The following is a 55,729-nucleotide window of genomic DNA, read 5'->3' as shown; positions in this document are numbered from 1 at the left end:
TATGCCATCGCCTGGGCGCGGGCCGGGCTCAACGTGGAGCGGGTGCGTGATTATCTGAGCGGCAAGGCAAAGGGCGTAGGCTATTTTCTCGGCTCCGCCTTTGGCGCGGTTACACCATTTTGCTCCTGCTCAAGCATCCCGCTGTTTCTCGGCTTCACCACGGCTAGCATCCCCATGGGCATCACCATGTCCTTTCTCATCACCTCTCCGCTTATCAACGAGCTGGCCGTGGTTTTGCTGTGGGGCCTGCTGGGCTGGAAGATCACTGTAGCCTATGTGGTTGTGGGTATGACCGCTGGCATCATTGGCGGCTGCCTCATGGATGCCATCAAGGCCGAACGCTGGCTGCATCCCTTTATTCTTGAGGCCATGGCCAGCATGCCCGCGCAAGCGGAAGAAGCCAAGAGTGCAGGTGGCGCTCCGGTCTGCTCCCCACGCATTACCCTGCGCCATCGGCACGACTTTGCATGGTCGGAGACCTCCACCATTTTTCGCCGCGTGTGGAAGTGGGTGATCATAGGCGTTGGGCTGGGCGCGGCCCTACATGGCTTTGTGCCGGAAAACTGGTTTGCCGAGCATCTTGGCGCCGGGGAATGGTGGTCTGTGCCGCTTTCTGTCCTGCTGGGCATCCCTCTGTATTCCAGCGTAACGGGTATCATCCCGATTATGGAAAGCCTGCTGACCAAGGGGCTGCCCATCGGCACCACTCTGGCCTTCTGCATGAGCACCGTTGTGGTCAGCCTGCCGGAAATGCTCATGTTGCGGCAGGTCATGACAGGCAAGCTGCTGGCCATTTTTGTTGGCTATCTTTTGCTTATGTTCACCCTGGTGGGCTGGTTGTTTAATCTGGCAGGGTCATTCCTGGCATAACTTTCAGGAGCAAAATAAATGGAAATCAAGGTATTCGGCCCCGGCTGCGCACGTTGCGTGGATGCGGAAAACGTGGTGCGCAAGGCTGCGGAACAGGCTGGCGGTGAAATTTCGGTGCTCAAGGTGTCTGACTTCAGGGAAATCATGGCGGCGCGCATCATCTCCACCCCGGCGGTGATGGTCAACGGCCAGATAAAATGCACGGGCAGGGTGCCCACAAAGGATGAAGTCGCCAACTGGATTGCGGAGGCCAGCGCTTAAACCCTGTTCCTTCCCCGGCCATTGCCAACGCATGTCCAGATGTTTTCGACCCGCCGCGCAGAAGCAACCCGCTTGCCCTGCGCGGCGGGTCACGCTATTGTCGGCCATTGTTCAGGGTGCTATTTCGCATACTTCCACCAAGGCGACCTCCATGCACTATCCCCACATTGCCCTGCTTAAAACCAAGTGCCTTTTTCTGGTTGTGGTCATGCACTGCGTCATGTTTTACGCCACGCCCTTTCCGTTCTGGAAGCTCTATGCGGATACCCCGCAGCCCTGGGCGGATTTGTTCACGGCCATCTCCGGCTCTACCCTTATCCAGTGTTTCATGTTTGCCTCGGGCTTTCTGTTTGCCGCCTCGTGGGATGCCGGCAAGCGCACCCCCCTGCAACACGCGCTGCACAGGGGGCGCAGGCTCCTGCTGCCCTGGTTTGGCGTGGGCATGCTCTGGGTAGCCCCGCTCTACACGCTCTTTTCCATCCCCGCGTTTGGGCATCCGGCAGACGCAACACTGCTTGAAACGTGGAAATCCGTTGCGCTTGGCCTGTTCACAGATCATCTGTGGTTCTTGCTGGTGCTGTTCTGGATCACCCTTTTCTGGATTATCGCCCTGTGGGTTCTGCAAAAGCTGGGGCGCGACACGGCACTTACCGGCGGCATGGTGGCCTTGGTGGCCGCACTGTGCTTGCAGAACTATGGCGGCTGGCTCAAGTGGTATTGCCTGTGGGAAGCGCCTTCGTTCATTCTTTGTTACTACATGGGCATTGTGGCTTTCAGAAATCACGAGGCCCTCAATGCCTTGTGCCGCGCCCGCCCGCTGGCTCTGGGGCTTGGGCTCACGGCTTTGATCGTTTTGCTGTGGCCCTATGCGGGCGCGCCTGTGAGCGGGTGGATTGTGTCCCTGCTTTGCGCCTTGCTGGTGTACCATATGTTTTTACTCACAGCCGGGCTGTACCCGCTGGTGCAGTTGTTTGCTCCTTTTGCATGGTTTGAGCGCAACGGCTTTCGCTTTTATCTTTTTCATCTGCCCACGCCCCTGCTGGTCTTCATGTGGCTTTACAAGCCCTTGCAGCTGCCGCCCGTTGCCTTTGTATTACTGAACATTACCATCACCCTGACCGTAACAACGGTCATTGTTATTGCCAGCCGCAAGCTGGAAGAAAAACTGGGCATAAGACTATAACAGTATTCGGGATCAGGCGTTTCATCTCCCTGTGCATGGGATCATAGTTCCTGACGCGCATATATTGCGGTACTGCGCCAATCCTTTCCCCGGAGGGAATGCCATGATGGGATTCTTGAAGCTGGTGTTGGCATTTGCGCCCTGGCTGTCGTTTCTGATCATTGCGCACGGCAGCATGTTTCGGCTGGAGCTTGGCCTTGGCATCGCTCTGGCCCTCAGCATCCTCATGGGGGTGCTCAAGCTGCACCGGGGGGTGATACTGTGGGTGGGGCTGGCCTTTTTCAGCGCGGCATCCATACTTGTGATCGGCTTCCAGAACATGTGGACAGTGCGGTACATGGGTGTGCTGGCCAATGGTGCGCTGGCGCTTGGCACATGGGCAGGGGTCGTCATGCGCAAGCCTTTTACCCTCGATTACGCCAGGGATCACACCGATCCGGCGCTCTGGGATTCCCCTGTTTTTCTGCGCACAAACATGATTATTACTTCTGTCTGGGGTGGGGCCTTCACCTGCAATGCCCTGCTGGCGTGGCTAAAAATGAAGCAGCTCTTTTTTTCAGAACTTGCCTACGAGCTGATTTCCTACACCCTGCTCCTGGGCGTAGCCGTATTTACCCAATGGTATCCGGCCTATCTGCGGCAGTTGAGGGCCAGTCAGCAAACGGCGGCGTAACACTGCCCACGCATTTTACAAACAACGCACGAACACCCAATAAGCAAAGGACTGCCCCATGATCAAGCGCAGTCCTTTTTTTGCAGATGCCGCTTTCGACAATAAAAACGCGCAGGTCAGAGTAAATATCTGCCTTCAATTCTGGTTGTCGCACTACCGCCAAACAGCACTTTGCCCGCAGCTTCCTTCAGCTTGACCACGTTGAATGCCGTCTTTTCCGCATTTTGCTCGACTGAAACAGCGTTGCCGTTCCACAGGGAATTTTTAAGCATATAATAGGCAAAAGCAGAATTTCCCGACCCTGTCGCCGGATCTTCAAGATAGCCAAACCGGGGCGCAAAAACCCGTGTGCGCATGATATTCTGGCTGTTTGCAACCTCGGAACTAAAAACAAGAATAATATCCACTTCGCTGTCGATGCAAAATTGCTTCAGCGCGGCTTCATCCGGGTGCATGGCGAGGACAGTTTCCAGCGAGGCAATGGGTACGATCAACGTGCGCAGGCCCGCGTCAATACACTCCACGTTCAGATCTTTTCTGATCTCTGAGGTTGAAACTGCCAGATGTTGCGCAACCGCGTCCATGTGTGGCTTTACAGGCAGTTCAACCTTGTCTGGCGCTGTAATGAACACCGCGTCAGAGGTGGAAATTTCGTTATAAACCTTCAGGCTGCCCTTGCTTGTGCTGATGGTTATTTCCGGTTTCTGCAGCAGAATTGGGTTGTTGGCGATCAGGTCGTACATGCAGGCAATTGTGCCGTGCCCGCAAAACGCAACCTCGCACTGGGAAGAATAATAGCGCAAATGATAGTGCGCATCTTCAACCGGGGTGCAAAATACCATTTCTGATACAAAGCCCTCATGTTCCTTGGCCACAGCCAGCATGTCCTTATCCGCCAGGGGCCGCCCTTTTTCAAGATACAAACAAGCTGCCGGGTTTCCAGACGAAAAATGCGAGGTAAAGGCATCTATCTTTTTATACGGATAACTGCTCACTTTTGCTCCTTATGGCAAAAGGGATGTGGAGTGGCGCTGACCATTATTAGTGGTGGCACCCGCAAGCTGTTGCGGCAGAATATTTTACGCCTTGCAAAATACTGCGCGCATTGCGTATTGGCAAGCATTCCGATTGGGTGTATGCGCTTTACCGCGTCATGAACGAGCCCGCCAACGGCCCATATTTTTTGCAACAGCCGAGGATGTTACGCATGAGAAAAATCGCCCTGATCCTTGCCCTGATGATGAGCACCTTTATGCTCACCGCCTGTGGCTCCAAGTACATTGCCGTTACCAAGGATTACACCATCTACATCGGCACCAAGAAGCCCGTTATCAATCCCGAAAACGATTCTGTGAGCTTTGAGGACGACACAGGCAAAACCCACACCATCCCCCGCGAAGACTTGAAGCAGGTTCGTCCCCTGCCCTAGCGTTTTTTTGCCTGACCGCCCAAGCGCGGCAAGCGTACAAAAAAGCAGCCGCCTTACAGCTCCATCTGGAACCGTAAGGCGGCTGCCTTGATTTATGCTGTAAAACGGAATTTAGAACACGGGCACGATGCCGCGCTCAACCAGATTCTTCTGGATGTATTCCTTCACTTCGGGGGACTGCACGGCCTTCATGAGGGCCTTGGCCTTGGGGCTGTCCTTGTCTTCATTGCGCACAACAATGATGTTGGCGTAGGGGGATTCGCTGCCTTCCATCACCAGAGCGTCACGCGAAGGCACCAGACCGGCTTCGCCAGCAAAGTTGGTGTTGATGACCGAGGCGGTCACGTCGTCAAGGGTGCGGGGCAGCTGGGCCGCGTCAAGCTCGTGGAACTTGAGGCCAAGGGGGTTCTTGGTGATGTCGGCCACGGTAACGAGCGCGCCGGGCTTGATGGTGATTACGCCGTTGGCTTCGAGCAGGCGCAGGGCGCGGGCTTCGTTGGTGGGATCGTTGGGCACGGAAACGCTGTTGCCCTTCTTGAGGTCGGCAAGCTTTTTGATCTTCTTGGAATACACGCCCAGGGGTTCGATATGCACCTTGCCGATGGAAACAAGGTCAAGCTTCTTTTCCTTGTTCATGTTGTCAAGGTAGGGTTCGTGCTGGAAAAAGTTGGCAAACAGCTGCTTGCTGGCCAGCGCCATGTTGGGCTGCACGTAGTCGGTAAATTCCTTGATGACGAGGTTGTAGCCTTCCTTGGCAAGCAGAGGCTTGGCCGCCAGCATAATGTCCTTATGCGGAAAGGGGGTCACGCCGACAACAATGTCTTCAGCGGCGAACGAGGGGGCGGCCAGCGCCAGAACCATGGCCAGAGACAAAAGCAGACGTTTCATAAGCGCTCCTGCAAGGGTAAAGGGTAAAAAAGTTCACACGCCGCCGCAGGCCCTACCGCAAAATCTTGTACAGGAAGTTGCAGACGCCCTGAATGAGCAGCACGAGAAGGCAGAGAATAATGACCGAATACACCATGATATCGACCTGAAAGCGGTTGTAACCGTATTTGACGGCCAGATCGCCCAGCCCGCCGCCGCCCACGGTTCCGGCCATGGCCGAATACCCCAGCAGCGTAATGGCGATAACAGCCACGTTCAGCACAATGGAAGGCAAGGCTTCAGGAATCAGCACGCGAAAGATGATCTGCGTGTTGCTGGCCCCAAAAGACCGCGCAGCCTCAATGACTCCCCTGTCCACCTCAAGAAAACAGGTTTCGATAAGCCGCGCCACAAAGGGGGCGGCCGCGATGGTCAGCGGCACTATGGCCGCCGCGCTGCCAATGGAGGTGCCCACCACAAAGCGGGTGAAGGGAATGAGCGCGATAAGCAGAATGATAAAGGGGAAGGAACGCAGCAGATTGACCACAAAATCCACGGCCTGATAGACCGAGCGGTTGGGCTTGAGGCCGATTGGATTGGTGACGATCATGAGGATAGCCAGCAAAAAGCCCGAAATGAGCGAAAACAGCGTGGAGAGCAGCACCATGTCCAGCGTTTCCCACGTTGCCGTAATAATCTCCGGCAGCTTGTCCAGAAACCGCTCCCACAGCGGGTAGTAGGCCGCAAGGCCGCTCATGTTCTCAATCATGCTTGTTCACCCGGGTTTTCAGAATAGGCCAGAATCTCCCAGAACAGGTTCTGCGTTTTCAGATACTGCAGCACTGCGTCCAGGTCTTTGTCCTGCACGTTGATGATAAGAAAGCCGAAAACATCATCGAGGTAGCGCTCGAGCTTGCCGCCAACGATGGAAAAATCAATGCCCAGCGTGCGCGCCATCTGAGTGATGACGCTCTGCTGCGAAATTTCGCGCGGGAACATGAGGCGGATGTTGGTGCCGCCGGGGATGAGCGTATACTCGTCCTCCACCATGGCCTGCATTTCCTTGGTGGGCGACAGAAAGAGATTTTCCGTCTTGCCCATGGCCACGGTTTTACCGCCATCCAGCATGAGCAGGCTGTGGCAGAGGCGTTTGACCACTTCCATCTGGTGCGTGACCATAATGATGGTGAGGTTGAGCCGCTTGTTGATGTCTTCCAGCAGATCCAGAATGGACGAGGTGGTTTTGGGATCAAGGGCGGAAGTGGCCTCGTCGCACAGCAGCACACGCGGGTTGAGCGCCAGGGCACGGGCAATGCCCACGCGCTGTTTTTGCCCGCCGCTCAGGCTCTGCACACGCTGTTTGGCCCTGTCGGCAAGGCCCACAAGCTCAAGCAGCTCCATGACGCGCTCTTCGCGCTTGGCGCTACCCCACAACGAAAGCGGAAAGGCCACGTTGTCGAACACGTTTTTGCGGGACATGAGATTGAAATTCTGAAAAATCATGCCCATTTTGCTTTGCAGCATACGCAGGGCCGTGCCTTCAAGGGAGGCAACTTCAACGCCCATGACTTTGACACTGCCCATCTGGTAGGGTTCCAGGCCGTTAAGGCAGCGCAACAAGGTGGACTTGCCCGCGCCGGAATGCCCCACAATGCCGAAAATCTCCCCCTCGTGCACGTGCATATTGATCTCTTGCAGCACAAGGTGACTTCCGTAGAGCTTGCCAAGATTGGTTACCTGAATCATGCGATGGTTCCTGAGCCTGTTTTCGGTGTCGCCAGACAATGCGATATTTGTCCGCGAAAGTAAAGAATTCACGCAGGCACAGCATGAATAACCCGGTATTCTACCCCAAGGCGGCGTTCAAAATCAAGCTGCCAGCGGAGGCCCCGCATGCGGCGGCGCGCAGGGGCAAACAAGGCACCCGATGGCTCATGTCGTAAGGGTATTATCCGCGATGCCTCGCACAGTTCCGTTACCACGCTCCCCTTGCCGCCCTTACGTCACTGGATGCCACAGCCAGCATGTGATGCCGGTCATGGACAGCCATGCGCAATGGTGACACAACCATTGGCGCAATTGTTTACCTGAACAGTCTGAAAGGATATTCCGCCATGAACACATCCGCCGATTCCGCGCAAAAGGCTGCACAGCCCACAGCGCCAGCGTATACCCCCCACGCGACCAAACCTCCCAAACGCCGCATCACCCCCACCCTGCTGCGGCGCGGCGTACAGGGCGCATTCGCCATTTTTCTTGTTTGGGTGGGCTGGAATTTTTACCTCTACGTGCAGTGGGCCACGGGAAAAAGCCAAGCGTTCACGCCCAAACCACCCTCGGTGGAGGGCTTTTTGCCCATCAGTGAACTCATGGCCGCGCGCCGCCTGTTTGAAACCGGCATGTGGGACGTTGTGCACCCTGCCGGGCTGACGCTCTTTTTGGCAATAGCCCTCATGGCCTTGCTGTTCCGCAAGGGATTTTGCGGCTACATCTGCCCTGTGGGCCTTGCCTCCAACCTGTTGGGCCGCCTTGGCGAGCGCCTGGGTCTGAACCACAACCCGCCGCGCAAGCTGGAGCTGGCGCTCCAGGCCATCAAGTATATTCCACTGGCATTGCTGTGTTATTTCAGTTTTTTTGCCATGAGCGTGGACGAAATTGACTCTTTCATGGGCGCACCATTCAATATGGTTGCTGATTCAAGCATGCTGTTTTTCTTTTTGCGGGCGTCAACCACGACCTTGATTGTGGTTGGCGTCATTGTGGCGGCCTCGCTGGTGGCGCGCAATGCGTGGTGCCGTTTTCTCTGCCCTTACGGGGCGTTTCTGGGCATTCTGGCTTTGGCAAGCCCTGTGGCGGTACGCCGCAACGCGGCTACCTGTACGAGCTGCCGCCGCTGCCAGCGCGCCTGCCCTTCGGCCATCGCCGTGCACGAAAAAACGCGTGTCAATTCGCCGGAATGCCTTGGCTGCACCGCCTGTATTGAGGCCTGCCCGCAAAAAGACTGCCTCCACCTTTCCGCGGCCCGCAGCCGCGTGCCCTTCTGGACAGTTGCCGTTGGCTGCCTTGTGGTACTCTTCGCCGTGTACCTCTGGGCCGTGGGCACCGGGCACTGGGTTTCAGAAATTCCCCCAGGCATGCTGCGGCGCTTCCACATGATCCAGTTTGGTGGATAGACGGCCACTCGCCTCAGGAGTTTATAAAAAAAGCATGGCGGCAAAGGTATTCCCTTTGCCGCCATGCTTTCATTTATGATTGGGCTTTAGCCTTTTACCAGACCGGAGCTTCTGCCGGGTCGCGCTTGATATGGCAGGCCTGACAATCCGTTGCACGTGGCTTTTCAACCTTCATGCGGGTGTGGCAGTCCATGCAGCGCTGGTGGTAGGCAGCCTTAAGCAGGGGCCTGCCGTCCGGCATGGTGGTTACGCCTGCGGGCAGATTCGCGGGATGGCACGAAACGCAACGCGGCGGCGTCATGCCCTCTTTAAGGCGCGGGCTGTTGTGGTGGCAGGCGGCGCACTCCAGGCCATCCTTGGCATGCATGCCTTGCAGGCCTGCGGCCTTGCGGCCAATGCCAGCCCGCAGCTTTTGCAGGTGCTGCGCATGGGCAAAGTCCACAGGGCGGAATTCCTTGCTCATAAGCTCTATGCGTACCTTTTCGGGCAGACCGTCAGAGACCGGCCCAAGCTTGGGCGCGTCAGACGCCTCAACGGCGGGTTGAGCGCTTTGGGCAGGAGGCGGCGTTACCGCAGGTTGCAAGGCCTTGGCCGCAGCAGCGTTGGCTGCCGGGTCGGGCTTCACAGCCGGATTTTTGTCCGGCGGCGGCAACAGAATGGCCGAAGCCGCAAGCGCTGCTTCCGAAGCGTCGGCAGACTGCTGCGCAGCCTTCACCGCAGCGTCCACTGGCAGCAGGATTGCTGAAGGCGCAAGCTTGGCGTTCTGCTGCGCATTTTGGGCGGGCAGATTTTGCGGCAGGGCCGGGGCATCCAGCCCAACGGTTCCATTGGTGGCAGCCGTACCTGTTGTGGTCGCCGCTGCGGCGGCCTGAGGCGAAGGCAGATTACTGGGCAGCATCAGCCCCATGGTGCCCTTCACGCCGGGGGCGGCGCGGTGGCAGAAGGCGCAGTTGCTACCGCTCTTGCTCACGGGCCTTGGCGTATGGCAGCCCGCGCATTCCGGCGCGGAGGTGGTCAGGCTGGTGTGGCAGTTCACGCAGGAATTTTTGGACGTAACAGAGTGCATGGCCTGCGCCAGCGGAATGTTCTTGCCCTTGGGGTCGCCGCTGGGCGTATGACAGGTGATGCACGACTGCTTGACGCTGGTGTGGTGGCAATCCACACAGTTGAGCGCCCTTTCGTGCAGGCCGTGGTCAAAGGGCACGGCAGGCATAACCGTAGGCCACTTTGGCCCCTGCGGATACAGCGGCGAAAGCGGCACCTGGGGCGGCGTGACCTTGTCGGTCAGCACCACGCCCGTGGGTCTGTCCATGGTCATGATGGAGGGGCTGGCCTCAAAGCGGGGCAAGGCCTCAAAACGCGCCTTGTCATGACAGGTGGCGCAGTCCACAGGGCCGTGCGGCAGCTTCTGCTCCGCAAGCGAAGCGTGGCACTTCATGCACACTTCATGCGCGGCGGCGCGCAGGGGCGGCGGCGTATAGGCGGCATCCCTGGTGGCAAGGGCCGAGCCGGGACCACTTTCGTGACAGGTGCGGCACGAATCAATGTTTGGCGGCAAGGTGGGTGAAAAATCCTTGGCATGGTGACAGGTCACGCAACGCTGGGGATCGTTCTCCGCCAGAATTGCACCGGGGGCCAGACCGGGCTGCGCCTTTACGGGGAACGCGCCGGAGGTCAGATGCCGCTGGTGCAGGGAGGCGTCCATCTGCGGCTTGTAAGGCTTTTGCGCGGGCAGCTTTGCAGCATCGGCAATGGTGTGACAGTCGCGGCACTGCGCAAGGGACGGGCCAGCGCCCTTTTGCGCATGGCACGTAGCGCAGGCCGCATGAAAGGCCTCCTTGCGTGCGGCAGGATCGCTGGAATTCACTCCCGCAAAGGCACTGAACACAGGCGTTTGCATAATATTGACAGGCAGGCCCGCGCTGTTCTTCTCCACGCCGGGATTAGCCGCGTGGCAGCTCGCACAGGCGTTGGCCTTGGCGTGGGCCGCATGGTCAAAGGCCACAACAGGCATTTTCAGTTCCTTGGCGCGCTGACCGCCAAGGTAGATGGTGTTGCCCGCCAGAGGCGCGGAAGCAGCCTGGACACCAACAGCAGAAAAACACAGCGCCGCAGCAACCAACGCGCTGGCGGCCACAAACCGCATGGCGCAAGCAGAAACGAGGGCTGTACTACATATGGTTCGCATTAACTCCCCCTTGGGGACTTTGATCAGAAAAACCATCAGCGCAGCAACCGTGCAAACTGGCAACGGGGCGCACACCACAAAAAAACATGCCCGGCAACAAGGTGCAGCAAGAGCCAGAGTCCATACCCCGGTATGCCCGAGCGGGCAAGCAGGCCAGTGAACGGCAGCAGCACCAACAGGGCCATAAGCCGCCAGTCCGCCTTGGTGGCGGCGGCGCGCAGATCGGCCAGCAGCAGGTGACGCAACGGCAGGGCCAGCGCCCCAAGCGTCAACAGCACAGCAAGGCCGTCCGCCCAGCGAAAGGCCATGCCCGGCCAGTCAAACCCAAGGCCGCGCCCGATAAGCACCGCATGGCCGGGGGCAAACAGCACCACCACTAGCGCCATAAACACCAGCCAGAAGATGGCGTCGTTGACCAGCACACGCACAGGCCACTGCCCGCGCAACAGATCAAGCGGCACAAGGCGCGCACGCCAGCGGGCCGAGAAATCCGAGGGATTGCAGCCGCTTGCCTTGCACTGGCGCAGGCGCATCACGCACCCGGCCAGACATCCCAGCAGGGATATGAGCAGCCCCCAGCCAGTAAGAAAGGATATCAGCGTTGTCATAACGTGCTCCAGCCTAATCCTTGCCGTTCAGAAACAGGTAAAAGCCCAGCAGGCCGAACAGGGCAAAGCAGATGAAAATAAACATCCAGCCCGTGCCGGACATCAGGGATGCGTAAAGCGAATAAAATACCGTTTGCATGGCATCCTCCCTGTCAGGCTTCGGGTTTGTAGTCAGGGTGATCGCGCAATACGGGCATCTTGGCGCACGCGAAGCGATACACCGTCACAAGGCCCACCAGCATGAACAGCGAGAGCGTGATCTCGCCCAGCGAGGGAAAATACTTGAGGTGCGTGGGCAGATTGTAGTTGTAGGCCACAAGGCTCACGTCCATGCGGTTGAGCATGACCCCGAACACAGACAGCCCCGCAGCGAGGCGGATCATGCCGTAACGCCGCTCGCGCACGCCCACGGCAAACATGAAGGCAGGCACGATGACCAGGGCCATTTCCAGCAGCCACAAAAGGCCGTAACCGCTGAACACGTACTTCCAGCCGTTGTCGAGGGTGAGGCCGCCGATCTTGATGACAAAATAGCCCATCATCACCAGCGATGCGCCCCGCGCAAGGCTCAGACTCACGCCGTCAAAGCTCTTGGCGTGGTTCTCGTCCATGTACTTGTGCATGCCGGCGTGGGCCAGCGTGCCTTCAAAAATCACCATACTCAGCCCGGCATAGAGGCTCGACACAAAGAAATACACGGGCAGCCATGACGAGTACCACAGGGGGTGCATCTTTGAGGGAACCATCACATACAGCCCGCCCAGCGAAGACTGGTGCAGGGTCGAAAGGATGATGCCCAGCGCCACCAGCGGCATGATCAGCTTCATGAGCATGGCGCGCAGTTTTTTCCACCCCAGCCACTCGCAGGGAATCACAAACCACAGCACCGCCATGACGCAGAGGTAAAAGAACTCGCACACGCCCACGGTAAACAGGAGTGATGTGGTACCCTGTGACACAAACACAGGATACGGCAGCCGCCAGGGCTGGCCCACGTCGTACAGCAGATCGGCAATAACAAAGGCGTAGCCGAAAAAGGCCGTGGTCAGCGCAGGCCGCCACATGGAACGCAGATTGTTGAAGCCGAAGATGTAGTAGCCCGCCGCCAGCGTAAAGCCGCCAGCAGCAAGGGCCACGCCGCACAAGAGGTCAAAGCCGATCCACAGGCCCCAGGGATAATAATCGTCCAGGTTGGTGACCGCGCCGATGCCCCAGCCAAAGCGCATGACCGTGGCCACGGCTCCGCAGAACAATATGACGGCTGTGATGATGTTGCCCGGCGTGTTGAGCAGGCCAAGCGTGTTTTTCAGCAGTTCCGAAGGCTTCAGCATTGTCCGCCTCCCTGGCCCTTTTCAGGATTATGGTCAGCGGGCTTGCAGCCGCAGGCTTGTGCGCCGTCTTCTGCATGAGCAGGGCCAGCGCAACTCTGGCTTTTTGCCTGCTGCGCACCTTCGCAACGGGCCTGCTCCACCATTTTTTTGTAATGCTTGCTCATGGAATACGCGCCGCCCAGAATCACCGGCCAGATACCGGCAATAACGGCAATGGAGCCAAGCATGCCGCGCGTAAGTTCCGGCGCGGAAACAGCGGGCACATCCGGCTGCCCCAGATCGGCATGCGGCACGGGCGAGAGGTAGAGCCAGTTGGTGCCGCCCATCTCGTGTTCGCCATAGATGTGGTCTTCGTACATGCCGGGATTGTCCATGATGCGGCGGCGGGCCAGTTTGACAAGGTCGCTGCGCCGCCCAAAAACCAGAGCCTCCTTGGGGCAGGCCTCCACGCAGCCGGGCAACAAGCCCTGTTTGAGACGCGGGGCGCACATGGTGCACTTGTACACCAAGGGATTCCAGGCATTGTTGTAATCGTAGGCTGGCACGTAAAAAGGACAGGCCATCATGCAGTAGCGGCACCCCACGCAGAGCTTGGGGTTGTACACCACCGGGCCTTCCTCTGTTTTTACAAAGGCTTTGACAAAACAGGCCGAAGCGCAGGCCGGTTCCTGGCAATGATTGCACTGCAACTTGCGGAACACGGGGGCATGCCCTTCCGGCTGATATTTGTTGACCACCGTATAGGCCTTGAAGGTCGGCCTGCGGGTCTGCTCAAATACCGAACTGTCGTCAACGGGCTTTTCCAGAGGCGGCAGCACGTCGGCATTGACCTTCTGGCAGCCTTCCTCGCACTTGCGGCAGCCGATGCAGCGCACTGAATCGTGCAGTACGCCCACGGCATCGGGGCTGCCGTCATAGGCAAAGGGGGCTGCCCCGGCTGCACCGGGAAGCGCTGCTCCGGCCACGCCGCCGAGGCCCAATATTTTCAAAAACTGTCTGCGCCGCATGGCGATCCTCCCCTGCTTGCGCATTGCATCATTTCATGCCCCATGTCTGCCGTGGGGCAAGCCGCCAAGGCGGCGCCGTAAACACGCCCCTTCGGCCTATGGGCTGGCAATGGCCCCCACGTCCTCTTTTTCCGCCAGAAAGGCGGCGTAATCCTCCTCGAGGTAGCGGGTGGAATACAGATACACCGTGCCCACGGAGCTTTCCGTAAACCTGATGTCCGCGTATTCCCCGGTTTCCGCCATATCGCGCAGGCACTGCTGCAAGGCTTCGGCCTCAAAAAGAAAAGGCGGGTATTCAAAGATCTCAAGGGGCACAGGCCGGGGGTAGTCGCGCGAGCTGTCGCGCACCACGCTGGCGACCTGCACCATCCTGTTGTTGGCTGTGGAAAGAATACCCGCATACAGGCTGCTCATCTGCGGCTTGTAATGATAGTATTCCTTGCTGTCCCAGGCGGTAAAAGCCGCCACGTCTTCATCTTCCGCCAGCAGTTCGGCCAGCAGGGCCGCCGCGTATTCGCGCTCCACCACGCGGGGAGCGGTTGCGGCCTCTGCGGGTTCTGCCGCAGGTGCAGATTCCGTTGCCTGCGCCGGTTCAGCTCCTGGCTCGGCCAGCGCCTCAGCGGGATGCAGCAGCGAACTCAGCAACTGCCTGCGGCTCAGCAGACGGCGGGTTTTACGCAGGCCCGGTACTTCCGGGTCAGGGGCCGAGCCGGGCTGGGCCTTTTCCATGGCCTTGATGCGGGCCATATCTGCGGCCACGGTTTGGGAATCCGGCCCTTCAAAACGGGGATCGGGCAGGGTTTCCAGCTCCTGACGCACCTGGGCAACGGTAACGGGCGGCGCAAGCGCTGCGCGCTCCATAAATGCGGCCAGCAGTTCATCGGCGGTCACAAGGTGTTCGTCACTGCTGAAGTCGGCCAGTGTTTCCACCAGCAGAACCTTGTCGGCCTTGCGCTGATCCACCAGTCGGAGGCCTTCGGCCTCTTCCACATGGTGGGAGGTGCCGATCGGCCCTGTTTCCGGGACGGCTGCGCCGCCCCCGTCAAGGGGGGCGGCCGCTTTCGCCTGATTCTGGGCCTGATTCAGATCGTTCATAGGCTCTCCAAGGTTATGCACCGGGAACCAGCTTTTCCTTGGTCATGGTATCGGCCACGTCATTGAGGCCCAGCGAACGGTAATGGTTCGCGCCCGGCAGGCCTGATTTCACATCCCAGCCCTGCACTTCGTAGAACAGGTCGAGGCTCTTTTCGATATCGGCCTTGTCCATGCGGATGGTGCCCTTGGTGAAGGGAGCCTTGTTCTTTTTGTCTTCAAACAGCCAGTTGGGATACTGGTCGTGCTTTTTGCGCATGTCCGTGGTCTGCATCTGGCGCGCTGTGTAGGCGCGGTGCAGGTTAAAGGCGCGCTCTGCGCAGCGGTCCAGCTCCTTGACGTCCAGGTTGTGGCCGGTGAGGACGCGGTAGTACTTGCTCTCAAGGCTGTTGTCGCCCATGTAGCCATCCTGCTTGTTGGGTGTGGATATCCACGGCCCCATCCAGTTGCAGAACGAAAGCATGTCGTGCAGTTCCTTGCGCTCGATGGACCACTTGGCGCGGATCATCTTGTACTTGTTGGTGGGCTTGTAGTCGCCGATGGCGTCCACAGCATCGGCAGATCCCCAGAAGTGCTCGGCAAGACGCTTCTGCACATCAATGGGCAGGCCGCTGCGCACAAAATTGCAGTTGGAGTGGCACATGGGGTCGCGGTTGTACTGGGTGTTGATGACGCACCCGGCCTGACCATCGTCCTCGTTGGCGTGATGCTTGGGATGCCCCATCTTCCAGTAGACGGTACGGTGGTCGTCCTTCCATTTTTCTTCGGGGATGCCCATTTTTTCAAGCATGTAGCCGGTGCCCATGCCCAGAAGCTGACCGAATTCGCCCTCTTTGTAGGCAATGCGGTGCACGGCAGTCTTGATGAATTCAGGATTGCAGGCGTCCACCATGTCCCAGGGAATGGATTTGTATTCGTCCGCGCCGAGCTTCTGCTTCCAGATGCCGTCTTCGTACATGTTGCTGAAATCGCGGAACAGCTGACCGTAGTTTTCCCACACGCCCAGATCGTCCATGAGTTCAATGCCCACAAAACCGGCCTGACGCGCCAGATCGCTCTTTTTGCGCGAAAGCTTGGGGAACCACTCGCGCCCGCCAAACATGCCCACGCAAGTATTGAACTGAATGGGGCTGACGCCGAACTTGGCCGCCGTGTCTTCGTCCTTCATCACTGTATAGCAGCGGATGGGGCAGGAGAAACAGCCGTTGTTGCGCACAGTGTACTGCCACACGTTATCGCCCAGAAAATAGGCGGCATTGTTGGTGCGGTACGAAATGCGGTTGAGCGAACGCACATCGTTTGTAAGGGTAACGGGGGCTTCGGATGCGCCCCAGCGTTTGCCCGGCGCGCCCACCCAGCGGGACCCGGCATCCCAGTACTCAAAAAGCGGGCTGGGGAAGTTGGGAACCACATGCTGGTTGTTGGCGCCGATGATGGTGCGGTGGTAGTTGATGAGCTTTTCCCAGTCGGCCTTGTCGCCCGCGATGTGCACTGGCTGGCTGCCCTGAAGGGCAATGGCCTTGAGCATCTTGGAACCCATGACAGCGCCGATGCCGCAACCTGCGGTGTGGGCGCGGCTGTTGACCACCACGGAATACGGAACCAGATTTTCACCGGCAGGCCCGATGGCGGCAACGGTACCGTCTGCCCCCACTTCTTCGCTGATAACGCGGGAGGTGCGGCGGGTGCCCTGGCCCCACACGTGGCTGGCGTCCTTGAGCCACGCCTTGCCGTCGCGCACATGCAACCACACGGGGCGCTCGGCCTTGCCCTCAATAATGAGGAAGTCGTAGCCCGCGTATTTCAGGTGCTCGGCAAAGTTGCCACCCATGTGACCGGAACCGATAAGGTGCTGCGGCCACGAAACAGGCATGATGGTTGTAACCGCCGTGCGTCCGCTGCACAAAGCGCCCGTACCGGCCAGCGGCCCCACGGCAAAAACTATCTTGTTGGCTTCGTCATAAGCCTTGGTCTTGGGTGGGACTTCGTCCCAAAAGACCTTGTAGCCAAGGCCCGTGCCGCCAATAAGGTCAAGATACTGATAGGTGTCTTCAACAGTGATGCGGCCCGTACTCAGATTGACCCGCAGGCCCTTGCCCTGATAACCGCCAAATTTCCTTGCCATAAATTCCTCCGGCTCGCTGATGGAGCGTACTTCCTGTGAATGCCCGCTGCGCCTCGCTCTGCAAGGTGCAAGGGGTGCGCGCTACTGCTCGTATTTGAGGTTACGCGGCCCGCCGGGCGATTCCACATGGCAGGCGTTGCAGGCGGCGCGGCGGTCGTCGGGCACCATAAGCGAGAACGAACCGCGCGTGGTGGCCTCGCGGGTGCGGTCGCTCCACGGCACATAACGCAGGGCGGCTGCCGGGCAGGCATCCACGCACTTGGGCGCGCCATTGCACAAAAAGCACTTGTCGGCCTTGCCCTGCTCTTCATCAAAGGTCATCACGCCCCACGGGCAGGCCTTCTGGCACAGGCGGCAACCCACGCAACGGTCTTTGAGCACCATACGCGTGCCCGTGCCCTTTTGGGCGATGATGGCATTTTGCGGGCAGGCCGTGGCGCAGGGCACCGGGTGCGGGCACTGCTTGCAGGTATCCTGAATCACCAGCGAACCTGAGCCGTAAATGCCCTTGGTGGTGTTTTCCAGCCCGCCCTCCGGCCCAAACATGGCATTGCGGCTTATCTTGATGCGCGCAAGTTTGGGGTCGGCCTTGCCGTCGTTGAATTCCGTGCAGGCAAGCTCGCACCGCTGACAGCACACGCACAAGGTGGGGTCGCCCACGATCATGCCGGCTGCTTTTTCCATAATCACCAGCGGCGAGGCCTTCATGGTGGCCAGAGCCTCGGAAGCTTGCAGCGTGGCCAGCCCAAGGGCCGCGCAGGAAGTTACCTTGATGAATCCGCGGCGCGAAAGGTTTTCGAGCAGCATATCTTCATCGGCACGTTTCAGTTTGTTCAGCATATCAGCCATACAGCGCTCCTTGTCATGATCGACAACGGCATCATGGCAGCACAAGCTGCCCGTTTTCATGATATATGTGCATGCTGCCGGACTTAACATTGCCCAGCAGAGTCAACCCGGTTGCGCGCGCCATATCCACGGCGCGCGACATGGCGCGAGAAAGGGAGGCAAAAACAGGCACGCCGATGCGCACGGCCTTTTGCGCTATTTCAGAGGCAATGCGCCCGCTGCTGATGATCATATGGTCAGCGGGGTCCAGACCTTCCACAAGCATGTAGCCCACAAGAGTATCAATGGCGTTGTGGCGGCCAATATCAAGGCAATAAAAAACCATGCCCTGCCTGTTGAGCAGTGCTGCGTTGTGGCAGCCGCCTGTCTGGTGGAATACTTCGGAGCGTTCTTCCAGCTCCTGCGCGGCCCGCAGAATGACACGCGGGTCCCAGCTGGGAACTTCCGCGCGCGGCATGCGGCGCAACTTTTTGGCAGCCAGGGGGATGTTCCAGCCCATGGCAGAAGTGATGGTGAGCCTGGGGGCGGCCTGCTCCGTAGAACCGGCCGCCTTGCTACAGCAGGCCTCGCGCAGCAGCACGTCCACCCGCACTTCTTCCGCCCCATCGGGAGGCGTTGCCCCGGAGGCGGCGGCAGGCAGGGGCGTTACGTCCACCCCGGCGAGGTCATGCAGGTTTTCAATGAGGCCGCAGGAATAGAGAAATCCCGGCACAAGGTAGCGCAAATGCTGCCCAGAACAGGCCACGCGCACAAAGGGTACGCCGTTGACATGCATGGTCAGCGTCTGCTCCCGGCACGACAAAAATACGGACGGCGAAACCTTGCCGTTGCTGTAGGTCAGGATATCGTAACTGCGCACCGTGGCCGGGGGAGAAGCCAGCGGCAGAACATCACCTGCAATTGTGTTTTTGAGCAAAGCCATAGCACCCCTTCCTTTACTATGCAGAGCCGTCGTCTTTACGGAGGCGGCAATTTCCGGCAATCCACAACTATCTGCCCGTGTGCGCCAGAACTCGTTGGCGGCCTAGGCCAAGCCTGAGCGATATCTGGGCCAAGCAAAGGCCAAATCTGGGCCGAATATGAGCCAAGGCTGGCTCAAAACTTCAGACTGAAAGTTGATACAAATTTGTTCTTTTTTTCACATTATTCCCGCAGTGAACAATGTGCTCTTTTCAATTCTGCCTGATATCTTGTACTCTGAGAACAGGTGAAGAGAATAACCCTGCGCCAGATGTTGCCCGTAAGCGGTGGGGGGGATACCGCATGGAAGACATGTGTATTCGCGCAACCGTCTGGCTATGCGCAACAATTACCTGACAATCTTCATGGTTTTTATTGTTTGCGTGAACAAAGCTTAGGTAAATCGGTTTGTGCAGTCAAGCCTATGTGTTATTTTTCACCACTTTAAATATTTTTCAATATACTAAAATATAACAATATTTACAATTTCATTGTAAATTACTATAGTTACAAAAAAATAAAGAATCCAGCCACCGAAAAGCACCCACAAGGAAGGTCAAGGCGTGTCCCTGTATTTTTGCCTGCGGGAAACTGCGGATATTACCGCCTTTGTTACCGAAGCAAGCCCCTTGCAGGCTGAGCCAGTATCCATAAATGCTGCCCTCGGCAGAGTGCTTGCCGCAGATATGCACGCGCCCGTTCCCTGCCCCTCCACGCGCCGCTCCACACGCGATGGCTATGCGGTGCACGCATCAGACGTTGCCGGGGCAAGCCCCGCAGCCCCGGTATTGCTGCACATGACAGGCGAAAGCCGCATGGGCCGGGCCTGTGCCGGTACGCTGCAAAAAGGCGAGGCATGGCGGGTCTACACGGGCAGTACCTTGCCCGAAGGCGCTGACGCCGTGCTTATGCAGGAATTTGCGACACTGGGGGATCAGCTGGCAGACTCAAGGGATGTTCCGCCAGTGGTGGCAGCTTCCGCCCCGTGCGCAGAGGGAGAAAATATCCTCGCGCCCGGTGCGGACATGCCTCAGGACGCGCTGCTGGCGCAGGCGGGAACGAGGCTTGGTGCGCACCATATGGCCCTGCTGGCGCAGTTTTTCAAAGATGTGCCGTTGCACCGCAAGCCCGTGCTGGGAGTTCTCTCCACTGGTGACGAATTTTGCGGTTCTGCCCCGCAGAGCGGTCTTGCCGCCTGCCAGAGCAATACCAATGCCCTGCTTCTCGAGGGGCTTGCCGCCTCTCTGGGCGCAAACTGCCTGCACCTCGGCACTGCGCCGGACAATGCGCAGGCTCTGGGCCAGCATCTGCGCGCGGCCGTGCCGGGTGGCCCCACGCCCTGCGACGTTATTGTGGTTATTGGCGGTTCTTCCGGAGGCAAACGCGATTTCAGCGCCCAGGCCATAGCAGGCCTGCCAGACTGCGAGATATGCGGGCATGACCAGCGGGTAAGCAGTGGGCGCCCGCTTACCCTTGCGCGCGTGGGACAGACAGCCATATGGGGTTTGCCGGGGCATTCACTCAGCCTTGCGCTGGCAGCGCAGGTTTTTCTGGCGCCGCTGCTGCAAAGGCTCGCCGGGCAGCAGACCTTGCCGCAGCATATGAACCGGCAACCCTCCGTACTGGCGCGTATTGGCCTTGCCCTGCCTGTGGAGGGAAACGCCCCCACCCACTATCCTGTGATGCTGCGGCGTGAGCATGGGCGCGTGACGGCCTGGCCCGTTGCCGCTGGTACTGGCAAAACCGCCGTGCTGCGCGACATGAACGGCTGGATAACCATGCCCGGCAGCGATGATATGTCCAGAGGCGGTTTGCGCCGTGGCGCAGCAGTGCGCGTGCACCTCTTTGCCTGACCCCCTGCCGTCTGCCTGGCGGCACCCGCTTGCCATGCCGTATGGCTGTGGCTACACTTGCAGGCACATCAACTGCAAACGGTGAAAAGCCATGCCCCCCCGCCCTTCAGCCCCACAGCAAACCTTCATTTCTCCGGACAAGTATCCGTATCTTGAGGTGCGCACCACGCTGCAAAGCACCCAGCCCTACGCCGAGCACTTCCATTCAGCTTTTTCTTTCGGCCTTATCCTTGAGGGCGGCACCTGCTTTACACTCATGGGGCAAGCGCATGAGGCGCTCAAGGGCGACATCGCCCTGATTGCCCCCGGCCTGCCGCACAGTTGCAATCCCCTGCATGGCAAGGCACGCAGCTACCTTATGGCCTATTTTGACGCGGCATGGTTTGCGCGTAATATCTGCCGCCCCTTGGGCATTGCCGAAGCGTATGAAATAACAATGCCCGTTGTGCGCGACCCGGCGCTTTTTCAACAGGGGATTGCCGCCATGGAGGCTTTTTGCAACGGTGCTGATGATGCGGAAATGCGCTTTACGGCTCTTTTCAGACAGACTCAACAGGCATACGGCTGCCTCGCCAACAGTGCTGAACATGCTGGCAAAAAGGTGGACTATCCTCTTGCCGTCACAGACTTTTTGCTGACTGCCGACAGCACTCCCATGGCAGATGGAAACGGCCCGCCTGCCACAGACCATGCGCCCGTTACATCTTTGGCTCGCAGGGCGGGCCTGCGGCGTGAGAGCTTTTCGCGCGCATTCCGCCGCACCGCAGGCTTGCCGCCAAAGGCGTGGCTGCACTGCCTGCGGCTGGAAAAGGCCCGCGCCATGCTGCGGCAGGGCAAGAGCATTGCCGATGCGGCCCTTGCGGCTGGCTATGTTGATCAAAGCCACTTTCACCGCATGTTTGTAAAATTTTATTCCGTCACGCCCGGCTGCTATCAGCGGGGGCGGTCACATTCGTACAATACGCGCAAATAAAAAGAGGGTGTGCTGTCCGCAAGGAGACCACCCATGTCTGTTTCCACACTGATTCCCGCTGCTTTTCCTGCGCTGGCTCTGGCGCACTTTTTAGCCCTGCTAAGCCCCGGCCCGGATTTTTTTCTCATTATTGGGCATGCCGTGCGGCATCGGCTGCGCGGCTCGCTGTTTATTTGCCTAGGCATCGCCCTGGGCAATGCCCTGTATATCTGCCTGGCGGTTTCCGGCTGGTCGGTCATGCGGCAAATGCCCGCCCTGTACCGGTTGCTGGAGCTTGCAGGCGCGGCCTATCTGGCATGGCTGGGCTTTTTGCTGCTGCGGGCCAGCCGGAAGGCCGCCAACAGCAAGCCCACACCAGACCAGCATGCGCCAAGCCAACCTTCGCCTAACCAGACAGGCAGCCTCGCCACAGGCCATGCAAGCCCCCTTTCTCCCGGCAGGCAACTGCTCACGGGGCTTGGCTCTGCCCTGCTCAACCCCAAAAACGCCGTTTTTTACCTCACGCTCATGACAGTAATCCTCGGCCCCGCCGCCACCCTGCCGCAGCAGGCCTTTGCCGGACTGTGGATGACCCTGCTGGTCTTTGCCTGGGACGCAGCCCTTGCCGCCGCCATATCCCTGCCCGGCGCGCAGCGAGCGCTGGAAAAGCGCATTCCACTCATTGAAGGGCTGGCAGGGCTGACGCTTGCCAGTATTGCCCTCTGGCTGGCGCTGCAGCCCCTGTTCTACTGAGCATGCCGAAAAAAAAGACAGAAAGCCCGCGTCACTGCAACGCGGGCTTTCTTTGTATCAGGCCGATATATCTCAGGATAATTGTTCAGGGACGCGGGCTTTCGGGGAAGGAATCCGCCCCCGTAACGCATCTTACCGCCTCCGAAAACTAGGGTGCATCGGGATTCAACTCAATCTCCACAGGCGAGGTGATGGTCAACTCATGCTTGACCTCGGCCTTGCCGCCCGCAGGCGCATCCACATTCCAGAACAGCAGATGTTCCTTGGCATCCTGCTGGGCCTGCGGTTTGTCGCGGTAGGTCACGGTAACGCCCTGATCCACCAGCATGGGCATGGGCCGCTCAAGGCGCACGGTCACGGCCCTGTCGCGGGTGTTGCGCACGGTATACGTCCAGCCCCATGTCCAGGTACGGCTCTTGCCGATAAAGCCCTTTTCGCCGCGCTGGCGCAGATCGGCGGCGGCATTGACCTGCACGCGCGGGTCAGCGCCAAAGTAGAGCGTAACCTCGTTGCCCTTGGGGCGGAACTGCCCCATACCCACGCTCTGCCCGTCCACGCTGAACTCCGCCTGGCCGTCAGGCCAGGCCTGTCCCTCGGGCAGGGTATGGCACGCCATGAGCCACACGCGGCTGTCGCCCACGGAGGGACGCGCCAGCCACTGCAAGGGGGCCTTCCATTCATCCGCCAGCACCAGCAGACGCGAACGGCCTTCAGGCAAGCCCTTTTCTCCGGGCGTCCAGGCGGCGTACATACCGCTGGTGTCGGCTTCTACAGGCGCGGCAGGGGCAGGAGCAGCTTCGGACATGGCGGCATCGGCTGTCATCAGCATACGCGGGGCCGCCTTGGCAAGGGGCTGGGCCACGGGCTGAGGTTGCGAGTCAATCACCCAGTGCGGCAAAGGCATGGGTTCACGCGGGCCTTGCCCACGGGAAACAAGCGTCAGGCGCGTGTCTGTCCAGTCCATGCCGGAAAACTGCCACACCTCGGCCATAAAGCGCACGCTCACTGCATCGCCCTTGCCCTTGTCGGGCTGCACGTCAAAAACATAGGCAGGCCGCCAGCCGCAATTGCGCAGCGTATAACTGTAACGTACAGGCAGCGTTGTTGCGGATATCTGCTTTTGCAGGGTGATCAGCACGGTCTGCCCAAGCTCGGGGCTTGGCGGCAACTGCTGCAACTCCTGCTTCAGCAGGGCCAGACGGCGCTCCAGCTCGGCCTTTTCGTAGCTGAGGGCAGGCACTACCTCGGCCACGCGCTTTTCGCGCTGGGTCATATCCTGAAAGCTGCCCTCGACGGGCGCGCCTTCCCACAGGGCCAGCTGGGCCTTTACGGCCTCAAGCTTGCCCGCGAGGGTCATCAGCGCGTGATGGCGCTCTTCGCGCAGTTTGGCAAGATTGCCGCCCTGATCGAGAGTCTGGGGCAAAAACGCCCAGCGCACGATGGTATGGCCCGGTATGGAGACCTGAAAATTCTCGGCCCCGGCGGGCAGCACCACGCGCACCTGACTTGCGCCATCGGTGGAAACCACAGGCGCTGGCTGCTCCACCTCAAGCAACCCGCCGGAAGGCGTGAGGCGCGCGGCCTTCGGCACTGCTGGCGTGTTGGGCAAGGGTGCGGCCAGAGCGCTCAAAGAAAACAATCCGCTCAAAAAGCAGAGGGTAAGGGCAAGCAAGGCAGGCCGCCCACTGGCAGATTTGCGGCAAATGCCAAGACCGGAAAGAAAAAAACGCAGGGGAGAAAGGACGGTGTACGACATTGGCCCTCCGGCGAAAACCGCCGCATACAAAGCCGCCGCGCCGCAAGATGCAGCGCGGCGGCGGGCGGCTAACGCGTCAGTTTGCGGTACTTGATGCGGTGCGGCGTGTCGGCATCTTTGCCGAGCCGCTTTTTACGGTCTTCTTCGTAGTCCGTATAGTTGCCTTCATAAAACACCACGCTGGAATCGCCTTCAAAGGCCATGATGTGCGTGGCCACGCGGTCCAGGAACCAGCGGTCATGGCTGATGACCAGCACGCAACCGGCAAAGTTGTCCAGCGCGTCTTCAAGGGCGCGCATGGTGTTTACGTCAATATCGTTGGTGGGTTCGTCAAGCAGCAGCACGTTTGCGCCAGACTTGAGCATGCAGGCCAGGTGTACACGGTTGCGTTCACCGCCCGAAAGCACGTCCACCTTCTTCTGCTGGTCAGCGCCGTGGAAGTTGAAGCGCGTGCAGTAGGCGCGCGCGTTGACTTCGCGCCCCCCCAGCTTGATGACTTCAGCGCCGTCGCTGATGACCTCATACACGGTCTTGCCGGGCGTGAGGGATTCGCGGCCCTGATCCACATAGGCAAACTGCACGGTTTCGCCCACCTTGAGCGTGCCGGTGTCGGGCTTTTCCTGCCCCACGAGCATCTTGAACAGGGTGGTCTTGCCCGCGCCGTTGGGGCCAATAATGCCCACAATGGCACCGGGGGGGATGATGGCGTTGACGTTTTCCATCAGTTCCCTGTCGCCCATGCCTTTGCTGACGCCCTCAAGCTCAAAAACAACCTTGCCAAGGCGCTGTCCCGGCGGAATGTAGATTTCCAGATCGGGCGCGCGCTTTTCACTTTCGTGGGAAAGCATGGCCTCGTAGGCGTTAAGACGCGCCTTGCCCTTGGCATGACGGCCCTTGGCCGACATGCGCACCCATTCCAGTTCGCGTTGCAGGGTTTTCTGGCGGTCGGCTTCGGTTCTTTCTTCATTGGCAAGGCGCTTCTGCTTCTGCTCCAGCCAGGAAGAATAGTTGCCCTTCCACGGAATGCCCCGGCCGCGATCCAGTTCCAGAATCCAGCCCGCCACGTTGTCGAGGAAGTAGCGGTCATGGGTAACGGCAATGACTGTACCGGGGAAGGTGGAAAGGAAGCGTTCCAGCCAGGCCACTGACTCGGCGTCAAGGTGGTTGGTGGGTTCGTCAAGCAGCAGAATGTCGGGCGATTCCAGCAGCAGACGGCAGAGGGCCACGCGGCGGCGCTCGCCGCCCGAAATCTGGGCAACGGGCATGTCCCCGGGGGGGCAACGCAGGGCGTCCATGGCCATTTCAAGGCGCGAATCCAGATCCCAGACGTTCTTGGCGTCCATGAGTTCCTGCACTTCGGCCTGACGGGCAATGAGGGCGTCCATCTCGTCCGCTTCCATTGGCTCGGCGAACTTGGCGTTGATTTCTTCAAATTCGCGGGCAATGGCGGTGAGGTCACTCACGCCGTCTTCCACAACTTCGCGCACGGTGCGGGTTTCGTCCTTGAGCGGCTCCTGTTCCAGATAGCCGATGGTGTAGCCCGGGGCCAGCACGGTTTTGCCATCAAAGGCCTGATCCACGCCTGCCAGAATGCGCAGCAGGCTGGATTTACCCGCGCCGTTCAGACCAAGTACGCCGATTTTGGCCCCGTAAAAGTACGAAAGAGAAATGTCTTTCAGCACTTCCTTCTGGCCATGACGCTTGGTGACGCGGATCATGGAATAAATAATCTTGTCCGGTTCGTTACTCATGATGCTCCTCAAAATTTGGTGACGCTTCCGGCCCTGCGGCGTTTGAGATAACGCGGGGCGAAGCGCGCGCCAAATGGGCGCGCTGGATTGATGACAAACCCTGCCATGCAGGCCAAGGGTTTGCGCCGCCAAAACGGCAGCTCCGTCAGGCGGATAAAACGATTGCCCTGTGCCGACAGGCCGCAGATTTCTGCGGTTTGCCGCCACAGCGTACAGAGAAAGCCTTTTGGTCAGACAGAGAGGCCCGCAGGCCCGTCAGACTCGTCAATGCACTGGGCGCTCGTGTAATATATGAGCCTATCCGTTAGCGGATTCTTTTTCAAGTGACCTCGCGCTCCAGCAAAGACGCGCCTTGCGCAGAACTGCAAACCAGCCCCCCTGCCACCACATAAGCAAGCGCGCCTGTCAGGCACAAACCCGGCAGGCGCGCAATGGCGCAGGCAAAAGTAGCACGGCGGTATATCTGGCGCAGGGGCAGAACCAGACGCATGAGCAGGCCCAGGCCCGCCGCCTAATCAATCATGATATGCAGCACTTCAATATCCGTTTCGCGCATGCCCTCGCGGGCCAAGCGGGAAACACTGCGGATGGTTTCTTCCACATCGCCTTTCACAATGCCCTCGCCCGCAGGAAAAACCTTGCCCTGCATGGAGAGATCGTGGGCAGTGATGGCGGCATCCACTGCCGATGAAATTTTGGCCGCGCACGAGCTTTTGGCGCCATCGCACACAATGCCCGACACATTGACCAGAGTATTGATAATGGTGTCGGCAATCTGCTGATAGCTGCCGCCGTGCATCCAGGTGATGGCCGCCCCGCTGCCGCAGGCGGCGCTGACAGCCCCGCAATAGGCCGAGAGCCTGCCAATGCCCGACTTGTTGTGTATGGCCACAAGATTGCTGATGAGCAGCGCCCGGTAGAGCTTTTCGTCCGGCAGGCCCAGTTCGCGGGCGTATTCAATGACCGGCAGAGAAACCGTAATGCCCTGATTGCCGCTGCCGGAATTGATGATAACCGGCAGATCGCTGCCGCCCATGCGGGCATCGGAGCCAGCCGCCGCCACCGCCGTGGCGCGGGTGCGCACATCGCTGCCGCGCGAATCAAGCAGTGAGCGGCCAACACCCATGGAATACTGGTGGCTCAGGCCTTCAACGGCAATATTGCTGTTGCACAGAATCTGCTTGTCCAGAATATCGCGCACATCTTCGATATTGCAGCTTTCCGCAAAATCAAGAATCCCGGCGATGCTCATGAAAGCGCGGCTTTCTTCATGGCCCTGCACATCAGGCTTGTATTCCCCGCCCTCAAGAATCTTGCCATTCTTTTCAATGCGCACCACGTTGGTGTGCTCCTCGGCAATCTCCACCACGGCGCTGCTGTCGCCAGCCATCGCCGTTACCTGAATATGCAGGTTAACAATGCTCTTGAGCAGCTCCACCGTGCAGAATCCCGCAGCAGCAAGCTGCCGGGCGCGCTCGGCATCCGCCGGGGTAACCGGGGTGAGCACCTGCAACTGTAAATCAGGGTTCCCCCCCACTGCGCCGAGCGTGGCGGCAACGGCAATGCCCTTCTGCCCGCCGGAATTGGGCACCACAACGCTCTTGGCGTTCTTGATCATGTTCCCGCTGCAAGCCACCGTCAGACGATCGGGAAAGGTTCCAAGAACCTTTGCCGCCAGCGCTCCGGCAAAGGCAATGGCAATGGGTTCGGTGCAGCCCTGGGCCGGGATCAGCTCTTCGCGCAGCACTTCGAGATATTTTGCGTGTGTATCCATAGTATCCATCATGGTCATTTGCGCCAAGCAAGCGAACGCCAATGCCCCATGCCAGTTTGTATTGTCCTTGGTCTGCCTGCGGTCAGGGAGAAAACTCAGCCAGCACCGTTGCGCCGCCCTTTAAGGCTATTTAAGCAGGGATTCCGCCTTGGCCCGGATGTTTTCCACGCTCAGATCCTGATTGGCGATGCGGTCAACCAGCTCTCCATTTTTGTAGAACAGAAACACTGGCACGGTCATGATCTTGAGTTCAATGCAGAGCCTGCGGCTTCCGGCAATGGGTATCTTGCAGAACTTGACCCGGCCTTCAAAACTTTTCGCCAGTTCTTCCACTTCCGGCATCATGGCCACGCAAACGGAGCACTGTTCGCCCCAAAATTCCACAACTACCGGCTCGCTGCTTTGCAGCACGTCCTGTTCAAAACTGTCTCTGTCTATCGCAAGCATGGGAATCTCCTTGCCGAACTGCTGTGCCGCAGACGGCGTTTATTTTTCTGCACAGCCGCAGGCCACACGGGCCGCAAGGGCTGAAAATTCGCTACCGGGATTGCAGCCAATGATAGGCGGAAATGGCAGCCAGCGCACCGTCTGCCGCCGCCGTGACAATCTGGCGCAAAGGTGTGTCGCGCACATCGCCCGCTGCAAAAACGCCCGGAACAGACGTGCGCAGGTGGGCATCCGTAGCCAGCCAGCCTCCATCCGCGCGCAGAAAGCGTTCATCAAGAAATGCCGCATTGGGTTCAATGCCAACGCACACAAACACGCCCGCCACTTCGAGCTCAGAGCTTTCACCGCTGGCAGTATTGCGCAGGGTCATGCCCTCGACCATATCGCTGCCGTTGACGCTCGCCACTGCGCTGTTCCAGACAGGAATAATCCTGTCATTGGCAAGGGCGCGGCCTGTCAGTACGCTGTCCGCCCTGAAGGCATCCCGCCGATGAATAATGTATACCTTGCTGGCAAAGCGGGTCAGATACAGGGCTTCTTCCACCGCTGTATTGCCGCCGCCCACCACGGCCACGGCCTCGCCTTCATAAAAAGGCGCATCGCAAACAGCGCAGTAGCTCACGCCCGCCCCGGTCAGCGTATCTTCACCTGGGCAGCCAAGCCGCCGATGGGTAGCGCCGCTGGCGATGATGACAGCCTGCGCCGCGTAGTCGCCCTTGGTGGTGCGGATAATCTGGCGGTCGCCCTGCCCTTCCAGCCCGAGCACGTCGCCTCTGGCAAAGGCGCAACCCAGATGCCCGGCATGCTCGCGAAAGGATTTGTCCAGTTCCGGCCCGCTCACATTGGGCAGACCAGGCCAGTTTTCCACTTCAAGCGTATTGCATATCTGGCTGCCGCCATTACCACTTTCCAGCAGCAGCACGTTGAGGCCCGCCCTGCGGGCGTAGATGCCTGCGCTGGCTCCGGCAGGTCCAGCACCGATAACGACAAGTTCATGCTCCTGCATGGTGTCCGCCAAATTTTGGTTTTTCGGGGCGCGCTCCCCCTGCCGCTGCGGTTTCCCGCAGCGGGTATCCGGCAAATCCATTGCGCCGGAAGGGGGGCACCCAGATTGAATGAAGAGTGTATGCGCCTACAGTTTGGCGCAAGTTACCTGCTGGCCGCTGGCGGGCGCTGGCGAGCCGGATGCAGACTTGCCGCCCGAAGTGATGGGCTTTTTGCAATGGGGGCAAAGAACCGTGCCGCGCACCTGTGAGGGGCGCAGAAACCGGTGGGATACCTTGTTGCAGTGTTCGCAGGTAAAGGTAAGAAAAGGCATGATCTTTCTCCAGAAATTTATTGTTCCAGCAGTCCCATGACTACCATCTCAACCTGAACCAGCACCTTGGCGCCATCAGCCATGCCGCCCCCAAAAAGCGTTTCGCCCTCGTGGGTTACAGAGCCGTGCAGATGAACGCGCACCTGGTTGTTCTCGCGCCACATTTCGCCCGTGATGCCGTTGACTTCCAAAAACTTTTCAATGGTTTTGGATTTCACCGGCGGCGGCATGGTTGTGCAGGTTACCGGGTAGTTGCAGATAATTTTTTCAAGGGAGCCAATGCTTGAAAGAATAAAGGCCCGTTCAAGCTTCTGTTGCTCAAAAAAATCCCGCAGTCCCTGAAACAGGTCAGAGCCTGGGCCAAGGCGCAATTTGTACCATTTAGGCTGGGTCAGTTCTGTTACTTGCATGAAATCCTCGATGTTTGCCGCGACAGGTATAAACCATAACGACAAGGCATCACTTGAGGTTGTAGATTTTTTTGAGCTCAAATTCTTCAATCAGCCACTTCATGCCTCCCTGAATCTCGGGGCTGACATCGCGCATGGGGCGCTTGCAGTGACCGACAGGAAAGCCAAGCAGGCGCACAAAGGTCTTCACCGCCACAGGGTTGGTGGCAGCGTAGCAGGCCTCCATGATGGGCAGCAGCTCGTTGTAAATCCTGCGGGTACGCTGCACGTCTTCAAAGTTCTTCCAGGGGCGGGACATTTCAGCCATGGCGCGGGGGTGAATATTGCCTGTCACGTTGGCGGTTCCCGCGCCGCCAAAGGCCAGCACGGGCAGGGTCAGGGCGTAGGCGGGCGAATCGCAGCACAGGATGGGCAGCTCTCCGTGAGTGCCTTCCTGAATGGTGGCAATCTGGCCCACGTTGGGCATGGCTTCCTTGTCGGCCACCAGGTTAGGTACGGAATTGAACAGCGTGATGACTGTTTCCGCATTGACGTTGGCCACGACTCTGGCGGGGTTGTTGTACAGGCCCACGCTGATATCAACAGAAAGGCAGACATCAATGAGGTATTCCAGCACGGATGCCTGATCCGGGCACAGATAGGGCGGCACCACAACAACGATGCCGTCCGCGTCCTGCTCCTGCGCGTAGCGCGCAAGATCGATGGTTTTTTCGGTGTCGCCGTGGGTCACGCCAAAAAACGCATGGATCTTGCCCTTGCAGTAGCTGGCCATATCCTTGATGACGGTCTTTTTTTCTTCAATGGTCAGGGTTGTGGGTTCGCCGGTGGAACCCAGCACAAGCAAGGTGCTGGTGCCGTTGGCGGCGTGAAAATCCACAAGATCATGCATTACACCAAGGTCAATGGTGTTATTTTCGGTAAAGGGGGTAACAATCGCTACCCAGGAACCTTCAGGATAAATCAACTTTCCCATCTTCAATCTCCTTTAATGCTCTGCCTCAGGCAACAGCACGGGCCTGCACGGCCTTGCTGCTCATTTTACAATACGCGCCGGTAACAAACACAATGCCAAGGCCAATCATGTCTGTAATGGTGCCGGGGATAATTAGCAGACACGCGCCCACAATCAACAGCAGGGCCACCGGCAACGGTATGGGGCGGAAAAACCAGCGTTCCATGCCGCCAGCCAGGGCAACGGTGCCAATGGTGGCGGTAACAAAAACCTGGAGGATGTTCGGCCACTCGCCCTGCATGAGCAGAGCCGGGTCATACATGAAGAAAAACGGCACGATAAAGGCCACGCTGCACAGGCGCGAGGCGATCAGACCCGTGCGCATCATGGAGGCGCCCGCCACTTCCGCGCCTGCATAAGCGGCAACAGCCACTGGCGGCGTGACCATGGAGATCACCCCGAAATAAAATACGAAGAAATGCGAAGAAAGCACGCTGAAGCCAAGCTCGCGCAAGGCGGGAACCCCCAGGGTTGCCACAAGCACATAGGCCACGGTGGTGGGCGTGCCCATGCCCATGAGGAGCGAGGCAAGCATGATCAGAATCAGCGCGACTATGGTGCTGCCGCCGGATATGGAAATGACCACCGAGGCGAGGTTAAGCCCCACGCCAGTGAGCGACACAACGCCGATAACGATACCCGCGCCAAGGCAGGCAACCGCGATCAGGATCATGCGCCGCCCGGCGGTGGAAAGTATCTCAACAAAGCGTCGCGGACCGATGGCAAACTTTTTATCGCCCCACGAAACCAGCACGGCAGACGCAGCGGCAGCCATCGCCGCCCTGAAGGGCGTGTAGCCGATCATCATGATCACAAGCAGCACCACAATGGGCAGCAGAAGATAGAGTCTTTTGACAACATCCTTCATGCGGGGCAGTTCCTCCTTGGGAACCCCCAAAAGGCCCAGCTTGGCGGCCTCAAAATCCACCATCATGAGGATGGAGAAAAAGTACAGAAAGGCCGGGATCACCGCCGCCTTGCACACCTCAAGGTAGGGTATGCCCAGCGTGTCCGCCATCAGGAATGCGGCTGCGCCCATGACCGGGGGCATGATCTGCCCGCCTGTGGAGGCTGCGGCCTCCACAGCGCCGGCAAACACAGGTTTGTACCCGGCCTTTTTCATCATGGGGATGGTAAACGCGCCCGTTGCGTAAACATTGGCGGCTGCAGAGCCGGAAATGGTGCCGAAAAAGGCGCTGGTAATAACAGCAATTTTTGCAGGACCGCCGCGATAATGGCCTGTCAGCGCGCGGCCAAGATCCATGAGCACGTCGCCCGCGCCGCAGCGCTCAAGAAAGGTGCCAAAAACAATGAAGGCGGCAATATAGGTGGCTGAAACACCGATGGCAGAAGAATACAGGCCCTCAAGCCCGAACCCCAGATAATCCACCACTTCGTTCCACGAAAACCCCTTGTGCGCGAGCATGCCGGGGATATGGTTCCCCCACAACGCATAGGCCAGAAACAACAGGCAGACCACCAGCAACGACATGCCCACAACGCGCTGAATAAGCACCAGAACCAGCACCAGGGCAGTAATGCCGCTGATGGTTTGCCCAAGGGTCAGGTCGTCAACCATGACCAGACGTTCCGCAATCTGGTCAGCCTGAATGGCTGGCAGCGCAAAAGCCGCCAGAGCCACCAGCGCCAGCACAAGATCCAGGGGCGCAGGGCCGCGCTTCTTGCTGGATGGGTACACCAGAAAGGCCAGCGATGCGGCAAACATGACGTGGATGGGCCGATGCACATAGGCCACCGGCATTCCAAAAATGGTGGTGACGCAATGGTAGCCCGCAAACAGCAGGCAGCCAAAGAAGATGAGGTATTGCACAAGCCTGGCAAAACCCTGCTGACCCGCAACTTCGCCAAAGTCATTGCTTGCTTCGCCAGCAAGTTCTTTTTCCACAGCGCTGCGGGCCAGATTGACCTTTGTTGACGCGCCTGTGGCGTCCTTTTGCTCGGAAGAAGCCATTATTTCACCCAGCCCTTTTCCTTGTAATAACGCAGGGCACCGGGGTGAATGTATTGCACGGCAATATGATCAGCGCTTTTGCTGGGGTCAAAGACCGAATAGGTCTGGTGCACATTGCGGATCATCTCGGGCTTTTCACAAAGCACCTTGGTCAGGGCGTACACGGCATCGTCCGGCAGGTTGGCGCCCACGGGCAAAACCACGGTTTCGGCCATGTGCGGCGTATCCTTTGTGATAAAGTAATACTGCCCGGCCTTGATGGTGAAGGTCATGTAGCCATCGCTGCTCAGCTTGTCGAGAACCGCCTGATCAATGGGCAGCATCTTCATTTTGACGGTGGTGATCAGCTCGTTGATGGACGAAACAATGGGGCCCACATAGGCGTCCGCGTGACCGTCCTGAATAAGGGAGGAGGCTTCCGCATAGGAAACGTAACTCACAGAGCCGCCCCATTCCTTGATGTCTTCAAACGAGAAACCGTACTGCTTGAGCATGTTCTCAGAGGCCACAGCGGGCGAAGAGCCTTTTTTGGAGGTCAGCAGACGGATTTTAGGCTTGGTGCGGGCAATATCCGCAATGGAGGTGTAGGGGGAATCCTCACGCACAAGAAAGTAGCTCATGGGCATGGGCGCCACATACATCATGATTTTTACATTCTGCACAGGCTTGCGGCTGGCGAACACGCCTTCGGCCTTGAGGCTTTCTTCGTACAGCTTGATCATGCTTGTACCAAGGTCAGCCTTGCCCGCATCAATCTTCAGCAGGTTTTCCACCGAGCCGCCAGTATTGACGCTCACGGTAGCGCCAGGCATGACCGAACGGGCAGCCTCGCCGATAACGCCGCCAAGGGCGTAAAAATCGCCGCCAAGCGGGCCAGAGGTAATGGTAAACGTTTTCAGCTCCGCCGCCTGGGCCATCTGGGCCAGCCCAGCCGCCAGCATAACCACGGTAACCAACAGCGAAATCAAACCCTTTTTCATAGAACACTCCTGTGTACGGTTTATTCCGGCCTTCAGTAAGGCACGGCAGGTCGCTGGCACTTGGCAATACTCTGGGGGGACCAAAATCGTTAGTACCCTATCAAAATTCATTCCAAAATCATATACCCTTTCCCAGACCTTGCGGCTCTAGCGCTCACGGCTCTCACCCCACATTGGAGTAAAGAGCTACCAGATGCAAAATTGAAAACACCCAGAACAAATATAGTTAAAATAGTTAACATTTCAATATGTTATTTTCATTCTCAAATATGAGAACATATTTCTCAAATATGAGAAAAGTAATCCATTGCTGTTTGCAACTGTCTTGAAAAGACAAGGCAGGCTGTTGTGCTATTTCAGAGGGCTAATGCAGCAGATTATATTCTTGTAGCTTACGGTACAATGTGGCGCTGCTGATGCCCAGACGCTGCGCCAGAAGTTTTTTCTGCTCCGTGCTGGCAGCTACGGCGATCAGGCGCTCCAAAAGCTGTTTTTCGTGCACCGCGAGCATTTCCTTGAGCGTTGTTGTAGACAATGCTCCTGACCGCCTGGCAAAAAAATGCTGCGGCAAATCATTGCCCCGTATCAGCGGGCCTTCAACCACGTTAACAAGATATTCAATGATATTGCGCAATTCACGTACATTTCCCGGCCAATCATGGCCCATGAACGCGTCATAAGCCACAGGGTCAAGCCCGCGTACGTCGCGGCGCAGTTCACGCCGGTAGCGGGCAAGAAAGCTCTCGATAAAAACAGGGATATCCTCACGCCGCAGACGCAAGGGCGGTATGTGGATGGGGATGACATTCAGGCGGTAATACAGATCGTTGCGAAAGGTTCCCTGGGCGACCATTTCCTGCAAATTACGGTTGCTGGCGCAGACAATGCGCACGTTCACCGGGATTGACGCAGAACCGCCCACCCGCTGCACGCATTTGTCCTGAAGCACGCGCAGCAGTTTGGCCTGCACGGGCAGAGGCATCTCGCCCACTTCGTCCAGAAACAGCGTACTTGCATGGGCCAGTTCAAACTTGCCCATGCTTCCGCCCTTTCTGGCGCCAGTAAACGCGCCTTCTTCATAACCAAACAGCTCGCTCTCCACCAGATTTTCAGGAATGGCCCCGCAGTTCACAACCGTCATCAGCCGCTTGCCGCGCCCGCTCATACTGTGGATGGTGCGGGCCAGCACCTCCTTGCCGGTGCCGCTTTCGCCGCTGATCAGCACGGTGGAATCTGATGCGGCGATCTTCCGCACCATGGCCAGGATATCGCGTATGGCAGCACTGTTGCCAAGCAGGGGGGTTTCTTCCAGTTGTTTGCGTTCACCGCTCACGACTGCATCAAGCTGGTGCTCAAGAATGCGCGAATGCTGCTGCGTGACAAGCTTGCTTTCAATCAGCATGCTCATATATTTGAGAAATTCCTGAAGTTTTTTTTGATTCCCCAGCAGCCGCCCACGTTCGTCCTCGTTAAATGCAACAATACCAATAATGCCAGCCACCTTGTTGTTTAAAAAGATGGGGTAGGCCATGTCGGCGAGTTCATTGCAGTTCTCGCGGTTGGCGCACACGCTGCAAGCTTGATCGTTCTGCACGTTTTTGACAAAGGCTGGCTTGCCGGTCTTGAATACTTTGTCAAAAAAAGCACTGTGCGCGATCTTCTGGCTGATGAGCGATTCATATTCCGCAGTGCCACCCACACGCACTAGATTGCAGTCAACCACGGTAACGGGCGCATCCAGAATGGAAGCAACCGCAAGCACATAGGCCTGCACAAAAGGCTGAATTTGCATAAGGCTGGAAAGTTCTGCCATTCCTGTTGCTCTTGGGTAAAAAACTATCGGGGGGATGCAGAACGCATGGCACGCCACGGCGAAGCAGCACCTGAAAGTACCTGAGCGATACCTTTTGCCCAAGCCAAGCACAAGTTTTGCCGGCTTGCAACCGGGTACGCTCTCTGCCAGTATGCGCCTCACACCATCGCGGCAGAAAACCGCGCAACAGGAGACAAAGGTTGAGCATCTTACAGCGCGCTGGCAACGCACTTACCCGTTACATGGGAGCGCTTATTCTGGCATGCTCGGCTTTGGCCTTATGGAAGCCGGAGCTGTTCCGCTGGGTGGCCCCGCATGTTACGCCGCTCCTGGGCTGTATCATGTTTGGCATGGGCATGACCCTGCGGCTCAAGGATTTCAGCCTGGTATTTTCCCAGCCGCGCGCCCTGCTGCTGGGTTTGCTGGCCCAGTTCGGCTGTATGCCGCTGCTGGCCTTTGCGTTGTGCCATCTGTTCGCCCTGCCGCCCGATCTGGCAATGGGCGTCATCCTTGTGGGCACGGCCCCCGGCGGCACCGCCTCCAATGTGCTGACCTTTATTGCCAGAGGGGATGTGCCGTATTCCGTAGCGCTTACTTCACTGACCACGGTTGTTGCGCTGGCGCTCATGCCGGTGCTCACATGGTTGCTGGGCGGCGTGTGGGTTCCTGTAGACATGGGGGCCCTGTTCGTCTCCATTCTCAAAATCGTGGTGATCCCGGTTATTCTGGGCATTGCGGCGCACCGATACTGCGGCAGGCTTACAGAACGGGCCATCCCCTTTTTGCCCCCGGCCTCGGCGCTGACCATCACCATTGTGGTGGCTGGCATCATGGCCATCAATGCCCAGAGCATCCTTCGAGCCAGCGTCAATATCTTTCTGGTGGTCGTGTGCCACAACCTGCTGGGCCTGGCCTTTGGCTATGTGGTGGGCCGCATCTGGAAATTTGACGAACCCCGCTGCCGCGCCCTCTGCTTTGAGGTCGGCACACAGAACTCCGGTCTGGCTACGGCCCTCGCGCTGGCGCATTTTTCCCCGGTTTCAGCTATTGCTGGCGCGTTGTTCAGCGTATGGCAGAATATTTCTGGTGCGCTGGTTTCAAACTACTTTCACGGTAAAAAACTGAAACCGAACCCGTAACAGAAGCCCGGAGCAGAACCGCCTCACCAAACCAGAACGCCCCCACGAGCTGCCGGGCTTTGACTCTGGCGCGGTGCTGTGCCAAGTTGTCCGCAGCCGTCCGCCGCTGGCAGGTTATGCCATTGATTATACCATGCAGCAGGCCGACAGCAGATCGGCGGCCCAGTACCTTGAACCATTACCAGCAATCTGAAGAAGGAAGCGCCATGAGCAAGGAAGTCATCAGCACGAGCAAGGCCCCCGGGGCGGTAGGCCCTTACAGTCAGGGCATCAAGACCGGTAACATGTTCTTCTTTTCTGGCCAGATTCCCATTGATCCCGCCATCGGCAAGCTGGTGGAAGGCGATGTGAGCGCTCAGGCGGAACAGGCCTGCAAGAACGTTATGGCATTGCTGGAATCACAGGGCCTGACCGCCGCAAATGTGGTTAAAACCACCGTGTTCATCACCGACATGGGCAACTTTGCGGCTGTTAACGAAGTATACAAAAAGTATTTCACGGCCCCCTGCCCCGCGCGTTCCTGCGTTGAGGTCAGCAAGCTGCCGCTTGGCGCGCAGGTTGAAATTGAGGCCATTGCCGCGCTGTAATTTTTAGCGCCAATACGGGCGACACGGCTCGGTCTTCAACCGCAACGCGGCTCTTGTTTGCAAGCAGCCGCGTTGCGGTTTGTTTGTGCCCTGACGCCACGGCAACACCACCGCATCAGGGCGCTTTGCCGATTTACAGATGCTGTAAAATAGTGGAATATGCAGAAGATTAACGGCAAATGCGAGGCGCGGTATGGACGACCGACAGTCGGATATCACAGGGCAGTATGCCCTGCATATGCAGAAGCAGCTTGTGCAGCACTGCCTTGCCCCCTGGCCTCGCCGTGGCCGCACCCTGCTTGAGGTGAACTGCGGGCGCGGCGAGCTGTTGCCCCTGCTGTGGGAATACGGTTTTGACATGACCGCCACTGAGCACGATCCAGAGTTGCGTGCCGAGGCAAGCCGTATGGCTGACCGCGCCGAAGTGCTGGCCGCCGCTGATGATCACCTGCCCTTTGATGATGACGAATTTGACTGGGTTGTGCTGCACCTTGCCTCGCCCAAAGCCGACAGCACACGCAAGGCCATAACCGAATCGCTTCGAGTGGCCTCCGCAGGCCTTGCCCTCACATTCTGGAACTCGGCTTCGCTTCCATTTATGCTCCACCTGCTTGGCGGCCGCAAAACCGCATGGCCGGGCCCGACCTTCTGCTGGTGGCAGATATGGCGGGCGCTCAGGAGCCTTTCGGCTGGCCGCATAAGCGGGGCAAGCGTTCTTGCCGGACCGCAGGGCACATGGAATGCATCGTGCGCCCTTTCCGGCTGCAACAGGGTTTTGCCATGGCTGCCCATGGGAGCCTGGGGCATTATCCGTATCGACATGGCAAAATCCCGCCCGGTCACGCCGCTGCCCTTGCGGCTCGGGCGCAGACGCATGCGCCGCGCGGAGCCTGTTCTGGAATGCGGCCACAAATCTCAGGCCAAGGCTGCCGACACAGAGAGGAAAGCGCCATGAACCTGCCCTTTATTGCCCCCCTTGTGGCATTCATACGCCAGCACTTGCTGGCGCTGGCCGCAGTGCTGCTTGTTATTCTTGCAGCGGTGGGCGGGTACAGCGGCTGGCGGTACTACCAGTACAGACAGACTGCCGAATTTGCCTTTGCGCAGATAAAGGACGCCCTGCACCCGGCCAAACCCACAGAACTGGCACAGAGGATCAACTTTGACGCCATTTCGCAGCCCCTGGCCAAGGCTGTTGCAGAGCATTACCCCTTTTTAAAAAAGGGGCCAAACCAGTTGCGTGATCTGAGCGACATGGTTCAGGTTGGTCTGCTCAAGCAGGCGCGCGTCAAGGAAGAACCCGTCAAGGAAGAAACTGACGAACTGGTGCGCCTCAGAACCCCGATGTATGTTCTGCCGCCAAACTTTTTTACCCAGTTTTATACAACCATGACCTTGCAGAACCCCACGGAGAACACCGCGCTGATAGCCGCGCAGATTCACCACCCCGTGCTGAACAAACAGTTTTCACTGCTGCTGCGCATGGACAAGACCCCAGAGGGATGGAAGCTGGACGACATCGTCAATGCCGCGGAGCTGGTTCGCCAGTTCCGGGAATTCCAGATGGAGCGCATGGTCGCGCAACGGCAACTGCTTCTTGACAAAAATGCCAAGATAAAAAAACGCATGGAAGATACACTTCCTCTCAAAACCTGCACAGCCAGCGCCGGTTTGATTTCAGACGGAAAGACGCTTCTTGTTGTGGTGGACGTGCAAAGCAAGAACATCAGCACTACCCCAGTCAACAACGTGGATCTTTCGGTCAAAATTTTTGCGCCGGACGGCACAGAGCTGATGCAGCGTTTTCTTAATGCCGTGCAGCCCACATTTCCGGGCGATACGTTTGAACGCAGATGGACTATTGAAGTTGACGGCACAAGCCCGCTTGGCAAATCCATTGTGGCGGCGCGCAAACTTACCTGCGAAGCTTCGTGGAAAACCCTGGGCCTCTCCAATGGAGAGATGCTGCATTTTGCCATAGCGCCTGATCTGCTGGAAGAATTTCAGTAGTTTTCACAGTCACCTGTCCACTATGCCCTTTTCTCGCGCAGGCGAATGTGTCATAGTGATGAGGTTGGCGGGCCGCACACCGCCCGTGCCAGCCTACATAAACTCAAGGAGCCGCAAAATGTCGGGCCTCAGCCGTTCCATACACCTTACGGTGCATATCCATAAAGATCCTGCCGCCATGGCCGAACGTGCCGCCCACATTCTGGCGGCAGCATGCGAAGAAGCCATCGCCGACAGGGGTGTTTTCAGAATCGCGCTCTCCGGCGGGCAGACCCCCACGCCGCTTTTCCGCCTGCTGGCGGGCAAAGACTGGGCCGACCGTCTTCCCTGGGACAAGATGACTTTTTACTGGGTGGATGAACGTTGCGTTGGCCCCGACCATCCAGACAGCAACTACGGGCTTGCGCGCCGCGAACTGCTGAGCATGGTTCCCGCCACGCACTTTTTCCGCATGCGCGGCGAGGAAGACCCGGTTGAAGCCGCCGTCAAATACGAGCAGCAGATCCGCGCCGAATTCAATCTTGGCCCGCAGGAACTGCCCCGCTTTGACTTTATGCTGCTGGGCATGGGCGAAGACGGTCACACTGGCTCCATTTTTCCCAATTCGCCCGCCCTTGCCGAACGCAAGCGCCTTGTCATTGACCAGTACGTGCCCGAACGCAAGGCCGACCGCCTCACGCTCACCCTGCCTGTCATCAACAACGCCCGCTGCTGCATGTTTCTCGTTACCGGCAAGGAAAAGCACGATGTGCTTTCACGCGCGCTCAACCTGCTGGCCGAACCCACCCTGCCCGCACAAAAGGTACGCCCCGGATTTGGCGAACTGATCTGGGTTGTGGACGAGGCCGCCGCCAGAGGCGAGTAAGCCGCCCCATTCACGGATATCTCAATCAAAGCCACCCGCCATCGGGTGGCTTTGATTTGATCCCTGCCAAGCAGATGCAGGCTCCTGCGCATTCCATCAAATATGGCAAAGCTGAAAATGCAAAAAAGCTCCTTTTTCAAGGAGCTTTTTATTATCAGCCTGCGAGCCGTATGAGCGGGAAATGTTCTTTTTTGGCTGCGTTACGGAGCGATGGCAGCATCGTCGCCAGCAGGCTTTGCCTCTACAGCGGGGCTGGCGGACGGCTGCTCTGAAGGCGGATTTTCGGTCTTTTCCGGCTTCTGCACGGGCTTCCGTACTGTCTTGTGCGCGGGCTTCTGCGGAATATCCGGGGCTGCCTCCTGTACGGATTCCTGTGAAGGTTCCTGCATGGGCAAGGGTTCCAGCCCCTGCCACACGCGGGCCTTGCAGATGATTTCCGGCCTGTATTCAAAGTGCATCAGATCATATTCATGCCACTTACCGCCCCAGATAAAGCCCTCGTTTTCAAAGGCTTCCACAATGACGGAGGGATAGCTTTGCTGCATGGGGTGCGGGCGCAGTTTGCTCCAGCGCCAGTAGGTGGCAATGCCGGGGCTGATGTCAAAGGCAATGCCGAAGGCGTGGGGACTCAAGCGGTTCTCACCCGCAATACGCCGCCAGGCGAACCCGCCGTCCATTTTCAGCAGGGGTTTCAGGCGAGGCTCCTGAGCGGCCTGAGGGGCGAGATGAACGTTTGCCCTGTTCATGGCTTGCGCCGCAGCGGGCGAAAGATGCAGGTGCTGACCCAGCAGGCGGGCCTGAACCAGATGCCCCCCGACAGTCTTGGGCGTGGTTCCGTAAAGGGCTTGCAGCAGATCGTAGGAGCGCCGCCGCCCCGGCGAAACACCCAGAGGAGTATCAGGCCGCCGCGGCTCCAGAGGATACGGCTCGGCCATGCTCGCCCGCACGCTCACCACCCACTCTGATTCCTGCGAGCCAGCCAAGGGGGCCGCGCCCGGCGCAGCGTCATACAGCACGCGACGGCCATCGTTAAACACCAGCCACTGGCCCTGCGCGTCCGTCGTCATGGTTGCGATCTGCGGATAGGCCCGCCGCAGGCAATAAAAATCCACTCGCGCGGCATCATCAAGCCCGGCGGGCAGATCAGCGGCGTCAATGAGGCCATTGGCAGCTGCCGCCCCAGTGGTACCGCTTGTGGGCGCGGCATTGGCAGACGCTGTTGCGGGCGCACTGGGGGGCGCACTGGATGACGCAGCCGTCTCGGCCTGCGCGACATGGGCACAGCACAAAAAAATAAAAAGCAGCAATATTGGCATGAAGGCACCCTAGCCGCCCCCGGCTTGTCAAGGCAAGCGCTTTTGCGTACATCTGCGCCATGTCTGCCTGGAAATTTTATCTGGTCACGTTTGGCTGCAAGGTCAATCAGTACGAAACCCAATCACTTCGCGAAGCCTGGCTTGCCCAGGGCGGCGTGGAATGCAGCGCCCCTGCCGAGGCGGATGTGGTGTGCGTCAACAGTTGCGCCATCACCTCCAAGGGCGAGAGGGACGCACGCAATGCCGTGTTCCGCCTGCGCAGGGAGGCTCCCTCCTCGCGCCTGATTCTCACCGGTTGCGCGGCGCGGCTCTTTGCCGATTACAAACCACGCCCCGGCGCCATTTGGGCCGCCCCGGACCTGCTGGTGCCGCAGGAAGAAAAAAGCCGCCTGCTGCATGGCCCATGGGCCGACCTTGACGGCGAGGGCATCACCCCACCCGCCGGGGAGCTGGAGGCTACCCCGCCTGCGGCCACAGTTGCCGCAGCAAACCCTGCGCAGACCGAGGCGCAGGCAAGCCAGCAGGCCTTTCCGCCATTTCAAATTTCCGCCTTCAAGCGCGCCCGCCCGGTGCTGAAAGTACAGGATGGCTGCGCCCACCGCTGCACCTACTGCATTGTTCCCTCTACGCGGGGCAAACCGCGTAGCCGCCCGGTGGACGAAATCGTTTCCGAGGCGCGCCGTCTGTTGCAGGCAGGCCATGCGGAAATCATGGTTTCCGGCATCAATCTGGGCCAGTACGGACGCGGCACGGATACGGGCGACTTCTGGAACCTGCTGCGCACGCTTGACGCGGCTCTTGCGCCGGAATTTGCCGGGCAGGCCCGCCTGCGCATCAGTTCGCTGGAACCCGGCCAGCTCGATCAGCAAGGGCTGGACGCCCTGCTTGCCTGCCGCATGCTCTGCCCACACCTGCATATTTCTTTGCAGCACGGCAGTCAGGCGGTGCTTAAACGCATGGGGCGCGGCCACTACACCCCCACCATGCTGGAGCATGCCGTGAGCGCGCTGGCCTCGCACTGGCCCATCATGGGCCTGGGCGCGGATATCATCGCGGGCTTTCCTGGCGAAACGGAAGACGACATGCGCCAGTTGCTGGAGCTGATCGACCGCCTGCCCATGAGCTACGCCCACGTGTTCCCCTATTCGCGACGGCCCGGCACGGCGGCAGACCGCTTTGACGGGCAGATTCCCCACAGCCTCAAGCTTGAGCGCGCGGCCCGCCTGCGCGAAGCCGTGGGCTGCAAACAGCAGGCATTTCTGGCAGAGCAGCTCAAACTGCCCCGCATGCTGGTGGCGGCTGACAATCCGCAGGCATTTGCGGACTCCACAGGCGTACCCGCAAATGTATCCGCTGACGCACCAGCGGCGCCCACGCCGGAATCTGCGGGCAAGAACAAGAAAAACTCAGTGAAAGGCGTGAACGAATATTATGCCGCCTGCTCCATCCGCTTGCCAACGCAGGGCAAACGCCCCGTCGCGGATGCCGGGCTGTTGCCCGCGCGGCCCGTGGCTGTCACTGAAAAAGGCCTGGTGGTGGAGCTGATAGAGCAAAAATAAATGCAGTGTCGCTGTACACTTCATAAAAGAAAAGGAGAGCCATGCTCTCCTTTTCTTTTATCTGTACAAACCCGTGCTGCTCTTTCGGAGACCCCTTACAGGCCTCCTGCAAACAGGCTAGATGCTGATCTTCGCGCCCAGCAGCTTAACAAACTCGGCGATCAGGGCGGGATGGGCAGGCCACGCGGGGGCAGAAACAAGGTTGCCGTCCACAGTGGCGCTGGTGAGTGTTTCGTTAAAGTCGCACCAGGTGGCCCCGGCGTCCACCACATCGGGTTTGACCGCAGGGTAGGCGGTGCAACTACGGTTTTTCAGCACACCAGCCGTCACAAGGATCTGCGGGCCGTGGCACACGGCGGCAATGGGCTTTTTGGCGTCGTTGAATTCGCGCACGATTTCCAGAACGCGGGGGTTCAGGCGCAGATATTCCGGGGCGCGGCCACCGGGAATAACAAGGCCTGCGTAGTCAGCGGTGTTCACCTTGTCGAAATCGTAGTTGATGCCGAAGTTGTGTCCGCGTTTTTCAGAATAGGTCTGGTCGCCCTCAAAGTCATGGATGGCCGTGCGCACGCTTTCTCCGGCCTTTTTCCCGGGGCAGACGGCATGCACTTCATAGCCCAGCATCTGCAACATCTGGAAAGGCACCATGATTTCATAATCCTCAACATAGTCGCCAGCCAGCACCAGAATTTTTTTCATATTTTCCTCCAAACGGGGAGCGGCCCGTTAACGCGGTCGCCAAGACCGGTTGTTGCGCGGCGGCCGGGCGGCAAAACACCGCCCTTGCCTTGACCGTATATATACTTATATATGCACACAAAGCATGTGGGCAAGCCCCTGACTCCCCCTGGCCCGCACAATTGCGCGCCTGGGAGGCTGGTCGCTTTCTGACCGCAGCGGCCTGCGCAAGCTTCAGAACATTTTCAACAGTAATTATTCTGGCGCCCCCATGTTGCGGTATGCCGCCGCAAGGGTTTCATTCCGGCAACGAATCAGGAGAATAATCATGCCCATGTACGATTTTGTCTGCACGGCCTGCGGCAATAAATTTGAAGATCTTGTTTTTGGCGATGAAGTTCCTGCCTGCCCCAAGTGCAATTCCCCCGCCACAGAAAAGCAGATGTGCGTCCCCAGCCCGCTGAAAACCGGGGCTTTCCCCTACAAGCCCGGCCCGGTGCGCCCCATGGGCAAAGGCATGCCCCCCTCCTGCGCGGCTGGCGGCGGCTGCGGCGGCTGTAGCGGAAATTCCGGTGGATCGCAGGCATAATACACTGATTTTAAAAATAAAAAATGCATACCCACAGCGCCGGGCCAAGGGCATTTGTTGCATTCGCAAGCCCCTTGCTCTACACTGACGCATATCTTTAGCAGGAAGGAAGCTATGCTCCGCAGCATGACCGGCTTTGGCCGCTGCCTGGTGGAAAACGACTACACCACCCAGCAGTGGGAGGTTAAAAGCGTCAACAGTCGCCATCTTGACCTCAAGTGGCGTTTGCCTCTCTCTATACGCAGCCTTGAACCGCGCCTTGAAAAAGTGGTGCGGCGCTATGCCTCGCGCGGGCGCGTGGATGTGAGCCTGGTCTTGCAGTACGCGCCGGGCAACACCCCAGCCATGCGTTTTGACATGGTGCAGGCCGCTGCCATGCTTGATAATTTGCAGGCGCTGGCAGACGCACGCGGCGAGGCTTATGTTCCAGACTTCAACGCGCTGTTGCAGATCCCTTCTCTTTGGGGCGACAGCGGCGAGGAGCTGGACGAAGACACCGCCCGCTGCCTTGAAGAAGGCCTGGCCCTTGCGCTGGAAGACTGGAACGAGGCCCGCTCCGCCGAAGGCCGCTCCCTTGCCACCGACATGCACTCCCGCATTCTGCGCATGGAAGAATGGACAGGCCTTATTGCCGACCGCGCGCCCAATATCAAGGAAGAACGCGCCAATGCCCTGCGCGAACGCCTGAGCGAGGCCCTGTCCCAGAACGGGCAGGAGCTGGAAGAAGGACGCTTTTTGCAGGAAGCCGTCATTCTGGCTGACCGCCTGGATGTGAGCGAAGAGCTCACGCGGCTCAACACGCATCTGGCGCGGCTGCACGACCTGCTGCAAACCGGCGGCGATGCCGGGCGGCGGCTCGATTTTACCTTGCAGGAGTGCTTCCGCGAGATCAACACCTGCGGCAACAAGCTGCCTGACGTACAGCTTTCGCGCATGGTGGTTGATTTTAAAAACGAACTGGAAAAATGCCGCGAGCAGGTTCAGAATCTGGAATAAGCATGCCTCGCGAACGTCTTATCAATATTGGTTTTGGCAACTATGTGCTGGCGGGCCGGGTTGTGGGCATTGTCAGCCCTGCATCCTCGCCCATGAAACGCCTTCGCGAAGACGCGCGGGCTGAGGGAAGGCTCATTGACGCCACCCAGGGGCGCAAAACGCGCTCCATTCTGGTGACGGATTCAAACCACGTCATACTTTCCTCCATCCAGCCGGAAACAATCAGTCAGCGCTTTGCGCAAGAGGAAGGGGACTGATGCCCCGCGAAGGCATAGCACTGGTGCTGAGCGCACCGTCTGGCGCAGGCAAGACCACACTAGTCAAACGCCTGCTGGCGGAATTTCCGCATATTGGCTACTCGGTTTCGTGCACGACGCGGCAACCGCGTCAGGGCGAAGTGGACGGCAAGGATTACATTTTTCTGAGCCACGAAGAATTCGAGCAACGGCGCGTCCAGGGCTATTTTGCAGAATGGGCCGAGGTTCACGGCAATTTTTACGGTACGCCGCTTGCCCCGGTGAAGAAAAAACTGCATCAGGGCCAGGACGTGCTTTTTGACATTGACGTGCAGGGCGCGGCGCAACTCAAGCTTTCCCTTTCGGAAGCCACGTTTGCCTTTATCCTGCCCCCCAGCCTGCACGAACTTGAAAACCGTTTGCGCGGGCGCGGGCTGGATGACGAGCCAACCATTGCACGCCGCCTTGTCAACGCGAGGTCAGAGATTCTTCAGGCCCGTTGGTATGATTCAGTCATTGTGAACGACAATCTGGATCAGGCCTACGATACCCTGCGGGCGGTGTATGTGGCGGCGGGGCTTGCACCTGCGCGCAATCCGCACCTGCTGGATGAGATTCTCAACCGCTGATGCGCTCTGGCTGATGCGCTCTGATCGGCACTGAAAAATTCTGCTATGGGCTGCTCCGCAGACCGCCAGCAAGAATGATCCGCCCCCTCCGCAGCACGGCATGCGCGTTGGGGCAAAAGACCTGAAACCGCATATTTTGTTCGTACAGCCGGATTTCTGGCCGCGAGCAGCAGCACAGGAAGCAACATGCCCACGCAGCAGCACAGGCCGCAACTGGCGGTCGCTCTGGATTTGCCCGAAAAACAGCTTGCACTTGCACTGGCGCGCCAACTGCGCGGCACGGTTCCCTGGTGCAAGGTGGGCATGGAGTTGTTTACCCACGCAGGCCCAGGCCTGCTGGAAGAACTGTCCGCAATGGGCTTCAGTGTTTTTCTTGACCTGAAGTTCTACGACATTCCCAACACCGTGGCGCAGGCTGTCAAAGCTGCGGCTGCGGCAGGGGTGAACATGCTGACCCTGCACTGTCAGGGCGGCGAGCGCATGTGCCGCGCTGCGGCAGAGGCGGCAGCCGGAGTTTCCGGGCAGCGCCCCCTGCTCTTTGGCGTGACCGTGCTTACAAGTTTTGCACCCGGCGAAATGCCCGGCATAGAGGCCTCACCGGCTGATTTTGCTCTGGCTCTGGCCCGTCAGGCCGGGCCGTGGGGCCTTGACGGCGTGGTCTGCTCCGGGCATGAAGCTACAGCCATCAAGGCCAGTTGCCCTGGCCTGCGCTGCCTTTGCCCAGGGATCCGCCCTGCGGGTTCCGCCGCTGGCGACCAGCGCCGCGTTATGACGCCCGCTCTGGCCATTGCGGCAGGAGCTGACTATCTGGTTGTGGGCAGGCCCATCACGGCTGCGCCGGACCCGCTGGCAATGGCCCGGCAGATTACGGAGGAAATGGCCTCCGCGCACACATAAAGAAGTATTGAGGATGAGCATGGCCGGTCAAACGCCCAAAAGCGCGCAAGGCGATTCCCACAACAACGGCAAAACCGATGTTCGCGGGGTCTTCTCCACTCAGGAAGTCCGCAGGGTGGGTACTGGCACGACCACGCGCAAGACCGTGCAAAAAACCTTCTGGTTTATTGAGCAGCACGGCAAGGAAATTGATTGCCAGCCGCTCAATACCAACTATGTGCCCAGCGGCCCCAAGCGCAAAATCACCCTGGACGAGCTTATTGCCAAATTCTCGCCCGAGCCGGAATTTTACCTCAATTCCGTTTTCCCCAAAATGCAGGAGATGCAGCGCAGTATTGATAACGGCGACGAACATCGCGAAAATGGCGAGAACTTTGCCGCCGAATTTGAATACACGCGCGCCCTCAAGGTGGATGAAGAAAACGTGCGGGCCAACTTTGGCATTGGGCTGACCTATCTTGAGCGGGGCGACAACGCCAAGGCGCAGGACATTTTTCAGCGTCTGGTAAAACTCGAAGCCGCGTTTGAGCCAGAGCACAAGCACCTTTTCAATGAATTTGGCATCAATCTTCGCAAAAGCAAGATGTTGCAGGAATCGTTTGAATACTATCAGCGCGCCCTTGAGCTTTCGCCCACGGACGAAAACCTGTACATGAACATGGCGCGCGTGCTGCTTGAACTCAAGGACATCAGCCAGTGCGTTGATTACCTGCTGAAAGCGCTTGAGCTTGCACCACGGCACGAAACCTCGCTCAAATTCCTGGCATGGCTTATTCAGAAACAGCTCGTACCCGCCGACCGCATAGAAGGTGTACGCGCCGCACTTCAGGCCGCACAAAACGGGGCCGCGCAGAAACCCAAAACGGCGGGCTAACGCTTTGAAAAACTGGCTGATCCGCGAGCCTGTGCAAAACATCTGCCCCACGCCGCCCCGGCAATGGGCAGATGCTCTCTCCATCTCGCCCCTTCTTCTTGAGATTCTCTGGCGGCGTGGCCTTTCCGAAAGGGATGCCATGGACGCCTTTTTGTCCGCCCGGCTTGATTCACTCACGCCCCCTGACCGCTGGCCCCAATTACCCGAGGCATCCAGCCTGCTGGCTTCAGAACTGCTGGCCGGAAAAAAGCTGGCAGTCTGGGGCGATTATGACGTGGACGGAGTGACAGCCGCCACTCTGGTGCTGGACGTGCTTGAAAGCCACGGCATCCACGCGGACTGGCATATCCCTGACAGGCGCAGCGAAGGCTACGGCCTCAACGTGCCGCATATCGAGGCTCTGGCCGCCCAGGGCTGCGGCGTGCTGCTCACGGTGGATTGCGGCATTTCAGATGTGCAGGCAGTGCAGCGCGCCCGGGAGCTTGGCATGACAGTGGTTGTTTCCGACCACCACCTGCCGCCCGAAGAGCTGCCCCCTGCCCACGCCATCTGCAACCCCCGCATCTGCACCGCAGAAGACCTGCCCTACCCGCACCTTGCAGGCGTGGGCGTGGCCTTTTACCTTATGGGGGGCGTCAACGCCGCCTTGGCCCCACATACGGGCAAAAAGCACAACATGGGCGATTGCCTTGATCTGGTGGCGCTGGGCACCCTTGCCGATGTCATGCCCCTCACCGGAGAAAACCGCGTGCTCGTGCGCGGCGGGCTTACCCGCATTGCGCGGGCGGAGCGGCCCGGCATGGCTGCCTTGAAAGTTGCCAGCGGCATGAACGCCGCTGCGGCACTGAGCGCCGGGCAGGCGGTTTTTCGCCTTGCGCCGCGCATCAACGCCGCTGGGCGCATGGGCAAGGGCGAGCTGGCCCTACGCCTGCTGCGCGAAAAAGATCACGTTGCCGCCGCGGGCATGGCGCAGGAACTGGACGAACTCAATCTGGCCCGCCGTCAGGAAGAAGAACGCATCTACGCAGAAGCCAAGGCGCAGGCATCAGACATACTTTCGCGCGGGCCGCGCGCAGCTCTTGTGCTCTACGGCAAGGACTGGCACCCCGGTATCGTGGGCATTGTGGCCTCGCGCATTGTGGAAGATTACTACCGCCCCACCATCATTGTGTGCGACGATCAGGGCAGCCTCAAAGGCTCGGGCCGTTCCGTGCGCGAGTTTGATCTGCACGGAGGCCTGACCCGCACGGCAGACTGCCTGCTGAACTTTGGCGGGCACCGTCAGGCGGCGGGCGTGCGCCTTGCGCCGGAAAGGCTGGAAGAATTTCGCGCCCGGTTTGACGCTGTGGCGGAAGAAGTGCTTGGCCCCAACCCGTTGCTTCCCAGCATCACGCTGGAATGCGAACTGAGCTTCAAGCTGGCGGGCGATCACAACTTTCTCAAGGAACTTGAGCTGTTGCAACCCTTTGGACCCGGAAATCCCGAGCCGGTATTCCAGTCGCCCCCGCTGCTGGTCAAAGAACGTTCTTTTCTTGGGCGCAGCAGGGAACATGTGCTTTTGCGTCTGACGGACAGCGCCAGCGGCATTACCCTTTCTGCAAAGGCCTGGCGCATGGCTGACGAACTGCCCGCGTCGCTCATCAACAAACACATTCTTGTGGCCTACACCCCCCGCATCGACACCTACAACGGCATCGCCTCGGTGGATATTGCCATCAAGGACTGGCGGCCAGCCTGACCGCCCAGTCTTGTAATAAACGCATAAAGGGGCAGCCCGGCACCAATCAGCCGGGCTGCCCCTTTCAATATGCAAGATGCGCTATCCCCGCTTCATTTCTGCAATCAGGTCGCTCAGGGCCTTGGCCTGACGCGTAAGATCCGTCACGGCCTGAGCCGCTTCGTCCATGGCTCTGGCGGTCTGCATAGAGATATCATTGATCTTCACAATGGTCTGGTTGATTTCATCGCTGGTAGCAGACTGCTGCTCGCTGGCGGTGGCAATGGCGCGCACCTGATCCGCCGCAAGCTCCACACTGTTGACAATGTGGGTGAGCGCTTCGCCAGACTGCCCCGCAAAATCAGAGGCAACCTCCACCTGCCGCAAGGCAACTTCCATAACATCCACGCTCTTGGCCGTGCTGGTCTGGATGGCCTTGATGGCATTGCCCACATCATGGGTTGAGGCCATGGTTTTTTCTGCCAGTTTGCGCACTTCGTCCGCCACCACGGCAAAACCGCGCCCGGCATCGCCCGCACGTGCGGCCTCGATGGCGGCATTGAGGGCAAGGAGGTTTGTCTGGTCAGCAATATCAGAAATCACGTTCATAATGCGGTTAATGGCCTGAGCGTGGTCGTTCAGTTCCGCCATGTCGCTCTTGAGCCCGTGCGAAATCTCGCGCACCTGACCAATGCTTTGCAGGGACTGCTGCACAATTGTTGAACCGTTTTCGGCGCTGCTGCGCGTCTCCTCGGAGGTGGACGAAGCAGCCGAAGCGTTGCGGGCCACTTCCTGCACAGTGGCGTTCATCTGGTTCATGGCTGTGGCCGCTTCAGCAAGGCGTTGTGCGGATTCGGAGGCAGCCTTCTCTGACTGCCCTATCTGCTCTGAAAGCCGCGCCGAAGCCGAAGCAAGAATATCCGCCACGCCTTCGAGCTGCCCCGCAGCAGCGAGCATGCCCTCCTTGCGCGCGTTTTCCGCCTGTATGGCGGCCTGCTCTGCGCGCTCCGTTGCCTGGCGGGCCTGTTCTGTGGCCTTGTGCGCCGCAGCGGTTTTTTCCTCGCTTTCGCCCAGCAGACGTTTGATGTTGCCCATCATGCGTTCCATGCCAAATGAAAGTACGCTGAACTCGTCGCCTCTTTTTTCAGAAGTTCGCAGCAGGCGCTCCTCCGTCGCGGAACATTCGAGCCTGCCGCCAGCAATGGCCTCGGCAATGCCGGAGAGCCCACCCAGCAGGTGCACGATACTGCGCACACTCAAAAAGATGACGATGCCTACCACAAGGGCGCAAGCCACTGCCGTCAGCACGTTATTGACCAGCATGTCGCTGATGGGTTCGTAAAGGAGGGTTTTGTCCAGCTCCAGGCACAATATCCAGCCTTCATCGGGCATATCTGTATAATACAGAATTTTTTCAAGCCCTTCGGCATTCACAAATTCAAGACGGCCTTTTTTGTTTTTGAGAACTTCCGCCACCCAGGCCGAGCCTGTTTCTTTCTGCCCGATACGCTTCAGGTCGGGGTGCTGTACAATCACGCCTTCCGTATTGATAACAAATGCCAGGCCCACATCACCAAGATCAACCATGTTTGTGGTGGCGTTGGCCAGCTTGTCGTTGTCTGTGCCCCCGTAAATAACGCCTACGATTTTGCCTTTGTCCTTAACGGGCATGCCTATGATGGTGGTCATTTTTTTGGTGGCCACACTGACCAGCCCGATAGAACTGATCTGTCCCTTCATGCCGTTGATAAAGTAGACACGCTTTGAAAAATCCTCGCCAATGGTGTTGCTGAATTTCTGCGTGTCGCCCTTCTTGCTGTGCACAATAACCTTGCCGTCTGGCGCAATGAGGCCGCACGTGGCGATGTTGCTGTTGACAGCGGTAAAGTTTTTGAGGGCTTCAAGGGCGCTGAGGAAAAGCTCGTTGTTGTGGTCAATGGGAGCGCCATTGGCATAAGCTTCAAGAAAGAGGCGAAGGCGGCGATTTTCGGCAATCTGGGCAAGGGCTTCCTTCATGGATACAAAGACCGCGTTCAGGCCCACTTCCTGCCCTTTCAGAATGGCCGCAATATCCTGCCGGGTCTGCTTTCGCAACGCATCTTCAGACATGCGATGACTTATGCCAGCCACAAGGGCCAGGCCAAGCATGGATGGAATAAGGATGTACAGCGACATCTTCGTCAAAAGACCCAGCTTCATAGTGCCTCCCGGTACCTGACGCCCGTTCTGAAAAAGGAGCAGTTTTCAGTTTTATCGTCATGTTTCGGATATGCAATAGGGTAAAACGCACTCATGCCTGCACAAGCCAAGACTAACGGATACCTCAACATGAACGATTCTGACCTTTATGGCAATGGGCAGAGTCTATGCAGTGATTTCTTTCAAAAAAACAAGATGCCCCCGGTCAGGATAACTCGGGGGCATCGTCTTGCAATAAAGAAGTGTTATCGTTTACGGCATGGTGTACACGCGTTCGGTGTTAAAGATATTGCCTTCCTTTTCAAGCCCCTGAGCTGCGGCCTTGCTGTACCACGCAGCGGCTTCTGACGGATTTACAGGCACACCTACGCCAAATTCATAGCATGCGCCCACGTAACGCTGCGCCTGCGCAAAGCCTTGGTCGGCAGAACGCTTGGCCCAGGCAAAGGACTGATCCGGATCCTTGGCAAACCCATACCGTCCCTGGCTGTAATAAAGCGCAAGGTTGAACTGGGCTTCCGCATTGCCAGCAGTGGCGGCGCGGCTCATAAGATCGGCCACGGCGGTATCGTTTTTGGGAACCCCGGCGCCCAGTTCATACAGATAGCCCAACTGCACCTGCGCCTCGGCGTAATTCTGCTCCGCAGCTATGCGGAACCACTTGGCAGCGGTTTCCATATCCTGCGTCACGCCAAGGCCGTTTTCGTAGCAGCGGCCCAGCAGCACCTGGGCGCGGGGATTGCCATCGCTGGCCAGAGGCTGCACCATCTGCACAACCTTGTTGTATTGACCGATATTATACGCAGTCCACGCTTCATCCAGCGTTTGCTCGGCGCTTTTGGCGGGAGCCGCCTGAACTGTAGCACCCATTCCTGAACCCAGGGCCAGCGCTGCGGCCAAAAGGATTGCAGAACCTATTTTTTTCATAAACGTCTCCTTTGATTCCGGCTCAGCCGCCGGAGTTGCACGGCCAGACAGTAGTACCAGCGCGGGCTGTTGGCAAGCCGCCCCTTGACGCCATAGCTGGCAGAAGGCACAAACACAGCAGGCGCAGGGCTTGCCCAACCTTTTTTTGCGCCCTGAGGAGATTTTGCATGACTGTTCCCCCAAACGGCCCGCGGCATGACCAACCCGACACTTCTGAACAGGCTGCGCTGCCCGAGGGTGATGCGGGCAAAACGGGCGCGCCGCGCGTGGTTGATGTGGAAATTCTGCACGACCATGAAGACCCGCGCAATGCCGGCCAGCACACAACAGGGCAAGGCAATGCCAGGGCGCAGAGCAATGGGTGGGATAGTGCCCCCGGCTTCGGCCCCTATGGGGATGGAGCGGGCACAGGTTCAGGCCAGGCGGAGTCGGGGCGTCAGGAGTACCGCAGCAGGTTTTTCTACCGTGGAACCTTCGGCCAGGCCGGGGGCCTCGGCGGTATGAACCTTGGCCGCGTGTGGATGGGTGGCAATGACCAGACAGGCTGCCTTGCCGCCAGCGTGACCTTTGCCCTCTTTATGGTCTGCCTTGCCCAGTTTGGTTTTCTTGCGGGCATCGGCTTTGTCTTCTTCCATATAATAGGCACGCTCATGGGCGTTATGCGCGATCTGCGGCAATTCAGCACGGGCCGCCTGCCCAATCCGTGGACATGGCGCATCGGCAACTGGGCTGTTTCCTTTCTGCTGACGGCATGGTTTGCCGGAGCCTTTGACTGAGCCGCGCTGCGGTTAAGGCCATGAACGATAGCCCGTGGCTCGTCTACCTGCTGGAGTGCGCTGACGGCACACTGTATTGCGGCATCACCACAAACATGGAGCGCCGACTGGGACAGCACAATGGGCAGGTTCCCGGCGGGGCGCGCTACACGCGGGGACGGCGACCTGTCCGGCTGCTTGCCAGCCGGGCCTGCGGCTGCAAAGGCGACGCGTTACGGCTTGAACTGGCCGTCAAATCACGCCCGCGCCCCCAAAAAATACAATTTCTGCTTGATGGAGAGCGTGCTTCATGCTGACACCTGATGCAATGATGGCCTTTTTTGCCGCCGCCCTGCTGCTTAGCATTGCGCCCGGTCCGGACAATATCTTTGTGCTCACCCAATCTGCTCTTTTTGGCGTTGGCGCTGGCATAATCACCACATTGGGGCTTGTTACAGGCCTGTGCGTGCACACCACGGCAGTTGCGCTGGGTGTTGCCGCCATTTTTCAGACCTCGGCCCTGGCCTTTACCCTGCTCAAAGTCGCGGGCGCGGGCTATCTGCTGTGGCTTGCCTGGCTCTCGTTCCGCGCCGGGGCATCCACAACCGATGTGGCTGAAGGGGCCGCCAGCAGCACTGGCAGCAACTTCCCCGGCTACATGACGCTCTACCGCCGGGGGATAGTGATGAACGTCACCAACCCCAAGGTTTCACTCTTTTTTCTGGCTTTTCTGCCGCAATTCTGCGACCCCGCTCGGGGCAGCGTGGCCTTGCAGGTATTGAGCCTCGGCGGCATCTTCATGCTGGCTACCATCGCGGTTTTCTGGACTGTGGCCGCCCTTGGGGGCCGTCTGGCCGTATGGTTCAACCGTTCAAAGCGCGGGCAGATCATGATGCAGCGCGTGGCGGGTTGCGTGTTTGTGGGGCTGGCTTCCGCCCTGCTGCTCAGCGGGCGCTGATGCGCAACGTTGGCCGCTCACTTGAGAATCTACAGGTACGCTGATGTATTCACGCTCCCGCTACTCCCGCCGCTCTGTTCTGGCTGGCCTTTGCGCCCTGCCCGTTGTCATGTTTGGGGCCGCGATGGGCGTGCCTGTCATCAGTAGCGCACTGGCCGCTGCCAGCCCCGACATCAGCGCAAAAGGCCTGCAAGAAATGCTGGCCGAACTTGAGGCGTCAAGCGGCGGCAGGCTTGGCGTGGCAGCCAGTGTCAGCAATGGCGACGAAATTTTATCATACCGGGGAAATGAACGCTTCCCCATGTGCAGCACCTTTAAAGTGCTGGCGGCGTCAGCTATTCTGCGGGACAAACCGGGCATTCTTGAACAGAGAATCCATTTTGCCAAAAGCGATATCCAGCCCTGGTCGCCCGTTACAGAAAAGCATTTGGAAGACGGCATGACAGTGGCAGAACTGTGCGCGGCCATGCTCCAGCACAGCGACAATACCGCTGCCAACCTTGTACTTGCCCAGTTGGGCGGCCCTGAGGGCTTGACCTCTATTGCCCGCAGCTTTGGCGACACCACGTTTCGCCTTGACCGCTGGGAAGTGGAGCTGAACACGGCCATTCCCGGCGATGCACGCGATACCACAACGCCCCTTGCCATGTGCAGTACCCTGAACGGTCTGCTTTGCGGCAACCTGCTGAAAGCGCCAGCCAGAAAACAGCTGACAGACTGGATGCTGGGCTGCGCTACCGGGGCGGGACGCACGCCCGCCGGTGCGCCGGAGGGCTGGCGCTCTGCGCACAAAAGCGGCAGCGGAGAAAACGGTACCGTCAACGATGTGGGCGTACTGTTGCCACCGAACAATCCCGAGCAGGCCACGACCCACAAAGGCAAAAACAAACCGCTGGTTGTGGCCCTCTACCTCACGGGATCAAAACTGACCGGGCCGGAAAACGACAAAATTCTTGCCCAGGCAACTCGCCTGGTCTGCGCCGCAGAAGGGCTTGCGACGCCGCTTGACAATATGTATTGACATGATTGACGAGCAAAGGTATGAAGTCCGACTTTCGAGGTATCACATGCAGAACTATCGCATTTCTCTCAATGACCTTTCCCCCGAGGGCAAGGAATTTACTCTGGACGACCCCGCCATCTGGCAGGAACCCATGGAGGAATTCCACCTTGACTGCCGCGTGAGCAAACCGCTGTGCGCGCGCATTCTGGTTTTGCCCACGGACGGCGGCTGGCTTTTGCGCGGCACGCTTGAGGGAGAAGTTGTTCTGCCTTGCAGCCGTTGCGCGGAAGATTCCATCGTGACCATTGCCGCGCGCTTTGAAGATTTTGAGAGTCTTCCCGGCGGCAGCGATGATGAAGACGAAGAAGAAAATTACGCCCCCCTGCCC

Annotated in this window: 56 protein-coding genes (2 of these 56 running past the window's edge); 27 read left to right on the top strand and 29 right to left on the bottom strand. The window is 58.7% G+C overall.

Features of this window, described 5'->3' with window-relative positions; translation table 11 throughout:
- From QZ383_RS01160 to QZ383_RS01145, 4 genes are all read left to right on the top strand, one after another.
- Positions 1 to 870, top strand: partial view of a permease gene (locus QZ383_RS01160; protein ID WP_291442344.1) — the 3' portion only. The gene continues 273 nt to the left of window position 1, outside the view; 870 of the gene's 1,143 nt are visible here — the last part of the coding sequence; its start codon lies off the left edge, out of view; it ends in the stop codon at positions 868 to 870.
- Between the two features lie 18 nt (positions 871 to 888).
- Complete coding sequence (locus QZ383_RS01155; protein WP_291442343.1) at positions 889 to 1,131, top strand: thioredoxin family protein; 243 nt, start codon at positions 889 to 891, stop codon at positions 1,129 to 1,131.
- 151 nt (positions 1,132 to 1,282) lie between these two features.
- Entirely contained in the window at positions 1,283 to 2,314 is a 1,032-nt protein-coding gene (locus tag QZ383_RS01150) for an acyltransferase (protein ID WP_291442341.1), read from the top strand.
- Between the two features lie 103 nt (positions 2,315 to 2,417).
- A complete protein-coding gene (locus tag QZ383_RS01145; RefSeq protein ID WP_291442339.1) occupies positions 2,418 to 2,987 on the top strand; it encodes a hypothetical protein in 570 nt (189 codons plus the stop codon).
- A gap of 116 nt (positions 2,988 to 3,103) precedes the next feature.
- Here QZ383_RS01145 and QZ383_RS01140 read toward each other — a convergent pair whose 3' ends face one another.
- On the bottom strand, positions 3,104 to 3,982 hold the full coding sequence (locus tag QZ383_RS01140; protein ID WP_291442337.1) for a PhzF family phenazine biosynthesis protein: 879 nt from the start codon (positions 3,980 to 3,982) through the stop codon (positions 3,104 to 3,106).
- A gap of 212 nt (positions 3,983 to 4,194) precedes the next feature.
- Between QZ383_RS01140 and QZ383_RS01135 the strand changes: the two genes are divergently transcribed.
- On the top strand, positions 4,195 to 4,416 hold the full coding sequence (locus QZ383_RS01135) for a YgdI/YgdR family lipoprotein (RefSeq protein ID WP_192111434.1): 222 nt from the start codon (positions 4,195 to 4,197) through the stop codon (positions 4,414 to 4,416).
- 111 nt (positions 4,417 to 4,527) lie between these two features.
- Here the strand turns inward: QZ383_RS01135 and QZ383_RS01130 are convergent, their stop codons facing one another.
- Genes QZ383_RS01130 through QZ383_RS01120 form a run of 3 tightly spaced genes read right to left on the bottom strand, consistent with a single transcriptional unit; the run spans position 4,528 to position 7,029 of the window.
- Positions 4,528 to 5,304, bottom strand: a complete 777-nt coding sequence (locus QZ383_RS01130) for a MetQ/NlpA family ABC transporter substrate-binding protein (RefSeq protein ID WP_240824687.1) — start codon at positions 5,302 to 5,304, stop codon at positions 4,528 to 4,530.
- Between the two features lie 52 nt (positions 5,305 to 5,356).
- On the bottom strand, positions 5,357 to 6,052 hold the full coding sequence (locus tag QZ383_RS01125) for a methionine ABC transporter permease (RefSeq protein ID WP_022658505.1): 696 nt from the start codon (positions 6,050 to 6,052) through the stop codon (positions 5,357 to 5,359).
- Positions 6,049 to 7,029, bottom strand: a complete 981-nt coding sequence (locus QZ383_RS01120; protein WP_291442331.1) for a methionine ABC transporter ATP-binding protein — start codon at positions 7,027 to 7,029, stop codon at positions 6,049 to 6,051. The genes QZ383_RS01125 and QZ383_RS01120 overlap by 4 nt, the downstream gene beginning before the upstream one ends.
- Before the next feature lie 368 nt (positions 7,030 to 7,397).
- On the opposite strand from QZ383_RS01120, the gene QZ383_RS01115 reads away from it, so the two are divergent.
- The gene (locus QZ383_RS01115) at positions 7,398 to 8,456 is read left to right on the top strand and encodes a 4Fe-4S binding protein (protein ID WP_291442329.1); all 1,059 of its coding nucleotides are present in this window, start codon (positions 7,398 to 7,400) and stop codon (positions 8,454 to 8,456) included.
- 94 nt (positions 8,457 to 8,550) lie between these two features.
- Here the strand turns inward: QZ383_RS01115 and QZ383_RS01110 are convergent, their stop codons facing one another.
- The 9 genes from QZ383_RS01110 to QZ383_RS01070 form a co-directional block, all read right to left on the bottom strand.
- Positions 8,551 to 10,644, bottom strand: coding sequence for a cytochrome c3 family protein (locus QZ383_RS01110; protein ID WP_291442327.1), 2,094 nt, complete (start codon positions 10,642 to 10,644; stop codon positions 8,551 to 8,553).
- A gap of 35 nt (positions 10,645 to 10,679) precedes the next feature.
- Complete coding sequence (locus QZ383_RS01105; protein WP_291442324.1) at positions 10,680 to 11,252, bottom strand: hypothetical protein; 573 nt, start codon at positions 11,250 to 11,252, stop codon at positions 10,680 to 10,682.
- A gap of 13 nt (positions 11,253 to 11,265) precedes the next feature.
- The gene (locus tag QZ383_RS01100; RefSeq protein ID WP_022658500.1) at positions 11,266 to 11,391 is read right to left on the bottom strand and encodes a hypothetical protein; all 126 of its coding nucleotides are present in this window, start codon (positions 11,389 to 11,391) and stop codon (positions 11,266 to 11,268) included.
- A 13-nt stretch (positions 11,392 to 11,404) separates the two neighbouring features.
- Positions 11,405 to 12,583, bottom strand: coding sequence for an NrfD/PsrC family molybdoenzyme membrane anchor subunit (gene nrfD / locus QZ383_RS01095; protein ID WP_291442323.1), 1,179 nt, complete (start codon positions 12,581 to 12,583; stop codon positions 11,405 to 11,407).
- Complete coding sequence (gene hmcB, locus QZ383_RS01090; RefSeq protein ID WP_291442322.1) at positions 12,577 to 13,590, bottom strand: sulfate respiration complex iron-sulfur protein HmcB; 1,014 nt, start codon at positions 13,588 to 13,590, stop codon at positions 12,577 to 12,579. The genes nrfD and hmcB overlap by 7 nt, the downstream gene beginning before the upstream one ends.
- A gap of 96 nt (positions 13,591 to 13,686) precedes the next feature.
- Positions 13,687 to 14,685: a hypothetical protein gene (locus QZ383_RS01085; RefSeq protein WP_291442321.1), complete on the bottom strand. Its 999-nt coding sequence runs from the start codon at positions 14,683 to 14,685 to the stop codon at positions 13,687 to 13,689.
- A 13-nt stretch (positions 14,686 to 14,698) separates the two neighbouring features.
- Positions 14,699 to 16,807, bottom strand: coding sequence for an aldehyde ferredoxin oxidoreductase (locus tag QZ383_RS01080; RefSeq protein ID WP_291442320.1), 2,109 nt, complete (start codon positions 16,805 to 16,807; stop codon positions 14,699 to 14,701).
- Between the two features lie 81 nt (positions 16,808 to 16,888).
- Entirely contained in the window at positions 16,889 to 17,656 is a 768-nt protein-coding gene (locus QZ383_RS01075) for a 4Fe-4S dicluster domain-containing protein (protein ID WP_022658495.1), read from the bottom strand.
- A 31-nt stretch (positions 17,657 to 17,687) separates the two neighbouring features.
- Positions 17,688 to 18,578 (bottom strand): formate dehydrogenase accessory sulfurtransferase FdhD, encoded by an 891-nt coding sequence (locus QZ383_RS01070; RefSeq protein WP_291442318.1) that lies wholly within the window; start codon positions 18,576 to 18,578, stop codon positions 17,688 to 17,690.
- 601 nt (positions 18,579 to 19,179) lie between these two features.
- On the opposite strand from QZ383_RS01070, the gene QZ383_RS01065 reads away from it, so the two are divergent.
- The 3 genes from QZ383_RS01065 to QZ383_RS01055 all read left to right on the top strand — a co-directional run bounded on the left by QZ383_RS01065 (position 19,180) and on the right by QZ383_RS01055 (position 22,174).
- Positions 19,180 to 20,469, top strand: coding sequence for a molybdopterin molybdotransferase MoeA (locus QZ383_RS01065; protein ID WP_291442317.1), 1,290 nt, complete (start codon positions 19,180 to 19,182; stop codon positions 20,467 to 20,469).
- 91 nt (positions 20,470 to 20,560) lie between these two features.
- Positions 20,561 to 21,442 carry a helix-turn-helix transcriptional regulator gene (locus QZ383_RS01060; protein ID WP_291442315.1) on the top strand — a complete coding sequence of 294 codons (882 nt, stop codon included), beginning with the start codon at positions 20,561 to 20,563 and terminating at the stop codon, positions 21,440 to 21,442.
- Positions 21,443 to 21,475: 33 nt separating this feature from the next.
- A complete protein-coding gene (locus tag QZ383_RS01055) occupies positions 21,476 to 22,174 on the top strand; it encodes a LysE family transporter (protein ID WP_291442313.1) in 699 nt (232 codons plus the stop codon).
- A 148-nt stretch (positions 22,175 to 22,322) separates the two neighbouring features.
- Here QZ383_RS01055 and QZ383_RS01050 read toward each other — a convergent pair whose 3' ends face one another.
- The 12 genes from QZ383_RS01050 to QZ383_RS00995 form a co-directional block, all read right to left on the bottom strand.
- Positions 22,323 to 23,930 carry a DUF4139 domain-containing protein gene (locus tag QZ383_RS01050; protein WP_291442311.1) on the bottom strand — a complete coding sequence of 536 codons (1,608 nt, stop codon included), beginning with the start codon at positions 23,928 to 23,930 and terminating at the stop codon, positions 22,323 to 22,325.
- A gap of 68 nt (positions 23,931 to 23,998) precedes the next feature.
- Positions 23,999 to 25,681 carry an energy-dependent translational throttle protein EttA gene (ettA, locus tag QZ383_RS01045; RefSeq protein ID WP_291442309.1) on the bottom strand — a complete coding sequence of 561 codons (1,683 nt, stop codon included), beginning with the start codon at positions 25,679 to 25,681 and terminating at the stop codon, positions 23,999 to 24,001.
- Between the two features lie 319 nt (positions 25,682 to 26,000).
- Positions 26,001 to 26,171: a hypothetical protein gene (locus QZ383_RS01040; protein ID WP_291442307.1), complete on the bottom strand. Its 171-nt coding sequence runs from the start codon at positions 26,169 to 26,171 to the stop codon at positions 26,001 to 26,003.
- Between the two features lie 21 nt (positions 26,172 to 26,192).
- Positions 26,193 to 27,455, bottom strand: a complete 1,263-nt coding sequence (locus QZ383_RS01035; RefSeq protein WP_291442306.1) for an L-serine ammonia-lyase, iron-sulfur-dependent, subunit alpha — start codon at positions 27,453 to 27,455, stop codon at positions 26,193 to 26,195.
- A 126-nt stretch (positions 27,456 to 27,581) separates the two neighbouring features.
- Entirely contained in the window at positions 27,582 to 27,902 is a 321-nt protein-coding gene (locus QZ383_RS01030; RefSeq protein ID WP_291442305.1) for a thioredoxin family protein, read from the bottom strand.
- A gap of 91 nt (positions 27,903 to 27,993) precedes the next feature.
- The gene (gene trxB / locus QZ383_RS01025) at positions 27,994 to 28,908 is read right to left on the bottom strand and encodes a thioredoxin-disulfide reductase (protein ID WP_291442303.1); all 915 of its coding nucleotides are present in this window, start codon (positions 28,906 to 28,908) and stop codon (positions 27,994 to 27,996) included.
- A gap of 126 nt (positions 28,909 to 29,034) precedes the next feature.
- Positions 29,035 to 29,220 carry a hypothetical protein gene (locus tag QZ383_RS01020; protein ID WP_192111416.1) on the bottom strand — a complete coding sequence of 62 codons (186 nt, stop codon included), beginning with the start codon at positions 29,218 to 29,220 and terminating at the stop codon, positions 29,035 to 29,037.
- Positions 29,221 to 29,237: 17 nt separating this feature from the next.
- Positions 29,238 to 29,630 (bottom strand): PPC domain-containing DNA-binding protein, encoded by a 393-nt coding sequence (locus QZ383_RS01015; protein WP_192111415.1) that lies wholly within the window; start codon positions 29,628 to 29,630, stop codon positions 29,238 to 29,240.
- A gap of 49 nt (positions 29,631 to 29,679) precedes the next feature.
- On the bottom strand, positions 29,680 to 30,603 hold the full coding sequence (locus QZ383_RS01010; protein WP_291442300.1) for a dihydrodipicolinate synthase family protein: 924 nt from the start codon (positions 30,601 to 30,603) through the stop codon (positions 29,680 to 29,682).
- A gap of 25 nt (positions 30,604 to 30,628) precedes the next feature.
- A complete protein-coding gene (locus QZ383_RS01005; protein ID WP_291442298.1) occupies positions 30,629 to 32,614 on the bottom strand; it encodes a TRAP transporter permease in 1,986 nt (661 codons plus the stop codon).
- Positions 32,614 to 33,594 (bottom strand): TAXI family TRAP transporter solute-binding subunit, encoded by a 981-nt coding sequence (locus QZ383_RS01000; protein ID WP_291442296.1) that lies wholly within the window; start codon positions 33,592 to 33,594, stop codon positions 32,614 to 32,616. The genes QZ383_RS01005 and QZ383_RS01000 overlap by 1 nt, the downstream gene beginning before the upstream one ends.
- Positions 33,595 to 33,958: 364 nt before the next feature.
- Positions 33,959 to 35,407 carry a sigma 54-interacting transcriptional regulator gene (locus QZ383_RS00995; RefSeq protein WP_291442294.1) on the bottom strand — a complete coding sequence of 483 codons (1,449 nt, stop codon included), beginning with the start codon at positions 35,405 to 35,407 and terminating at the stop codon, positions 33,959 to 33,961.
- Between the two features lie 200 nt (positions 35,408 to 35,607).
- Here QZ383_RS00995 and QZ383_RS00990 point away from each other — a divergent pair, with 200 nt between their 5' ends.
- From QZ383_RS00990 to pgl, 5 genes are all read left to right on the top strand, one after another.
- Complete coding sequence (locus QZ383_RS00990) at positions 35,608 to 36,546, top strand: bile acid:sodium symporter family protein (RefSeq protein ID WP_291442293.1); 939 nt, start codon at positions 35,608 to 35,610, stop codon at positions 36,544 to 36,546.
- Positions 36,547 to 36,752: 206 nt separating this feature from the next.
- Positions 36,753 to 37,133, top strand: a complete 381-nt coding sequence (locus QZ383_RS00985) for a RidA family protein (RefSeq protein ID WP_291442291.1) — start codon at positions 36,753 to 36,755, stop codon at positions 37,131 to 37,133.
- 193 nt (positions 37,134 to 37,326) lie between these two features.
- Positions 37,327 to 38,088, top strand: coding sequence for a methyltransferase domain-containing protein (locus QZ383_RS00980; RefSeq protein WP_291442290.1), 762 nt, complete (start codon positions 37,327 to 37,329; stop codon positions 38,086 to 38,088).
- Positions 38,085 to 39,143 (top strand): translation initiation factor IF-2, encoded by a 1,059-nt coding sequence (locus tag QZ383_RS00975; protein WP_291442288.1) that lies wholly within the window; start codon positions 38,085 to 38,087, stop codon positions 39,141 to 39,143. Before QZ383_RS00980 ends, QZ383_RS00975 begins: the two co-directional genes overlap by 4 nt.
- Before the next feature lie 118 nt (positions 39,144 to 39,261).
- The gene (pgl, locus tag QZ383_RS00970) at positions 39,262 to 40,008 is read left to right on the top strand and encodes a 6-phosphogluconolactonase (RefSeq protein WP_291442287.1); all 747 of its coding nucleotides are present in this window, start codon (positions 39,262 to 39,264) and stop codon (positions 40,006 to 40,008) included.
- Positions 40,009 to 40,208: 200 nt separating this feature from the next.
- Here the strand turns inward: pgl and QZ383_RS00965 are convergent, their stop codons facing one another.
- On the bottom strand, positions 40,209 to 41,324 hold the full coding sequence (locus tag QZ383_RS00965; protein ID WP_291442285.1) for a M15 family metallopeptidase: 1,116 nt from the start codon (positions 41,322 to 41,324) through the stop codon (positions 40,209 to 40,211).
- 59 nt (positions 41,325 to 41,383) lie between these two features.
- Here QZ383_RS00965 and QZ383_RS00960 point away from each other — a divergent pair, with 59 nt between their 5' ends.
- Positions 41,384 to 42,883: a radical SAM protein gene (locus QZ383_RS00960; RefSeq protein ID WP_291442283.1), complete on the top strand. Its 1,500-nt coding sequence runs from the start codon at positions 41,384 to 41,386 to the stop codon at positions 42,881 to 42,883.
- A 117-nt stretch (positions 42,884 to 43,000) separates the two neighbouring features.
- On the opposite strand, the gene QZ383_RS00955 is transcribed toward QZ383_RS00960, so the two are convergent.
- A complete protein-coding gene (locus tag QZ383_RS00955; RefSeq protein ID WP_291442281.1) occupies positions 43,001 to 43,582 on the bottom strand; it encodes a DJ-1/PfpI family protein in 582 nt (193 codons plus the stop codon).
- Positions 43,583 to 43,889: 307 nt separating this feature from the next.
- Between QZ383_RS00955 and QZ383_RS00950 the strand changes: the two genes are divergently transcribed.
- The 7 genes from QZ383_RS00950 (at position 43,890) to recJ (ending at position 49,520) form a co-directional block, all read left to right on the top strand.
- Complete coding sequence (locus tag QZ383_RS00950) at positions 43,890 to 44,150, top strand: zinc ribbon domain-containing protein (protein ID WP_192111405.1); 261 nt, start codon at positions 43,890 to 43,892, stop codon at positions 44,148 to 44,150.
- Between the two features lie 114 nt (positions 44,151 to 44,264).
- Positions 44,265 to 45,146 (top strand): YicC/YloC family endoribonuclease, encoded by an 882-nt coding sequence (locus QZ383_RS00945; RefSeq protein WP_192111404.1) that lies wholly within the window; start codon positions 44,265 to 44,267, stop codon positions 45,144 to 45,146.
- Between the two features lie 2 nt (positions 45,147 to 45,148).
- Positions 45,149 to 45,403 (top strand): DUF370 domain-containing protein, encoded by a 255-nt coding sequence (locus QZ383_RS00940; RefSeq protein ID WP_136400130.1) that lies wholly within the window; start codon positions 45,149 to 45,151, stop codon positions 45,401 to 45,403.
- Positions 45,403 to 46,011: a guanylate kinase gene (gmk, locus tag QZ383_RS00935; RefSeq protein ID WP_291442279.1), complete on the top strand. Its 609-nt coding sequence runs from the start codon at positions 45,403 to 45,405 to the stop codon at positions 46,009 to 46,011. The genes QZ383_RS00940 and gmk overlap by 1 nt, the downstream gene beginning before the upstream one ends.
- A 186-nt stretch (positions 46,012 to 46,197) precedes the next feature.
- The gene (gene pyrF, locus QZ383_RS00930) at positions 46,198 to 46,908 is read left to right on the top strand and encodes an orotidine-5'-phosphate decarboxylase (RefSeq protein WP_233482698.1); all 711 of its coding nucleotides are present in this window, start codon (positions 46,198 to 46,200) and stop codon (positions 46,906 to 46,908) included.
- 19 nt (positions 46,909 to 46,927) lie between these two features.
- Positions 46,928 to 47,782, top strand: a complete 855-nt coding sequence (locus QZ383_RS00925) for a tetratricopeptide repeat protein (protein ID WP_291442274.1) — start codon at positions 46,928 to 46,930, stop codon at positions 47,780 to 47,782.
- A gap of 4 nt (positions 47,783 to 47,786) precedes the next feature.
- Complete coding sequence (recJ, locus tag QZ383_RS00920; protein WP_291442273.1) at positions 47,787 to 49,520, top strand: single-stranded-DNA-specific exonuclease RecJ; 1,734 nt, start codon at positions 47,787 to 47,789, stop codon at positions 49,518 to 49,520.
- An 81-nt stretch (positions 49,521 to 49,601) separates the two neighbouring features.
- Here the strand turns inward: recJ and QZ383_RS00915 are convergent, their stop codons facing one another.
- Positions 49,602 to 51,698 (bottom strand): methyl-accepting chemotaxis protein, encoded by a 2,097-nt coding sequence (locus QZ383_RS00915; RefSeq protein WP_291442271.1) that lies wholly within the window; start codon positions 51,696 to 51,698, stop codon positions 49,602 to 49,604.
- A 252-nt stretch (positions 51,699 to 51,950) separates the two neighbouring features.
- Positions 51,951 to 52,625, bottom strand: coding sequence for a tetratricopeptide repeat protein (locus QZ383_RS00910; RefSeq protein ID WP_291442269.1), 675 nt, complete (start codon positions 52,623 to 52,625; stop codon positions 51,951 to 51,953).
- Between the two features lie 167 nt (positions 52,626 to 52,792).
- Here QZ383_RS00910 and QZ383_RS00905 point away from each other — a divergent pair, with 167 nt between their 5' ends.
- The 5 genes in view from QZ383_RS00905 to QZ383_RS00885 are tightly spaced (at most 46 nt apart) and all read left to right on the top strand, a layout consistent with a single transcriptional unit that may run on beyond the window.
- Positions 52,793 to 53,401: a hypothetical protein gene (locus QZ383_RS00905; protein ID WP_291442267.1), complete on the top strand. Its 609-nt coding sequence runs from the start codon at positions 52,793 to 52,795 to the stop codon at positions 53,399 to 53,401.
- A 20-nt stretch (positions 53,402 to 53,421) separates the two neighbouring features.
- Positions 53,422 to 53,697 (top strand): GIY-YIG nuclease family protein, encoded by a 276-nt coding sequence (locus QZ383_RS00900; protein ID WP_291442265.1) that lies wholly within the window; start codon positions 53,422 to 53,424, stop codon positions 53,695 to 53,697.
- A complete protein-coding gene (locus QZ383_RS00895) occupies positions 53,691 to 54,338 on the top strand; it encodes a LysE family translocator (protein ID WP_291442264.1) in 648 nt (215 codons plus the stop codon). Before QZ383_RS00900 ends, QZ383_RS00895 begins: the two co-directional genes overlap by 7 nt.
- Positions 54,339 to 54,381: 43 nt before the next feature.
- Positions 54,382 to 55,359 (top strand): class A beta-lactamase, encoded by a 978-nt coding sequence (gene bla / locus QZ383_RS00890; protein ID WP_291442262.1) that lies wholly within the window; start codon positions 54,382 to 54,384, stop codon positions 55,357 to 55,359.
- Between the two features lie 46 nt (positions 55,360 to 55,405).
- Positions 55,406 to 55,729: the 5' portion of a DUF177 domain-containing protein gene (locus tag QZ383_RS00885; protein ID WP_291442259.1), read on the top strand. Its footprint extends 246 nt past the window's final position; 324 of the gene's 570 nt are visible here — the first part of the coding sequence; it begins with the start codon at positions 55,406 to 55,408; the stop codon falls past the right edge of the window.

Source organism: Desulfovibrio sp. (assembly GCF_019422935.1).
Classification (GTDB): Bacteria; Desulfobacterota; Desulfovibrionia; order Desulfovibrionales; family Desulfovibrionaceae; genus Desulfovibrio.
Note: the sequence above shows the minus strand (reverse complement) of the source record. Positions and strands in the feature narration are given on the sequence as shown.

Excerpts from the sequence above, each read along its gene's own strand:
- QZ383_RS01155 (WP_291442343.1), top strand. The coding sequence starts at position 889 with ATGGAAATCAAGGTATTCGGCCCCGGCTGCGCACGTTGCGTGGATGCG.
- QZ383_RS01150 (WP_291442341.1), top strand. The coding sequence starts at position 1,283 with ATGCACTATCCCCACATTGCCCTGCTTAAAACCAAGTGCCTTTTTCTG.
- QZ383_RS01145 (WP_291442339.1), top strand. The coding sequence starts at position 2,418 with ATGATGGGATTCTTGAAGCTGGTGTTGGCATTTGCGCCCTGGCTGTCG.
- QZ383_RS01135 (WP_192111434.1), top strand. The coding sequence starts at position 4,195 with ATGAGAAAAATCGCCCTGATCCTTGCCCTGATGATGAGCACCTTTATG.
- QZ383_RS01130 (WP_240824687.1), bottom strand. The coding sequence starts at position 5,304 with ATGAAACGTCTGCTTTTGTCTCTGGCCATGGTTCTGGCGCTGGCCGCC.
- QZ383_RS01125 (WP_022658505.1), bottom strand. The coding sequence starts at position 6,052 with ATGATTGAGAACATGAGCGGCCTTGCGGCCTACTACCCGCTGTGGGAG.
- QZ383_RS01120 (WP_291442331.1), bottom strand. The coding sequence starts at position 7,029 with ATGATTCAGGTAACCAATCTTGGCAAGCTCTACGGAAGTCACCTTGTG.
- QZ383_RS01115 (WP_291442329.1), top strand. The coding sequence starts at position 7,398 with ATGAACACATCCGCCGATTCCGCGCAAAAGGCTGCACAGCCCACAGCG.
- QZ383_RS01110 (WP_291442327.1), bottom strand. The coding sequence starts at position 10,644 with ATGCGAACCATATGTAGTACAGCCCTCGTTTCTGCTTGCGCCATGCGG.
- QZ383_RS01105 (WP_291442324.1), bottom strand. The coding sequence starts at position 11,252 with ATGACAACGCTGATATCCTTTCTTACTGGCTGGGGGCTGCTCATATCC.
- QZ383_RS01100 (WP_022658500.1), bottom strand. The coding sequence starts at position 11,391 with ATGCAAACGGTATTTTATTCGCTTTACGCATCCCTGATGTCCGGCACG.
- nrfD (WP_291442323.1), bottom strand. The coding sequence starts at position 12,583 with ATGCTGAAGCCTTCGGAACTGCTGAAAAACACGCTTGGCCTGCTCAAC.
- hmcB (WP_291442322.1), bottom strand. The coding sequence starts at position 13,590 with ATGCGGCGCAGACAGTTTTTGAAAATATTGGGCCTCGGCGGCGTGGCC.
- QZ383_RS01085 (WP_291442321.1), bottom strand. The coding sequence starts at position 14,685 with ATGAACGATCTGAATCAGGCCCAGAATCAGGCGAAAGCGGCCGCCCCC.
- QZ383_RS01080 (WP_291442320.1), bottom strand. The coding sequence starts at position 16,807 with ATGGCAAGGAAATTTGGCGGTTATCAGGGCAAGGGCCTGCGGGTCAAT.
- QZ383_RS01075 (WP_022658495.1), bottom strand. The coding sequence starts at position 17,656 with ATGGCTGATATGCTGAACAAACTGAAACGTGCCGATGAAGATATGCTG.
- QZ383_RS01070 (WP_291442318.1), bottom strand. The coding sequence starts at position 18,578 with ATGGCTTTGCTCAAAAACACAATTGCAGGTGATGTTCTGCCGCTGGCT.
- QZ383_RS01060 (WP_291442315.1), top strand. The coding sequence starts at position 20,561 with ATGCCCCCCCGCCCTTCAGCCCCACAGCAAACCTTCATTTCTCCGGAC.
- QZ383_RS01055 (WP_291442313.1), top strand. The coding sequence starts at position 21,476 with ATGTCTGTTTCCACACTGATTCCCGCTGCTTTTCCTGCGCTGGCTCTG.
- QZ383_RS01050 (WP_291442311.1), bottom strand. The coding sequence starts at position 23,930 with ATGTCGTACACCGTCCTTTCTCCCCTGCGTTTTTTTCTTTCCGGTCTT.
- ettA (WP_291442309.1), bottom strand. The coding sequence starts at position 25,681 with ATGAGTAACGAACCGGACAAGATTATTTATTCCATGATCCGCGTCACC.
- QZ383_RS01040 (WP_291442307.1), bottom strand. The coding sequence starts at position 26,171 with ATGCGTCTGGTTCTGCCCCTGCGCCAGATATACCGCCGTGCTACTTTT.
- QZ383_RS01035 (WP_291442306.1), bottom strand. The coding sequence starts at position 27,455 with ATGGATACACACGCAAAATATCTCGAAGTGCTGCGCGAAGAGCTGATC.
- QZ383_RS01030 (WP_291442305.1), bottom strand. The coding sequence starts at position 27,902 with ATGCTTGCGATAGACAGAGACAGTTTTGAACAGGACGTGCTGCAAAGC.
- trxB (WP_291442303.1), bottom strand. The coding sequence starts at position 28,908 with ATGCAGGAGCATGAACTTGTCGTTATCGGTGCTGGACCTGCCGGAGCC.
- QZ383_RS01020 (WP_192111416.1), bottom strand. The coding sequence starts at position 29,220 with ATGCCTTTTCTTACCTTTACCTGCGAACACTGCAACAAGGTATCCCAC.
- QZ383_RS01015 (WP_192111415.1), bottom strand. The coding sequence starts at position 29,630 with ATGCAAGTAACAGAACTGACCCAGCCTAAATGGTACAAATTGCGCCTT.
- QZ383_RS01010 (WP_291442300.1), bottom strand. The coding sequence starts at position 30,603 with ATGGGAAAGTTGATTTATCCTGAAGGTTCCTGGGTAGCGATTGTTACC.
- QZ383_RS01005 (WP_291442298.1), bottom strand. The coding sequence starts at position 32,614 with ATGGCTTCTTCCGAGCAAAAGGACGCCACAGGCGCGTCAACAAAGGTC.
- QZ383_RS01000 (WP_291442296.1), bottom strand. The coding sequence starts at position 33,594 with ATGAAAAAGGGTTTGATTTCGCTGTTGGTTACCGTGGTTATGCTGGCG.
- QZ383_RS00995 (WP_291442294.1), bottom strand. The coding sequence starts at position 35,407 with ATGGCAGAACTTTCCAGCCTTATGCAAATTCAGCCTTTTGTGCAGGCC.
- QZ383_RS00985 (WP_291442291.1), top strand. The coding sequence starts at position 36,753 with ATGAGCAAGGAAGTCATCAGCACGAGCAAGGCCCCCGGGGCGGTAGGC.
- QZ383_RS00980 (WP_291442290.1), top strand. The coding sequence starts at position 37,327 with ATGGACGACCGACAGTCGGATATCACAGGGCAGTATGCCCTGCATATG.
- QZ383_RS00975 (WP_291442288.1), top strand. The coding sequence starts at position 38,085 with ATGAACCTGCCCTTTATTGCCCCCCTTGTGGCATTCATACGCCAGCAC.
- pgl (WP_291442287.1), top strand. The coding sequence starts at position 39,262 with ATGTCGGGCCTCAGCCGTTCCATACACCTTACGGTGCATATCCATAAA.
- QZ383_RS00965 (WP_291442285.1), bottom strand. The coding sequence starts at position 41,324 with ATGCCAATATTGCTGCTTTTTATTTTTTTGTGCTGTGCCCATGTCGCG.
- QZ383_RS00960 (WP_291442283.1), top strand. The coding sequence starts at position 41,384 with ATGTCTGCCTGGAAATTTTATCTGGTCACGTTTGGCTGCAAGGTCAAT.
- QZ383_RS00955 (WP_291442281.1), bottom strand. The coding sequence starts at position 43,582 with ATGAAAAAAATTCTGGTGCTGGCTGGCGACTATGTTGAGGATTATGAA.
- QZ383_RS00950 (WP_192111405.1), top strand. The coding sequence starts at position 43,890 with ATGCCCATGTACGATTTTGTCTGCACGGCCTGCGGCAATAAATTTGAA.
- QZ383_RS00945 (WP_192111404.1), top strand. The coding sequence starts at position 44,265 with ATGCTCCGCAGCATGACCGGCTTTGGCCGCTGCCTGGTGGAAAACGAC.
- QZ383_RS00940 (WP_136400130.1), top strand. The coding sequence starts at position 45,149 with ATGCCTCGCGAACGTCTTATCAATATTGGTTTTGGCAACTATGTGCTG.
- gmk (WP_291442279.1), top strand. The coding sequence starts at position 45,403 with ATGCCCCGCGAAGGCATAGCACTGGTGCTGAGCGCACCGTCTGGCGCA.
- pyrF (WP_233482698.1), top strand. The coding sequence starts at position 46,198 with ATGCCCACGCAGCAGCACAGGCCGCAACTGGCGGTCGCTCTGGATTTG.
- QZ383_RS00925 (WP_291442274.1), top strand. The coding sequence starts at position 46,928 with ATGGCCGGTCAAACGCCCAAAAGCGCGCAAGGCGATTCCCACAACAAC.
- QZ383_RS00915 (WP_291442271.1), bottom strand. The coding sequence starts at position 51,698 with ATGAAGCTGGGTCTTTTGACGAAGATGTCGCTGTACATCCTTATTCCA.
- QZ383_RS00910 (WP_291442269.1), bottom strand. The coding sequence starts at position 52,625 with ATGAAAAAAATAGGTTCTGCAATCCTTTTGGCCGCAGCGCTGGCCCTG.
- QZ383_RS00905 (WP_291442267.1), top strand. The coding sequence starts at position 52,793 with ATGACTGTTCCCCCAAACGGCCCGCGGCATGACCAACCCGACACTTCT.
- QZ383_RS00900 (WP_291442265.1), top strand. The coding sequence starts at position 53,422 with ATGAACGATAGCCCGTGGCTCGTCTACCTGCTGGAGTGCGCTGACGGC.
- QZ383_RS00895 (WP_291442264.1), top strand. The coding sequence starts at position 53,691 with ATGCTGACACCTGATGCAATGATGGCCTTTTTTGCCGCCGCCCTGCTG.
- bla (WP_291442262.1), top strand. The coding sequence starts at position 54,382 with ATGTATTCACGCTCCCGCTACTCCCGCCGCTCTGTTCTGGCTGGCCTT.